A 56,583-nucleotide genomic window follows, 5' to 3' on the forward strand; every position below is an offset into this window, starting at 1 on the left:
CGGCGCAGGGCCACCACCCTGCCGACGCAGAGCCCGCCTCCACTCCTCGGGGGAGGTAACGGTTCCCGCGCTTCGCCGTCCGGGGCCGAGCGGTCTGCGGCTCGTCCAGCTCGCCCTGACCAAGGGTGTCCGCGTGCTCGACAACTGCGCGGCGACTGCCGAACTCGCCTCCGAAATCCAGCACCCGACCCGCACGACGAGGACCCGCACCTGATGACGAACCCGCAGACGACGCCCGCCCCCACCTCGGGTGGGCCCGGCCCCAACTCGGTCTCGGGGCGAGCAAGTTATCGGCCAAGCTACTCTTCCCCGTCGGGGAAGGCAGCTCGGCCATCTCCCGCCCCGGGGGTGGCGGGAGCGGACCAGCGCCGGGGGGCACTGGTCCGGCAGGCAGCGACCGAGGGCGGACCGCAGCCAGGTGCAGGAGAAGCGCCCCAGCGCAGCGCGCGTGCCACGCTCTCAGCGTCGCGTAAGCGTTCGCCGTTGACACGCGAGCGCAAGCGAGCCCGTGTGTGCAGTGTCCGTCTCAACGACGACGAATGGCAGCGCCTGACCGTCGCCGCCCGGACCGCGCGCAGGAGCCTGCCCGCCTACCTCGTGCGCGCCGGCCTGGCCGCTGCCGAGGATTCCGAGAACACCACCGCGGTCATCGCCGGGCGCCGGGAGCTGGTCACCGAGCTTTTCGCCGCCCGGCGCCACCTCGGACAGGTAGGCAACAACCTCAACCAGGTAACCCGCGCCCTCAACTCTGGTGGCCGGCCACCCGAACTCGATGCGGTCATCGCCGCCGTCCAGCGCGCCGTCAGCCGCGTCCAGGACGCCACCGACCAACTGCTCGCCCAGGATTAGAAGCGCAGGCGCCAGCGATGATCCCCAGGATCCACAAGCGCGGAAAGCGCACGATCGGCCTGCTCTACTACCTGTACGGGCCGGGCACGCACGAGGAACACACCGACCCCCACCTCGTGGCCTCCTGGGACAGCAACGCCCCCGACCCCGGCCGCGACCCCCACGCCACCTGCAAGGACCTCCAGCGGCTCCTGGACCAGCCGCTCGATGCCATCGACGCCGCCGACCGGCCCGCCCAGCACGTATGGCACCTCTCCGTGCGCAATGCCGCCGAGGACCGGATCCTCTCCGACGAGGAGTGGGCCGGCATCGCCCGGCGTATGGTCGCCGCCGCCGGCATCGACCACCCCGACGGGGAATCCGGATGCCGCTGGGCCGCCGTACGCCACGCCGACGACCACATCCACATCATCGCCACCCTCGTCCGTGAAGACGGCTACAAACCTGACCTCGACTTCGACGCTCCCCGCGTCCAGGGCGAAGCCCGGCTCCTGGAAGCCGAGCTGGGCCTGCGCCGCCTCAACATGGGTGACGGCACCGCCGCGCAACGGCCCACCAGCGCCGAACGGCACAAAGCCGAGCGGAAGAAGAGGGAGTGGACACCGCGCGAGGAACTCCGGGAGACCGTGCGCCGCGCCGTGGCCGGAGCCCAGGACGAGGGCGAGTTCTTCGACCGGCTCCGCGCCGCCGGACTCCTCATCCGCACACGGGTCGCCCCCTCCGGCGACCTGCTGGGCTACACCGTCGCGCTGCCCGACGACCGCAACAAGGACGGCGAGCCGGTCTTCTATTCCGGTTCCAAGCTCGCCCTCGACCTCTCCCTCCCCCGGATCCGTGCACGCTGGTCCGGCAACACCACCACCGCCGAACAGGGCGGCGATGCCTCCACCGGGCGGACGTCGAGGGCGTCGGGGCCGGCAGCGGCGCGTCGGCGCGCGACCAGCGCGGTGTGGGAGGCGGTACTGGTCGTCGACCACGGTGACGACGCGGTCGTCGCCGCGCACATCGCGGCGGCCGGGGAGGTTCTCGACGCGCTCGCCAAAACGTCAGCCGCCCACACGCGACGGGAGCTGCGTGAGGCCGCGTTCGCGTTCGAGCGGGCCTCCCGCTCCCACGTCCGGGCCGAACGAGGCCACGAGCGCGCGCTGCGCCAGGCCGCCCGGGACCTCATCTACAGCGGCCCCGCTCTCGGCCGTGGGGAGGACGGGGCGAGTACGGCGATGCTGATCGACATGGTGTTCTTCCTCGTCACCGCCGCGGCCCACTGGCACGGCAGGAAGGAACACGCCCAGCAGGCCGCCGCCGCCCGCAAGGCCGCCGAACACCTGCGCGCCGCCTACCAGACGGCAGCCGCACAGCCCATGGCCGTCCTCCACCACCGCGGCCGGCGCCTGCCCCAGCCACTCAGGCGTCAACAGGCCGCCTATCTCCACCAGGCGGTACCGGAGCTGGCCGAGCAGATCCTCGCCGAACCCGGCTGGTACGCCCTGGCCGCCACCCTCGCCGACGCCGAAGCCGCCGGCCACCACCCGGCCGTGCTACTCGCCGAAGCAGCCGCCCGCCGCGAGCTGGGCACCGCGGACTCGGTCAGCGACGTACTGGTGTGGAGGCTCCGGCGCATCGCCGATCTACCAGCCGACGCCCCGCAGATACCAGTCGACGAATCCATGGCAACACCCCTGCCGTCGCGTAGGACGCGCTCCGCCACGGACCGCCCGGACCAGCGGCGCAAGACCCGATGACTACTGGAGAGTTCTTAAGTGGAAGCTGGTCATATGCCTGGGGCACCATCACTATGGCCTGCAGGACGAGGAGAGGGAGACCGCGTGTTCCGACGCATACGCGCACGCCGCGACAACGAACGTGAGATGGCCGCCATCCAGCACTGGCACGAGCAGATCACCGCCACGCAGACCTCGCCCCTGGCGACGACCACCCCGCAGCAGGTGCCAGACACGGAATGGCATCCGGAGGTCCAGGTTGACGACTTCCTGCCGACGGACCTGCGGGTGCCGGGACGGAACGAGATCGCCGGAATGATGATGCCCCGGCGCCGGCCCCTCGTCATCGACGGTGAAGTCCGCGCATGCCCGCAGTGCGGCGCATACCGGGACTGGATCATCCTCAGCACCCGCGACGAAGTCTGGCTACGCTGCCGCGCCGGCCACGAAACGCTCGAACCCCGCCTGGACACCGCCTGGTACAACCGCAACAGCGGCCCCAGCGACGCGATCCACGCCACCTTCGAAGACGGCCTCAAGCATCTCGGCCACCCCGCCAGCTAACCCACCCGTAACCCCTGCCCCCCGCGAACACCGCCCCCAAGGAGCGGTACTGCCCAGCCCATCCATCTCACCCAGGGGTTCACATGCGCCTTCGCATCACGTCCGCCGCCGTCATCGGCCTGACCGCCCTCACCCTCCTCACCCTCCCCGGCTGCTCCAACACGCCCTCGCCCACAGCCGAGTCCGCCTCCCCGGCCGCCACGCAGCAGAAGAACACGGCCGACGGCGCGAAGCCGGTCAAGCAGTTGTCCTCGGCGGCACTGCGGGAGCGGCTGCTGGAGGAGAGCGACCTGGGCGAGGGCTACGTCCGCAAGCCGCAGACCAGCTCAGGCCACGACGACGTGACAGTGACGGGCTGCCCCGCGCTGGAGCAGCTCGGCGGCGACGCCGCGGCCGGCGGATCCCTCGACTTCCCGCGCCGGGCGAAAGCAGCCTTCACCTACGCGGGCGGCAGCACCTCCGAGGTGTCCGAGGAGCTGTACAGCGACACCGAGGCGAACCTGTCGGAGAACACCAGCCGGATCTTCGACGCCATGACCTCGTGCCCCTCCTACCAGGTAGTGGCCAGCAGCACGCCGGTCGACATCACCATCCAGGAGATGCCCGCGCCGCAGCTCGGTGACGAGCGGTGGAGCCTGCAGATGACCTACACGACCGGCGGACGCACCACCGTCGTCAAGCAGACCGCGGTCCGCACCGCCACCACCGTCGTCCTGCTCGCCGGATCCCCCGGCCTCGTCGACGCGCACCTGGGCAAGGCACTCGCCAAGGCGCACGCCGCGAACTGACCCGGTGCCAATCTGCCCCGCCGCCCTAACCGGCCGACGGGGAAGACGCACATCAGGGCAGAAGCAGCAAGGACCCACGTCCGGACACGGATAAGGCCCAGTCCCTCGGGAAGAGGGGCTGGGCCTTACGTGATTCATGGCGCGGGGTAGGCGGAGAGCGGCCGGGCACCGTTCCCGCATAAGGGCTCCAGGGCCCGGGGCGCATTCCTGGGTGTGTTCCCGGCCGCCGTCGCGCCCGCCCCGTGCCCTCTAATCGGCACGGTGTGGGAAGGCTGCTTCTTCCCGGTACGGGGTGGCGTTCTTGAGACAGAAGTGGAGGCCGGACAGGAGACGTCCGTACAGATTCCGCAATGCCGCGGCGTGGCGGTCGCCCTGTTCGCGGCGGCGGTCGTAGTGGGCACGGCAGCCCGGTGACCGGGTCAGGCTGGCGAATGCCCACAGGTGGCCGACTGCTTTGAGGTGGTTGTTGGCGATGCGCCGGTGGGTCACGGTGCGGCTGCTGCTGCTCTCCCAGGTCAGGGGCGCGGCTCCGGCGTAGGCGCGCAGTCCGCGGACGGTGAACCGGTCCGGGTCGTCGCCGATTTCAGCGAGGAGCCGGGCGCCGATGAGCGAGCCGCAGCCGGGGAACGAGGCGTAGACCGGCGCGTGCGGGTGGGCCTGGAAGGCGCCGGCCGTGGTCGCGGTGAGCTGGTCGACGGCGGTGCACGCCTGGTCGAGAAGGCCCACGCTGGTCCGCAGCTGCTCGCCCATGGCCGCCTCCATGAGAGGCGGCTGGCGCAGGTGATGCTGCTGGAAGACCGACCGGAGCCGTTCGGCGTGGGTGTCGACCAGACGGAAGCGTCCCGCGCCGGAGATCGTGTCCGCGATCTTCCGCTTGCTCAGGGCGGCAGCCTGCCCCGGAGTGGGAGCGAGCGTCAGCAGCGCGCGTGCCTCGGCGCGGACGATACCGCCCGGGAGGTCCTTCCACGCGAGCAGCGCAGCCGGGTAGAACTCGCGCAGCAGGCTGCGCACCTGGCCGGCGTGATACTGACGGGTGTGTACGGTCCGGAGCTGGGCGCGCGCCAGGACCGTGATCGCGGCGGCCTGTTGCGACGTGCGGGGCATCGGCCGGTGGTGACTGCCGTCGGTGCGCAGGATGTTGGCCAGCAGCACGGCGTCCGTCCGGTCGGACTTCTTGCGGGCCGGACTGATCCGGCCCCGGTAGCGGGCGACCACGCCGGGGTTGATGACCACGATCGGCTGTCCCTTGGCTCGCAGGGCGGCCACCAGCAGGCCGTGCGGCGTCTCGATCGCCACCGGAACCTGCATACGGCTGTGCCGGTGACTGGAGCGAAGACCGCGCAGCAGAGTAAGAATCTCCCTCACCCCTTCCGGAGTCGCCGCCACACGGGTGTGCGCGACCATCTCACCGCCCTCGTCGACCACGGCCACATCATTCAGCGCCTCCGACCAGTCGATCCCGCACCAAAATCGCGGCAAGCCCTCCCCTTTCCACGGTGTCCAGCTCTGCTCGGTCTCGGGCGTCGGCGCGGTCGGGGGGAGGAGCGCACAGGCCAACGTGGTCGATGGCGAGGCCACAGCGGTCTTCGCAGGTGTGTCCGGCGCGGGCCTGTTCGGTGTCGAGCCCCACGTGGCAATCAACACACCAGGCAGGCTCGCCGAGGAGGTCCCGGTTTCGGGCGAGGAAGCCGACATTGCCGCAGCGCTGACAGACATCTGCATCGCCGTCATCCGGAAGAGAGCGCACGGAGTCCAAGAGGTGGTGCCTTCCTGTCGGGGAGATGAGCGCGGACCGGGGCTGTAGCGGCCGGGATGGTGCCGGTTCAGCTCGGCGGGATGAGAGTGAGCCGGTCTTCGGTGCCCTCGGGCAGCACGCGGCGCGGGACCGGTACCGGTGAGGCGAGCGAGGCCGCGAAGGCCGCGACCAGGTCGTGCGGGACGCTGGCGCTGAAGGCGGCGGACCACACGTATGGGGCGCCGAGGACCGGTTCCGCCCATGCCTGCCACCCCACCAGCTCGGAACGCGGGTCGGCGTCCTGGATGAGCAGCGGCAGCAGACACAGCGTGAAACTGGAGGCGAAGCCCGGATCGGTGGCGGTGGTGTCCGGGTGGTCGATGTCGCGGACCCAGCCCTGCCCGCTCAACGCCGCGAGGACCGCTTCGGGTCCGTCGAACCCGGTAGCCGGGTCCGTGCGTGCGTCGAGCGCGAGAAGGAAGTCCCCGAGGACCTCGTAAGGGATGCCGCTCGTGAAGTACGCATTCCACTGCGCCACGGCACTACTGGTATGGGTGCGGGCGGAGACCTGCCAGGCGACCGGCAGCTCGCCGAGGAGGAACGGCTCATCGGGCAGGGTCCACTGGGCCCAGGCCAGCAGGTCGGGGCTGAGGTGCAGCACCGTGCTGCGCAGGACCTGCCTCTCCTCCTCCGCCTCGCCCGGTTCCTGACGCCCGCGGACGATCGTCAGGCTCGTCCAGCCCAGCCCGTCCAGGGTGGCACTGACCTGGTCGGCCAGCAGGCCGTCGTCACCCGCGAGATGACGGGGAGTGACCCAGAACACCGGGCCTGGGGATCGAGAGGCGGACGGATCGAGGGGATGGTGCGGGTGCAGGGGCGCCTCCTGGGGGAAGGGATCTGGGCTATTCGCCGTCGTGGCGACGGGCTGAGCGCCGCCTGCGCGAGGGCGCTACGGTCGGCTCGTGCCAGGTGAGAGCGATGGCGACATCGGGCGGGAGATGTCCGAGCTGTCCGTTCTCCTCCCTGCCTTCGGCGATGAAAACCGCCGGGCACCCAACCTCGTCGGTCGCCGTGACAACATCGGCGACGCGGTGGGCCATGGGGAAGAACGGGTTGATCGCCAGGCGGACCGGTACATCACGGTCGCAGGCGGACAGACGGTCGATGAACTCACCGACCGTCATCTCCAGTTGCGGTTCCAAAGCGGTCTCCTTGCAGTCGAGGCCGGGATGCCACGCCGAGGCAAAGCAGGGCCGACGGGCGGACGGAAGTAAGCACACGCGGCGTTCACCACCAGGCGGACGACGAGAGGCACGGCACACTGCCATCAGCCCCGGCGCGCCCGCCCGGGCACCGGTCAGCAGCCGACGGTTCCCGTCCGGACAGGCATCAGGGATGCCAGCGAAGGCGACCGCGTACGCGCCGACGCCGCACCACGACGTCCCCGCCCGTCCAACTCGCATGGTCGCCATGCCTGCCGAGGGCATCCGCTCACCCACGAGGCGGTCAAGGCAGTCCGGGAGAAAGGCAGGGCGACGTGTCAGCTCACAGAGGGCGCGAACCGGCCAGGACACGGTGTACGGCGGCGGCGACGATCTCGGCGGGGGTCTCGGTGTCGAAGCTGATGCTGTACCCGGGGACCGTGGCGGTACCGGTCACCGCGACCTTCCAGCCCTCGCCCTCCGTGCCGGGCCGGCCGGAGGGGAACCAGCCGAGGTAGAAGCGGCCGTCCTTGCTGCTGATGTGAACATCCGCGCGGTCATCCACGACCAGGTGGAACAACTCCGCGCTGAACAGATCCGTGACCTGCGCCGGCTGTCCGGGGCCGAGCTGCCAGGAGTGCAGTCGCAGGGCCTCAATGGTCGTGGAGAATCCGCGGGCGGCGGGAGCCACCGACATAGGCAAACACCTCTCTGACCTGGTGTTTTCGGGAGAAGCTCTACGTTGACATGCTTCCGCGACCGTTGGCCAGTCCTTTGCGAATCTTTCCTGTCTGCCCCCGGCGAACTGGTGAAAATGCGGCAGAATCCCCCCGAGGGACCGAGCGCCTGACGCGGGCTCCCCGGACAGGGAGCCGCCAATTCCCGCAGAAGGTCAAGTACGGCACCTCTCCGCCCGATATCGGCCGGGGGGAAGTGGCAGAGCAGCGAGAGGGTCGAGCGCGAGCGGGATCAAGCCACGCACCACTCGGTCGACCGTGCTGCGGCAGGTTAGTACTCCAGCTGCAGTTCGCTATCGTTCCTGGTCAGGGGCTTGTTATTGAGTCTAGTTGACTGACGGTGCGTCATGTTGTGGCAGTTCGTGACTGGCGGTGCGGTGCGACCGTTGTTCCGGGCGTACACGAGATGGAGCTGGCGGCGGGGTGGGCGGCGGAGCTGGAGGAGTTGCTGCTGCGGGTCGGGCAGCGGTTCGGCCGGGTGGATCTTCGGTGGAGGATGCGCGCCTATGTGCGTGGCCTGCTGGGTCCGGTAGGCCGCAAGAACGGCTGGCAGCTCGCCGAATTCGCAGGTCACAGCACACCGGACGCACTCCAACACCTTCTGAATCGCGCGCGCTGGGACGCGGATGCACTCCGTGACGACGTGCAGGCATACGTGGCCGAGAAGCTCGGCGACGAGAGCGGCGTCCTGATCATCGACGACACCGGGTTCCTCAAGAAGGGCACCACCTCGGCCGGGGTCCAACGGCAGTATTCAGGCACGGCCGGCCGCACCGAGAACTGCCAGATCGGCGTGTTCGCCGCCTATGCCTCGGCCAAGGGCCGGACGCTGGTCGACCGCGAGCTGTATCTGCCCAAGTCCTGGACGGGCGACCGGGACCGGTGCCGGGCAGCGAAGATCCCCGACGAGCGGGCCTTCGCGACCAAAGGCGAACTGGCCCGGAACCTGGTGCTGCGCGCCCTCGCCTCCGACCTGCCCATCGCATGGGTCACCGCCGATTCCGCCTACGGGCAGGAGTGGGGCTTCCGGCGAATGCTTGAAGAGGCGGGCGTCGGCTATGTGCTCGCCGTCCCGAAATCGCAGCAGGTCAAGTCACTGGCAGGAATCTGGCGCATCGACCAGCTCATGGCCGGAGCGCCCGATGACGCCTGGCAGCGCCTGTCCTGCGGCGATGGCGCGAAGGGCCCTCGCGTCTACCACTGGGCAGCCGCCCAGCTGCCGGTCATCGACATCTTCGACGGCGACACACCCACCCACCGCCGCTGGGTGCTGGCCCGCCGCAGCCTGGCCCGACCGGACGAGATCGCCTACTACCTGGCCTACGCACCCGACGGTGCCACCGTCGAAGACCTGGTCCACATCGCAGGATCGCGGTGGGCGATCGAGGAATGCTTCCAGGCCGCGAAGAACGAATGCGGCCTCGACCAGTACGAAGTCCGCCGCTACCCGGGCTGGTACCGGCACATCACCCTGGCCATGCTCGCCCACGCGTTCCTCGCCGCCATGGCCGCCGCCGAGATCGAAAAGGGGGCCGAAGAAACGATGACCGCACTCTCGCGCCCCTCACCCTGGCAGAAATCCGGAGACTCCTGGAAGCTCTCCGTCCCAGCCCAACGCGGCACCGGCATCCCGACCGCGCACTGACCTGGTCCCGCTTCAGAAGACGCCACCAAGCCACCGCCAAACGCTGCCACTACGCCCGTCGCACCGCCAGTCACGAACTGCCACAACATGACGCACCGTCAGTCAACTAGACTCAATAACAAGCCCCTGACCAGGAACGATAGCGAACTACAGCTGGAGTATTAGTACTCCAGCTGCAGATCGTGATCTCGGAGGCAGCTGAATTGTTCTCTGCGCACCGTCCGAATGAGCCGACGCAGCGGATCATTCGGACGGTGCACCGAAGATCGGGTCCGGCTCGTGTGATCACGCAGCTGGCCTTGGGCGCTCTCGTCGCGCTGTACGCTCGACCTGGCGGTGGCGGAGTGCGTGGAGACGGGCGAAGTACTCAGTCTCAAGGAGCTGTTTCGGCCGATGCGTCTGCGACGATCTGTCTCTCCTGGGCGTGATCAGGTTCAATGTTGTGCGATCAGGCCGCGTCTGAAGGGGGCAGAGCGTGAGTGGACCGTCGCCGTCGAATGGTATGCCGCCGGTCCCTGGGGACCCGCCAGATCCAGTACTAGATCCACCAGTTCCTCCGGTGCCGGGCCCCGCACCAGGCCCGGTGCCGGATCTGTCGCAGCCCGGACGCAGGCTGGGTGACATTGCGGCGCTGATCTCGGCTTTCGCGGCCGTGCTCGGTGTGCTGCTCGGTTTCTTCGGTCTGCCGACTGTGGTCAACTCGCCCACAGCGCAGACGGTGACGGCCACCGCGACGGCGACGGTCACGGTGACCGCGCCCGCCACGACCCCGTCCGGATCCGACGCCGAAGCCTCGGCGAACCCGTCGAGCCCTGCACCCCTTCCCACGGGCACGGTGCCGCTGGCCGACCTTTCCCCCGTGCGTGGCAGTTTCTCGTTGAACCTTCAGTCGGTGGCCATGGGGTCGAAGCCCTACGAACAGGCCATGACGTTCAACCCCTGTTACGCGGATGCACTCGAGTACAGCATCAATGAGAGATACAAGTCGCTCACTATGACCATCGGGCTGGACGACAACAGCACGGCCAAAATGTTCAATGTGAGGATCAAGGGCGACGACCATGTGCTGAAGACCGTGGGCGCAGAGATCAACCGCCCGCAGAATGTAACCGTGGATATGACAGGTGTCGTCAAACTCGAAATCGACTTTACAACCAACGATGACTGCCCGTTGCGCAACAACATCTTGCTCGCACTGGCTGACGCCACGCTCTACTCGTGATCTGGGGGACTTGCGGGCGACCCTCACTGGCGATCGAGGTTGATGCCTCAGCTGTGGATCGTAATCTTGCTGGTCGGGGCGGGTGAGGAGGCGAGCACGGCCACCGTTGATCATCGTGACTTGTGTGGAGTAACGATGAGACGGCGGCGGCAGGTCACAGCATAGATCCCGTCCGTTGGCGGGAAGCGTTCGAGGCGGCCATGGGCCGGGTCGCGGCCCGATTCACCCGGGTCGAGCCACGACTGCGGGCGGGGCGGTTTGTGCTGGGTTTGCTGTCGGACCTGCCGCGCAAAAACTGCTGGACGATCGCGGAATGGGCCGGGAAGACCAGCCCACACGGCATGCAGCATCTGCTGTGCCGGGCCGTCTGGGATGCCGACGCCGTCCGCGATGACGTGCGCGAATACGTCGTCGAGCACCTACACGACGAGGCCGCCGTGCTGGTCGTGGACGAGACCGGAGATGCGAAGAAGGGCACCCACACGGTTGGGGTCCAGCGCCAGTACACCGGAACGGCTGGACGGATCGAGAACTCCCAAGTCGCGGTCTACCTCGTCTACGCCGGTAAGCGCGGGCACGCGGCGGTGGACCGGTAGCTGTACATCCCGTGCTCCTGGACGGGCAGCAGGAAGACCGCTCCGGAGACGCTTACGGGCGCGGTGGTGACCGATATCAGGAGCCCGGCGGCGAACCCGAGCAATCCCTTCGCCCACTCCATGGCATCTCCTCAACGCTCACCGCCCGGCACTCGGCACTCGTTCTCGTGAACATCGACCCCGTCCCGATCCAACCGCCTCCCGAGACAGTTGTCCGTTGACATCGAACCCAGTCGTTTTGCCATCGAACCGAGCCCTGCCGAATCCGGCATGCCCCCGCCCGCAAAGAGCTGGCGATCTATAGACCGCTACGTCGTCGCTATAGACAACCCAAACCTCAGTCCGCAACGCTACCTATAGCGATCGATAGAGACCACATAGAGTGCTGCGGAAGGTTCTTGTGCGGATCACCATTGAAGGCGCGGGCGAGGAGTTCGAGCGCAAACTGCTCGACCTGCTCGCCGAGCATCGAGACGAACTGGCCGTCTCCGTCGACACCGCATGGGACGTCGACAGGGCGATGGTCTTCCTGAACACACTCAATGAGGACGCCCGCCTGTTCGTGCGCCTGGTCGTAGAGTCCGACGGCCATCTGGAGGCCGCCGTGCTGCGCGGGGCATTCTCGCACGGACTGCGCGGCCCCACCGTGGCCCTGACCTACGCCCTCAAGCGCGGCATCAAGCACGGTTGGTGGCCCGAAGGCACCGAGGCGCCGGTCACTGTGGTCTACGGCGGCGGCCCGCAGGACGGATGGCGGCAGGCATCGGCCTACGAGATGTCCGGTGAGGATCTACCCGTCTTCCGCGCCGCCCTCGCCCACTACGACGCCGCGCCCCGGCCCCCCTGGGACGAGGAGGCACCGTCCGCGTTCGCCGCGCATGCAAGCCGGGCGGCCGACGCCGACGCACCGAGGGCGCTGTACGACGACCCGCCGACCGCTCCCAACTTCCCGGACGGAGCAGCCAGATGAACGGGGGTTGCGCGGCTAACCCCCGCCTGCCGCATAGTCGGCGCGGCCCGTCGCAGCGGCGGGCCGTAACCCGCCTCGCAGGAGTGATGCCGCCGTGTCCGCGCTCTTCGACAAGTTCCTGATTCCGACTGCAGTCGGTCTGGTCGTCACCGGTCTCGCCGCCGCAGCCGGCTGGCTCTATCGGCGTCGCCGGACCGCCCCGCCACCTCCCCGCGTGCTGCGCCGCTTCAGTCTGCTGGGCACCACCGGCACCGACGGCACTCCTCTGTACTTCGAGACCACCCGGGCCCCCGGCAGCGTCATTACCCGCCGGGTCGGCAGCCTGCCCCAACGCTTCGAGCTGACCGATGCCCCGCTCGGCGACGGCACGTACGCCGCCGAACCCCTCGACCACCTGTAGGACGACCAGAGCATGAAGTGTGTGACCGCGGGCGCCCTCGGGCTGGGCTGCCCACCAGCACTTTCACCGCACGCGACTAGGTCCGCAACCACAGCCTTACGGAAACGCTGTGTTCGGTGTCAAACGACTGGGTTGAATGACAGGGGACAACAGTGAACAACTGCTGTCCAAACTCGTAGACAAAGCCAAACGGTACTTGCCAGGGAAGCCTCCCGTTCCGGTCCCGCTCATCCTGGCCGACGAGCAGACCGTCCGGATGCGTCTTCATGAAAGGCGACCGACACGGGCGGTGTCGGCAGCACTCCGTGAACTTCCAGAACTTCGTCTTCCGGGTCTGGACGTGCGAAGGCCCCCGGAACCAGAGCTTGAGTTCCGGGGGCCTGTTGGGCTCGGCAGGGGTGTCAGCTCTCGCTGGTCTCAATCTTGTCGTGGCGTCGGCGGGCGGTGAAGAGTGCCGCGCTGCCGACGGCGAGCAGCAGGCTGGCGCTGCCGAGGAGCCAGGGGGTGGCGTCGGTGCCGGTGTGGGCGAGCGAGCCCTGCGGCGCGGGGGATCCGGTGTTTGCTGTGGTCTCGTCGGAGGCCGGGGTGCCGGGGTCCGAGGAGGATGGCGACGGCGTCTTGTTGCTCTCGTTTCCGCCGGACTTGGGCGGCGTGTGCTGGTGCGGGGGGCTGGCAGGGGTGGTCGCGGGCGGTGAGGTCGGCTGTGTCGTGGGCGGCTTGGCTGGCTGCTCCTTCTTGGTGTTGGTGAGTGTGACGGTGACGGGCGAGCCCGGGTTCGCGCTGAATTTCACCGGCTTGGAGTCCAGTCGGTAGCTGGCGGGGGCCTTGGTCTCGGTGGCGGTGTAGGGGGTGCCGGTACGGGAGGTGACGGGGAGATGGGCGGTGGCGGTGCCGTTCTTGCCGGTGGTCAGGCTGACCGTGTCGCCGTTACCGCCGGTCGGGGTGATGTTGATGACGGCTCCGGGCAGAGGCTTGCCGCTGTTCTTGTCGGTCGTCTTGACGGTCAGGTCGGCGGGCTTGAACGGGTCGACGATCGTCAGGCGGGCGGTGGCGCCGGGGGTGACGATGACATCCTGGTCGGCGACGACATCGTGGAACGGGCTGCCGGAGGCGGTCTCCTTGAGCCGATAGACGCCGACGGCGAGGTCCGTGAATTCGAGCTGTCCCTGTGCGTCGGTCGCGCCGCTGCCTGCCTCCTGGCCGGTGGCGTCGAGGAGGAGGAAGGCGGCGCCAGCGAGAACGTCGTCGGCCGGGTCCTTCTTGACGATGACGACGCTACCCGCGTCGGGCTCGGTGCTCTTACTGGGATCCGTCGAGGTGGAGGGCGTCGGCTCGGACGACTGGGCGGTTGCGGCCGGGGCCCAGGTGAGGGTGCTGGTCACCGCTGCGGCGACGGCGACGGCAGCGGGAAGGCGGCGGGCAGGGCTGATGCGCAAGAAGGTACTCCTGAGGTGTCCGGTGTGCGGCGGGATTGCCGTGCGGGCGAGCGGCCGGGTCTCAACGGGATCGGCCCGGCTGGGGGTCGGGTGGTGCTGCAGGCGGGTGGCGTCGTGGGTGGGGCAGGGCGGTGAGAGCGAAGCGGCGGCCGGCGGCGCGGACGAGCTGCTGCTGGTGTTCGACGGGCAGGGCGTCGATACGGGCCAGGCTGTGGGCGATGGCCGGGGCGAAGGGCGAACCTGCGGGGAGTCCAGCGGTCTGGACGGTCTGGGCTGCGGCCTCCGCCTCTGCCAGAAGCCCGTAGTCGGCCGGAATGCCGAGCAGGTGGGCCGCGTGGTGCCGGGCTCCGGCGAGGGCTTCGCTCACCGTGAAGTCGTCTTCCATGACGTTGTCGGCGATATCGAGCAGCGTCAGGGTCGCGGTGTGCAGCCGGGCGAGGAAGGCGGTGTCGGTCAGCCAGAATCCGTCAGGTCCGTGCGGGCCGTGCGGGCCGTCACCGGAGGCGGGCGGTCTGCTCTCCGAATGTTGTGGAGGCTTTCGGCGGACGTTCAGCCAGTGGCGCTTGAACACAGAACTCCAGTCGGTCGGATGCCCGGTCAGCGGGAGCGCCGCGCCAGAGGGGTAACGGGGGCAGCCGGTGCCTGCCGGACGGTGCGGCCCGGCGTGTGCACTGGCGGGGTGCCTCCGGTCGACGGTCAGCGGCGCGGGCCGGGCAGTGCCGGTCGGGTTGTGGTACTCCAGCGCGGGACGCTCAAGGTGGTGAGGGCGGTGGGGCGGCGGGAGGCGGCGCGCTGGACGTCGAGCGGAGTGGGGGCCGCCGTGCGTGGAGGGATGACGGGGGTGAGCTGGGCGCCCTGGGCGTAGCTGTATGTGTCTTCGCGCCACCGGGGCAGCGGCGCGGGATCGGACACGCACTCCGTGACGGCTTTAATCAGGGCGACGGGGGTGTCGGTGCTGGCGGTGGCGTACCAGGCGGGGCGGTCGATCGAGGTGCCGGCCCACAGGTGCCAGCGGGCGGTGCGGGTGGTCAGTTTGGTCAGTTCGGCTTCCGGGTCGAGGCGTCCGGTGGTGAACTCCAGCCCGGCGAGATCGTCGTCAGCCCGGATCGCGAAGGTGCCCCAGTGGGGGAGGTCCATCTGCCAGCCGCGGTTGATGAGCGGTTCGACCGCGAGGAACGGGTCGCGGCTTGTGCTCCCGGGGTGCGGCGCCGCGAGGTAGGTGTCCGGGCCCTGCTCGTACGCGTCGGCGAGCGCGGTGGTGAAGGCCCGGACGAATTCGGTCGGGCAGGAGTCGTTGAAGCAGGCGCCCCAGGCCGGCAGACCGAAGGGGTCCTTGTAGGCGGTGATGCGCCACAGGCCGTCGTCCTCGCCCTCGGGCAGGTAGCCGAGGCGGACCCGGCGGTCGGGCGCGCTTAGGTAGGCGTTGCCGAGGTCGTCGTGTCGCAGGTCCCAGCCGAGGGCAAGGAGCGGGGCGAGGGCGGGGTCGCCGATGCCGGTGGTGCTGGCGAGGTAGCGGGGGGAGACGTAGACGTCTCCGTCGATCGGTTCAGAGTCGGGCATGAGCGCATCCGGTGTTGAAGGGCAGAAAGGTCACCCGTCAGGGGCGGTAACGGGGTTGCGGGGGGTCAGTGGCTGGGGGCGATGTGGACCGTGAGCTGCTGCTGGATGGTTTGGGCGCGGGCCTGGGCGAGGTCGCCGGTCGGGCCGGTGGTGATGAGGAAGCCGAGGCGGGCGGTGAACATGTCGCCTCCGTCCTGCGGCAGCAGCAGTTCGTCGCCGGGGCGGCGCTGAAAGGTGATGCGCTCCAGCCACGGCTCCTCTTGGACTGTCTCGTCGAGGTGGAGGTCGGTGAGGATGCCGGAGGTGTCGGGGTAGAGCAGGCGGATGGCCGCGGCCCGGCGTCGGGTCGGGGTGAGGTCGGGGGCGCGTCCGCAGGCGATGTCGGCGGCGGCGCGCGGCAGGTCAATGCCGGTGGCGAGGCGGACCAGGTGCCCGATCATGTCGCCGGCGATCCGGCCGTTGACTTCGATCAGCCGGGGGCGGCCGTCGACCAGCCGCATCTCGACATGGCTGACCCCGTCGGTGATACCGAGGGCCTTGATAGCCGCTGTGGCAATGGGGGCCACTGTGGCGAGCAGCGGATCGGCCGCGTCGACCGAGTGCGCCAGTTCCTCGAACAACGGCGGCGAGCTGACGGTCTTGCGGGTGACCGCGACCGCCATGGTCTCGCCGTGGTGGGTGACGCATTCGACGGAGACTTCCGGGCCGTCGAGGTACTCCTCGACCAGTACCCGCGTGCTCTCCACGTCCTGGCTCGCGCCGGCTGCGGCGAACTCGTAGGCGCCGGGAAGCTCTTCGGCGCGGTCGACGCGGATCACTCCGATGCTCGCGGCGTGGGAGGCGGGTTTGAGGACGACGGGGTAGCCGATGGTCTCGGCCGCGAGCGCGGCCTCCAGCAGGGAGCGCGCGGTCATCGACGCGGCGGAGGGCACCCCGTGGCGGGCGAACAGCGTCCGGGCGGTGGCCTTGTTGCGGCACGCCCGCATGACCTCCGGCGGGTCGGCGGGCAGGTCGAGCTGGCGGGCGAGGCGAGCGACGGGGACTAGGTACCACTCCGTCCAGGTCATCACCCCGGCCAGCCTGTGGCGTGCCGCCAAGGCGCGGCCGGCGGCGGACAGCGCGGCCTGGTCAGTGGGATCGGCGACCTCCCAGCCAGTCAGGAAAGGCCGCTCCCAACTGGGTTCGGTACCGGTGATCAGCACGACGTCGTAGGCGGCGGCCACGCTTTCCAGGCAGTAGCTGCGGTACGCCTCGGCTTCCATATCGGCAGCAGCGACAACCAGGACAACAGGACGAGACGGCAAAGAAACAGCTCCATAAGAAAGGGGAAAGGTGTGAGGGGTGAGGGACTGGCCGGAGCGCGGCTCCCGCGTGCGGGGGGTTACGGGGTCCGTCGGCGGCGCAGTTCGAAGACGGACGCCCGGTGGGGGTGGTGCTCGATGAGCTTGCGGGCGTACAGGCTGGTGTAGTTGTTGTTGAGGCCGCGCACGCTGTGCGGCAGGCGGCGCCAGCGCAAAGCCTCGAACAGCGCCTTCATCCCGAAACGGGTGACTCCGCCCGCAAGACGCTCGGCCGCGAGATCTTCCAGTGCCCGGTAGACCGAGGGATTGTGCTGGTCGAAGGCGGCGAACTGCTCGGCGATCGTGGGTATCGGATCCTGCGGGCCGGGGAGGCCAAGGCCCGGCAGGTTCTGCTGGTGTCCTGTCGGCGTGGGCATGGAGTTCCTCTCCGAAGGACGGGGCAGGTGTCAGGGGCGCGCGGCGTGCAGGCCGGGCAGGTCCCGCAGGCGCGCGAAGGCAGTAGCTAGCCCGAGGGCCTGGAGGATGGCGCAGCCGGTGATGACGTGACCGAGGTGCTGGGGTGGTACTGCTGCGACGAGGAGACCGGCGAGAGGGAAGGGCAGCAGGAGGAACAGGATGGTCAGGGAGAGGGTGGCGCTGAACGCGGTGCTAGGGATGAGGCGGGAGCGCAGGGTGCGCAGGACCACGGTCAGGCCGCCTTCGCCGGCCATGAGGACCGCGATCACCGCGAGGTAGGTGCTGTAGGTGTGGGCGTAGGCGACAGCGAGAGTGGCGCCGGCACCGACCGTTCCCGACGCAGCGCCGACCGGCCATAGTCCCCACCGGTCAATCGCCGTGCGGCAGAGGGTCACAGCGATCAGCGAGGCGACGGCCGCCGTGGACCAGACCAGACCCACGTAGGCGCTGGAGTACCCCAGCTGGGTGATCACGATGACGGGGGTGGCGGCCTGGAGCACGCCGATGGAGAGGTTGGAAACGACGAGCCCGGCGACGAGCCAGGCGAGGGCGGGCAGGGAGCGCAGAGTGCTCCACCCCGTGCGCAGCCCCTTGACCACCCGGGCGGATGAGGCGGTCGCGCGGGCGGGCTGCCGGGGTGCGAGGCCGGCGGCGAGAAGTGAGAAGCCGGCGGTCGTCAGGAGCATGCCGGCCGGACCGCTCCGTTCGAGGAGCACTCCGGCGAGCGCGGGGCCGGCGAGAGTGGAGACCTGGTCGATGCCGAGCAGGACCGACTGCACCCGGTGAGCGCGCGCCCCGGCATCCCGGCTTGCCGCGCCGCCTTCGGACTCGGCCGCGACATAGCTGAATTCGGTGAGCACACCGCTGACACCGGCGAGCACCATGACGGTGACCGTCGCCGCCGGTCCGCCGGTCTGTGCTGACAAGGCGAGGGCCGCGGCAAGCACGACCAGGGCCCGCGCCACCGAGGCAAGACGGAACACCGCCGTGGTCCCGTACCGGTCGACCATGGCCCCGGCCACCGCGAACGCCGACAGGCGTGGAATCCACTCCAGCGCGAACGCAAGCCCCGTCAACGACACGGAACCGGTGGTGGCCAGCACGAGGAGCGGGATGCCGTAGGTGGTCATGGCGGACGCTCCGGCATCCGCGCCGCGCGGCAGATAGACCGCGCGCAGCAGACCAGGGACCGAGTCGCACGCGGGCCGCGTTCCAGCAATCGGTCTCACGCGGCGGGCTCCACCTCTTCCGTCGCCGTGTCACTGGACGCTCCGCGCGGAGCCTCGGCTCCCACGCCGGGGTGGGCGAGCAGCCACCGCGACAGGGCGGTCCATGGCACGTGCAGATCCTGCGCGGCCCCGGCGCCCGGCGGTAGACCGTCATCCGACAACCCGCGCGCCGTCCCTTGTCCGGGAACAGGCCCGGGACCGGACACGGCGACGAGAATCTTCCGGTCGGTGAGCAGAGCGAGGGTCCGCTGGATACGGGTCACGAAGTCGCAGCTGTTGGCGGGGTAGTTGTGAGCGCGGGCCCAGCGGGCGAGGGTGTCGTACACCTCGGCCAGGTCTTCGCCAGCCTCGGTGAGCAGATAAGCGGAATCCCAGGCGTGCTCGGCATACACGAGGTGGTGGTCGCGGGCCGTGCCCACGGCATGGCGGATCTGGTGGCGGGTGAGTCCGGAGAGGGTGCACGTGAGCATGTGCCCCGGGAAGGGACCGTTGTCATCGATCTCGCTGACCAGCCGGATGAGCCCCGGGTGGGAGAGCACGGTGACGGCACGGGCAACCTGATGACCTGTGGGCATGTGCGTGAAATTCATCGGCCTCGGCCCCCGGCGGAGAGGGGGCTGGCCGGTATCTGATGCGAGAACAGGTCGTTGCTCTGCCATGTGGCCGGAGCCTGCCGGGCCGTGAGTCCCAGAGTCTGTGAGGCGGGCGGTGTCGGCAGGCGGGACTGGTGGGTGACCCAGCTACCCGGTGCAGGATGCCCCCACACGGGATGGACGTCCGCCTCGGCCAGGGGGCGCCCGGCCGCCCACGCCGAAACAGCCCGGAAGACAGGCGCAAGCCCCTCCCCCGAGGCGGAGAGCCGGTAGACCGGCCCCTCCACGCTTTGAACGAGACCGTCGTCGACCACCTGCTTGAGCGGCGGGTAGATGTTGGTCCAGTTCGACACAGGTATGACGACACCGGCCAGTCCCCGGGCAGTACACGTCTCGCGCAGCCGCAGGGTCCACAGGATCGGGGGGACATGCCGGGGCGTGAGCAGGGCTAGAGCGTCCTCGATGTCCCGCGCCGGAACGGAACGTCTCAACGGCGCCTTCCCGCTCGCAGCCTGGGGGACGGGGTTCTTCTCCAGATACTGATCGCCCCAGGCGGCGATCGTCTTCAGGACCGGCAGCACCTCGGTGCCGCGGCCGGTCAGGCCGTAGGTGACGTGCCGCGGGGTGTACTCGGTGCGCTCGATCAGGCCGGCGACGGAGAGCCTGGTCAGTCTGGGGTGGAGCTGGCCGTCGTTGAGCCAGGGAAGCCGCCGGTGGATCTCCGTGTAGCGCAGGGGACCGGCGGACAGAGTCATCAGTACCCACACGCTCCAGCGCGGGGCGAGCATGTCCAGGGATTCGGTGACGCGCTTCAGATCGGCATCGGTGGCAGAGGGCAGACCGGTGGTGGCCAAAGAGGAAACTCCTGAACAGGGAACAGTGGGCAAGGGGTCAGCGCGTGTGGGTGGTGGTGAACGCCGTGGCGCCGGGAGCCGGGACGGCGGACGGGGCAGGCGTCGGCACCGCGGCGGCCAGGGCGTCCGGGGCGGGGACGCGGTGCAGGCTCTGCAGGACCGCGGTCATGGATTTTGTGTGGGCGTCGCGGACGGCGACGGATTCAGCGACACGGCGGGCGCAGTCGAGAAGGTGGCTGGCCTCGAACGGGCCGATCATCCTTTTCGGGTCGGTCAGTTGCCGCAGTCGCTGGAGATGGAAGTCGATGTGGTGCTCGGCCCACTGCAGATCGGCGTGGCTGCCGAGCAGGGCGGCCAGCATGCTGCCCTCAGCACTGGCGGTGACATGGGCCTTGAGTTCGGCGAGCGGCTGGCCGTACAGGGCCTCGATACGCTCGGCGATGGTCTGCGCGGTGATCTGGGGCAATCAGTCAGCTTTCACACGGGCCCGCGCCGCCCCGGCAGGCGTGGGTGCGGGGGCGGCCGGGGGCAGGGTGGTGGTGATCTTCGGCTGGGTGAACCGCACACGGGACTGCCCGGCCGGGGCCGGCGGGGGCATGGTGCGCAGCAGTTCGCCCAGGGCGGCGCGGTGGTCGTCGCGGGTGCTGAGTGCCGCTTGCAGCCACTGCGCGTCCATCCGCAGGTCGTCCGCGGAAAGGTCGTCCATGTCGCGGTCGGGAGCGGTGGCTTCGTGGACGCGGTCGCGGACCCGGGAGACCTGTTCCTCAGCGACGGCCAGGAAGGAGCGCAGCTCCAGCGCCCGGAGCAGCGCCGCTGACGCGCCGGGGCCGGTCGCGGTCTGGTAGAGGTCGGCGACGGGTGCCCCGAAGGCTTCTTCGAGCCGGCTGTCCTGGCTGCTCGGTCTGGTGCTCACGCTCACCGGCCCGCCCCGCGACGTGTGAGGGAGGGTGTCGTCGTGGCGGGGCGCGCGGGCGGGCTCGTCTGGAGCGCCGACCTCTGACCTGCCACCTGAGAGAAATCGCGCGAGGCGCCGGGGTTCTGCTTGCCCGGGCTGTCCGGGGCGAGGAGGTGAGTGAGGGCCATGGCCCGTCCGTCCCGTACGGTAACGGCGGTATTCACCTGGCGGGCGAGCTCCATAGCCGGTTCGTCCAGTTCGTCCGGTCGCGTGTGGAGTGCGGCGACCAGGTTGTCCTCGGCCTGCTCCAGCGCCGTCTGGGCGTCGCTGAGCAGACCGTGCCAGTGCACGACCTCCGTGGCCACGCTGCTGGCGTGCGGGGCAGCCTCGACGGCTCGCCGCAACTCCGTCAAGCTCATGCCGAAACGCTTCTCGATCTGCTCGGTGATAACCGTTATGACATCGTCCGCGCTGTCGGACACAGAAAATTCCCTTCATTCACGGGGCAATTGGTGAAACGTGCCGGGGGATTGCGAAGACGGTGGGTCAGTCGAGGCACATGTAGACCGTGCGGTAGACGTAGGTGCCGGACACCCAGCCCTTCACGCCGGTTGTCCTGTCCGTGATGGAGTACCAGTTACCGCTCGACTTGTGGACGGTGAACTTGTGGCCCTGGTAATTGACTCCGAGGGGGGTGGACTTCTCAGTGGCCCTGGAGCGGATCGTCACCGCCTTCGTGCCGATCACCCACGGTCCCAGCCGGTCACACGGCCGGGTCGCCGCGGACGAAGCCTGGGCGGGTGCGAGGGCGGGTACGGCAGCGGCCGTGGAGGCCGAGAACACGGGAAAGGCCAGCGCGCCGATGGCGGCGGCGGAGACTGCGATACGGGGTGAACGCATAGCGAGATTGGCCTCCAGGCCAATGAGGAAAAAGAGGAGGAAGCCCCGGGCGGATGCGGTGCGGGACGATTCAAGGATCCGCACGATCCCCGGTTTCGCTAACCGGGAAACTGCTGCTATGTTCCGCCCGGCACACGCCGCCCGCAGGCTGTATCGAACGGGCAGCGGAACCCCTTTTACCGCCGTGCGGAAGAGGCGTGCGGCGGCGTCTCAGCGGCGTCGGCCGGGAGGCGGCTGGACAGGAACAGAGCGCGCCGGCACGGCGCGAGCAGCCGTGTGACGCCTCGGCGGCGGCGCCGACGGCAGCGTGATGTCCTCGCCCGACCACCACTGCTTCCACCATGCGGTTGCGGCCCCGTACGAGGCGAAGGTGCCCTCGCGCAGGGTATGGGTTCCCGCGTCGAGGTCGGCTTCCTCCAACAGCACCCGGAACGGTTGCGGCAACCGTTCGTCAATGGCGCGCAGCAGCACCGTGGTCTGTGGCGTGTCGGAGATGTCGTCGGTGTAGCTGGTGAGGAGGGCGAAGTGATCGCCGTCGCTCAGCAGCCGCTCTTCGAGAGTCCGGGTGGCCTCGTCCGCCGGCGTGTTCCACATACCGGGCTGCAGGCGGATGCCGTCCGGAGGGCAGCCGCGGGCGATCAGCCACGACTGGGCCATGGTCGGCAGCGGCAGTTCCGCGCGTTCGAAGCGAAACGTGAGTGTGTCGGGGGCGCGGGAGAGGTGGAGAGCCACAAGCTGTGGCTCGCCCGGGATCCCCCAGGTGGCGGACCTGTCGTGAAGTACGTAGCAGCTGTGCCGGGCGTCCTCGGTGTGGTGCTCGGCCAGCGGTGTGAGCATGTCCTGCTGAATTCCGATGGTCTGCCAGAAGCGCTCTTTGACAGCGTCGTTGACTGCGTTGTATCCGTCGAGGCGGAGATCCAGTTCGTCTGAGGGCATGAGGCCTTTCGAAGAGACGGGGAAGGGGCCGCCCCGGAGGGAAAGGTCAGCGGGCGCGGGCGGCGGGCCGGGTTCCGGGCTGCGAAGCGGGTGGTGAGATGGCGGGCCCGGCCGGGCGTTCCCGGGCGTCCAGGCTGGCGCGTCCGGCGTCGGTGAGAGTGACCGGCTGCCCGGCGTGAACCGTGTGAGAGGCGTCGCGTACCACCAGGCCCGCCTGTTCCAGGCGGTGGAGGAGGCTGACGGCCGTGTGGGTGCCGGAGGCGGTGACGACCGAGAACTGCCCGGTGAGGAGGTACTGGCGGAGTTCGGCTCCCTGGGCGATGGCCAGCAGCGCGGCGAAGTCCGGCGCGGACAACTCGGCCGCCCCGTGGGGGGCCTGGGTCCGGATCGCGGCTTCGACAGGTTCCAGGGCGGCAACGACCGTCCGCTCGCGTTCGTCGCGGACGGCTATGGCCTGCTCCAACCGGTCAACCGCGTGATCGATGCTCTTGACGAGCATCACATCGGCCGGGAACTCGCCGGAGGCCAGGAGTTGGAGCTGGCTCCGGTAGAAAATGACGTTGGTCTCGGCCCGGGCGAGGCTGCGGTGGGCGTCGACCACACGACGGTGCTGTTCATCAAGGTGACCGTGGTCGCGGTGCTCCCACAGCTGGTCGATGCTCTGGCCCACGGCCGCTTCGATGCGGAGATCGAGAGCCGTCAGTGGTTTCTTCGGCAAGGCAGGACTGGAGGACATGAAGAAGCGAAACTCCTGAAATCTGGCAGGGGCAAGAGGAGATTGAAAAGCTGGATGGGAGCCGTCATGTGTCTGCCAGACCGGCCACGGCGGTGCCGATGCTGCCGCGATGGCGGGTGCCGGCGGCCGGCAAGCCGGGGTCGCCGACACCCACCTCGCGGTAACCGGACCTGCGGGGTCAGCACCGCGCCGTCGCCGGTGACGAGGCAATCCAGCGGCTCCCCTGCTCAAGGGGAACCCGGCAGCCGAGCAGGTTGCCCGGTGACCGGCCAGTCGGCTTGGCCGCAGGCCGGGTGGCCGCGAGGGCCGGGGAGCTGTCAGTGCGGCAGCGCGGCCAGCAGGTCCTCGCGCCGGTAGGACTTGACGCGGCGCCCGTCGGGCAGCGTGATGTTCCGGGTGGAGACCCCGTACGGAGCGAGGAGATGGGCGAGGGTCCTCTGAGTCAGCTCGGCGTAGAGCCAGTGACCGCCGGCGACGCCGGGAAGGTCACGCAGGCAAACCACGAGGTCGGCCGAGGCCATGGCCGCCGGGTCACCGACGACCGAGAAGACCTCCAGCACCGCATGGACGACGGACTCCCGCTGTCGGCACTCCCCCGCACAGGACAGAAAGCCCCCGTCTTCGCCCGCGGAGCAGCACGCTGCGGACAGCAGCTGGCTGAGCTCCATGCCGGCGGCGAGGCGCTCGACCAGAAGATCGACCAGGGCCTCCAGTTGGTCGGCGGCGCTGACATCGTCGCTCGGGTGGCGTTCCGCCCACGCGACGAGCTGCTGGTCGAGGGCCTGGACTTCGGCATGGGCGTCGAGGAGTGCGCGGTGCTGGGGGTTTTCGGGCTGGGGCTCATCGTCCAGCAGGGTGGTGGTGAGGGCGTCGAGGAGAGAGGGGAAGGCCGTCAACGGGCGGGGCCCTTCGGGGTCGGGGACTGAGCGGGGCGGGGAAGGCCGGGCGTCGCGTACGGCGGTGGACCGGGCTTGGGAAGGGGGCGCTGGGCGGTCAGTTGCGGTGAGCGGGAGCGGGCGGCGTGGGTGCGCGCGCTCAGCGGCCGGCGGGTCATGCCCAGGCGTTGCGCGACGGTGTCATACACGTCGTTGCGTGCCCGGGGCCGCACTGCCACCACATGAATCTCGTTGGTGTGGCGGGAGTTCGGGGGTGTTGGCCGGTGGGCGTAGACGATCCGCCATTGTTTGCGGGAGTCGACGTGGAGCTTGCGATAGCCGGACAGGTCGCCAGTGAGTTTGCTGCCGGAGAGTTGGGCGTTGACAATGTCCTGGAGCTGGGAGAGGGCCAGGTCGCGGATGTCCTGCGGGGCAGCCAGGAGGTCGCCGAGCGCACGCGGGTCGAAACTGAGGCCGAAGGCCGGCCGGCCGGTCATGCCGCAGCCTCGCCCGGTGCATCGGACTCCTTGGAGTCGGTGTTCGACAAGCGAGCCGAGGGTTTCGGACGGGGCAGCAGGCGGTGGGCGGGCCGGTCGGGGTCGGTCATGCACGCCGACAGTGACCCGCCCGGGGCCCGGACGGCGGCCATGGCGTGGGTGAGGAAGTCACGGTGCCACACGAGCATGCCGCTGAGTCCGGCTTCGGGTTCCTTGTGCTGCTGGTAGGCCATCCACAGAGCGTGCAGCCACGAGACGACGTCGGCGTGTTCCTGCCACTGTTCACACCACGGGGTCGCGGTGGTGATCTCCGCGCCGTAGACGTCCATGAGATGACCGTCCACCCAGTCGGTCAGGCCGTCGAGTTCATTCTCGTACTCCTCGCCCTCCAGTTCCAGGATGGGGCGCGGCTCCGGCGGGGAGGGCTGGGACGGCATGCCGCCCAGCCCCGGTATGCCGAAGGCAGGGAAGGACGGCGGCGGGGCGGTGGCGAGGCTGTCGAGCTGCCGGGCCTGTTCCGCGGACTGATCCATGAGCCGGCGCACGCTCGCCTCAATGCTTTCGAGCTCGGAATCCGGCAGGCGTACCGGTTCCATTTCCCCCTCATCGCGGGGATCTACGGATTCGGGCATCAAAAAGAGGTCTCCTTGCAGCCGCGGCCGGTCGGGGGAATGAGGCTTCAACGATCCGGAGATTCCCCGGTTTGGCCAACCGGGAGTCCGCTGCTATAAAGCCCCGGAACCTGCCCGCCCGCGCCGATCGGTCAGGCGGACAGGGTGAAGTCGTCCTGTGTGTAGGTCTGTTGCAGGGTTTCGGTGAGGCGGTCGGCGGCGACCTGTGCGTAGTGCGTGGTCTTCTCGACGCCGATGAAGTCCCGGCCCTCCAGCAGCGCCGCTACCCCGGTCGAGCCGGAGCCGGCGCAGAAGTCGAGCACGGTTCCCTGCTCGGGGCAGATCTTGACCAGCTCACGCATCACGCCGACGGGCTTCTGCGTGATGTGCTGCCGGTTCTTGCCCGAAGGCTGCGAAGCACTGTAGAGGCCGGGCAGGTATACGGGATTGCGGCTGGCGTCGATCGAGCCGTTGGAGGCCCAGACGATGAACTCGCAGTTCTGGGTGAAGCGGCCCTTCTGCGGTCTGGCCTGCGGCTTGTGCCAGGCCAGCACGCCGCGCCACAGCCACCCGGCGGCCTGGACCGCGTCGGTCGTGACGGGCAGCTGACGCCAGTCCGTGAACACCAGCGCGGCACCACCGGACGTCGTCAGACGGTGGGCCTCGGTCATGAGCTGGGTGAGCCAGAACCCGTAGGAGCGCTGGTCCATGTTCTCGCCGGTGAAGTCCGGCAGCTCATGGGCGGCGTCGGCAGAGGTGTACTTCTGGCGGGCGGAACGGGTCGTGCGTTCCTTCGCGGTCCGACCGCCGCTGTTGTACGGCGGGTCGGTGATGACGCAGTCGACGCAGTCATCGGGCAGTCCGGAAAGAACGGCCAGGGCGTCGCCCTGGTGAAGGGAAAAAGGCAAAAGGGGACCCCCAAGGGTCGGGTGGAAGGGGGAGAGTCGCTCCCGATCGCGCGATCCCCGGGCCGACCGGCCGAAGGTGGGCACGGCGAAGGTGCAGCCGTGAGGCGAGGGGTGCGAGAGGGAGGAGCTAAAAGTGTAGGGGCGGATCCCCGGCTGACTGGTATCGCGGCCAGGATTCCCAGTAATTCAAAGCCATGACCGCGGATTTTTTGGTCAACCGGGGATCTGCCCTTACTGTTTTGGAACTGGCCCGGCGAACACCGCTGCTGGCTCATCCCCCGCACACGCCCCTCGTGCGGTTCCGCCTGGCCCGGCATATCTGCTCCGGCTGCTCTGACGCGGTGCGAGCGGCACCTCGCATCCGCCCCAGCCCCCGAACCACCCTCCACCGGCCGCCGCCCTTCCCACAAGTGCGCACGCGCGGCAGTCGGCACTTCGCGTCGAAGGACACCCCGTTGTGACACCTCTCTGCATAGCCCTGCCTGAAACTCAGGCGCCGACCGGACGCCGACCGCGTGGAGGCGGCCCAGGGTGAAGTGGATAGCCGCCGGCATCGGCGTCGTCGTCCTCTCCCCCTTCCTCCTCGGCGGCGCAGCCATGATGGTGACCGCCTCCAGCCAAGCCGCCCAGAGCAGCGGATGCCTCGACGGCCTCGACACCGACGCCGTCGCCCAGCAGGTCACCAAGATCCTCGACGGTGCGAACAGCACGAACGTCCACATCGAGGGCCTGGACCTGCCCGCCGAGCAGATCCCCAACGCCCAGACCGTCGTCGCCACCGGCATCAGCCTCGACGTGCCCGAGCGGGGGCAGATCGTCGCCCTTGCCACCGCGATCCAGGAGTCACGGCTGCGCAACCTCGGCTCCGGCGACCGGGACTCGCTGGGCCTGTTCCAGCAGCGGCCCTCCCAGGGATGGGGCACCGCACAGCAGGTCCGCGACCCGGTCTACGCCTCGGAACAGTTCTACGAGCACCTGCTCAAGGTGCCTGGCTGGGAGCAGCTGACCGTCACTCAGGCCGCCCAGGCCGTGCAGAAGTCCGGGTTTCCGGATGCGTACGCGCAGTGGGAAAACCTGGCGACGGCCCTGCAGAAAGCCATCGCCGCGACCTTCCCGAACGCCGGCCATGACAGCGGCACCGACTCCGGGAGTGGCACATCCGGTTGCGGACCGTCCTCGGACGGCTCCGGGTACGGACGCATCCCCGAGGGAACTGTGCCGAAGGGATACACGATTCCCAAGGACGCGCCGCCGAAGGCACGCACGGCCATCGACTGGGCGATGCACCAGCTCGGCACGCTCTACCAGTGGGGCGGCACCTGCACCAACGCCCATGGTCCCGATCCGATGGGCCGCTGCGACTGCAGCTCGCTCATGCAGCAGGCTTACGCCCACGCCGGCATCACGATCGCCCGCACCACCTACACCCAGATCCACGACGGCAGAGCCGTCTCGTCGAAAGCCCTCCAGCCCGGCGACCTCGTCTTCAGCCGCGGCAGCGCCACACGGCCCGAGCACGTCGGCATGTACATGGGCTCCGGGCTCGTCATTGAGGCGCCGCGCACGTCCAAACCTGTCCGGATCACCCCGGTGAAGGACTGGACCATCCTCGCCGCACGGCGCGTGCTCTAGCACCGCTCCGCCCGGCCGCCGCGCCGGAAGGTACTCAGCGGGCATCGCGCGCCCGAGCGCTCCTCCCCCTTTTTCTTCCCGTTTCCCGCCGGGCCGTCTTCGGCTCGCGCATGCAAGGAGCTTCGCCATACCCATGTCACTCGTGGACCGTGTGGTCTACCTCGCCTACGATCCGGGCATCTCGCCCAAGGAGGGCGGTCTGCCCGGCCTCGCTGTGCTGAAGAACGTGGTCAGCTCGATCAATCTGTTCGGGATCATCGCGGTCGTCGGGGCGCTCGCTGTCTCGCTCGCGGTATGGGCCTGGGGCCATCACACCGGAGGCCACCAGGCCGAGGCCAATGGAAAGAAGGGCGCCACCGTCGCTGCGGGCGCGGCCCTCGGCCTCGGCGCCGCCAACGGGATCGTCCAGTTCTTCTCGGCCCTGGGATCGCAGGTCCACTGATGCCCAATCGCTTTCCCTCCCTGGCGGACTACGGGGTGGGCTGGTCGGCCAACCGCCGGATCCTGATCGTCGCGGTCATCATCACCGTCCTGATCGCCGTCGCCGGTACGGTCGCGTGGCTCACCGGGCGCGGCGAACAGCAAGATCGCACCAGCGCCCCGGCCGCTACCGCGACCGCGACGAGCGGCCCTTCGTCGGGCGCCCATGCCCCGGAGCCAAGGTCCGGGTCTGGCTCGGTGCCCGTGCCGCCGCAGATCTCCGACCCCCTCGCCTACGCCAGGGCCGCGGCAGTGATGTTGTGGTCCTACGACACGCGCGATACCGCCCGTGACCAGCAACTGGCCGGGATGCGGGCGTGGATGACGCGGGAAGCCGAGTACACCGACTGGGCCTCCGTCTCCTCCCAGGTCCCGGACCCGGTGCTGTGGTCGCGGATGGCCGACCAGGACCAGCACGCCTCCGCCACGGTCACCGAGGGCCACTACCCCTCCGCGTTCAAGCAGGCGCTGGCCGAGGACCCCTCCGCGATCACCGAGGCGTACATCTACGCCGTCACGGTCAACGGCACCCAGCACATCGCCTGGAAAGCTGGCGGTGGCGGTGCCGAGGAGCGTGCCGTGACGCTCGCCGTGCAGTGCCGGCCCGGCCACGACTGCACCCTCGCCGGCATAGCCCCCCGCGTCGTGCCGTAACCGACGACAGAGACAGAAAGGAGGGGGCAGCTCCCTTTGGGTTTCTGCGACTTTCCCCTCGCGGACAAGCTGTGCACCGTTGGTGACGCAGTCGACTTCGTGTCCGACCCCGGCCAGGCGATCGGCGACTGGATCGCGAAAAGCTCCGGCGAACTCGCCGCCACCGCAGCTGACCTGGCGGCGAAATCCGTCAACGCCACCACCCGCGTCGACCTGAACGCGGGATGGTTCCGCGACAACTACGAAACGCTCCTGCCAATCGGCCTGATCATCCTGGTCGCGACATTCTGCGCCCAGCTCGTACGGGCAGCGATCCGACGCGACGGCCAGGCCCTCACACAAGCCTTTACCGGCACGGCCTCCGGCGTGATCTTCGCCTTCGCCGCCATCGCCCTGACCACCATCGCCATCGAGGTGGTCGACGCACTGTCGGACGGCCTGTTCCAAGCCTCCCACTTGTCGATCGAAGAGGCCGTACGCCGCATCGTCAAAGTCTCCCAGATCGGCGCCCTGTCCGGCCTCGGCTGGATGACCCCCACCCTCGCCGCCCTGGGCGCCGCCATCGGCGCCGTCCTGTACTGGTGCGTGATGATGGTCCGCAAGGTCGGCATCCTCGTCCTCGTCACCCTCGCGGTCTTCGCCGGTGCGGGAGGCGGCTGGGAAGCCGCCCGCAGATGGCGCAAGGGCTGGATCGAAGCCACCGCCACCCTCGTCGTCTCCAAGCTCCTGATGACGATCATCTTCGTGCTCGGCATCGCCGCGATGGGCGAGACCGACTCCAAGGACGGCCTGGCCGCGCTCGCCGACGTCATGTCCGGCATCGTCATCATGATCATGGTGCTGCTGTGCCCCTACGCCACCTTCAAGTTCGTGCACTGGGCCGCAGAAGGGAGCGACGGCGAGTCGCTCCACCGCGCCGGCGGCGCGGGCGCGCAGATCGCCAAGCAGCACGCGGAGAAGGCCGGACGCAAAGCCGCCGCGATGGCGGCCACGGCCGGCACCGGAGGCGCGGCGGCCGGAGCAGGCGCCGCCCCGCAAGGCCCCGACGCGGTACCCGGCGGCAGCTTCCCCGGCGATATCGCCACCAACCCCACCAGCGGCGGTGACAGCCGGGGAGGCGGAGGCTCGGGCTTGTCGCCTGCGGGCGACGCCCTCAAGGCCGGTCTGGAGAAGGCGGTCCAGCCGCCACCGACCGGCCCAGCCTCCGATACGGGCGGTCTCGGCGGCGGCCCCGGCCACGGCGGCTCCGGCCCCGGCAGCGGGGCAGGCCAGGGTGGCGGATGGATGAGCCAGCCGGACTCAGATGTCTCGACGCCACCGCCCCAGGGCGCCCCGCCAGCCCCGAACTCCGCAGGCACGAGCGGCCTCTGACTCTGCCCGGAATCCGTGACGGGAGGCACCACACCGCCTGTGGTGCCTCCCGCCCCGGCGCCCCGTCCCGCCCCGCGTATCCCCCGGAAACGGCCCCTTGTCTGAACTCGCCATCCACCCGCTCACGGTCAAATTCCCGCACCGGTCACGGCGTGGCATCCTGCTCGGCCTGTCCCTGCCCCAACTCGTCCTCGTCTCCTGCGCCCTCGCATTGCTGCTGGTCACCGTAGTCAGCACCGGCCTGCTGGGAGCCATCGCGCTCACACCCCTGTGGGCCGTGGTCGCCACCCTGGTCGCGATCCGCCGCCACGGCCGGTCGCTGATCGACTGGGCGCCGGTCGTCGCCCGCTACGGTCTGCGGCGCCGCACCGGACAGACCCTGTGGCTCGCCCGGCCCGTCTCCCGGCCCCGGCAGGACGGGCTGCTCCACCTGCCCGGCACCGCCGCGTCCCTGCGCGTGGTCACCCCGGCCGGATCGCGGGCCGCCGCCGTACACGACCCCCGCGCGCAGACCCTGACCGCCGTCGCCCGTGTCTCCTCCCGGGCCTTCGCGCTCCTCGACCCGGCGACCCAGACCCACCACGTCACCGGGTGGGGCCGGGCACTGGCGGGCATGGCCCGGACCGGGCACATCGCCACCATCCAGGTCCTGGAACGCACCGTCCCCGACTCCGGCGACACCCTCGCCCGCCACTGGACCCAGCAGGGCCGCCCCGATACCCCCGTCGCCGGTCAGGTCTACACCGATCTCGTCGCTTCCGCCGGACCCGCCGCCGCACCCCACGAGGCGTATCTCGCTCTCTCCCTCGATCTGAAGGCCGCCAAGCGCCTCATCTCCCAGGCTGGCGGCGGGCTGCCGGGGGCGTTCACGGTCATGGAGCAGAGCACCACCTCCCTCGCGCAGGCAGCCCGCGGTGCCGGGCTGACGGTGACCGGCTGGCTCACCGCACGGGAGATCGCCGCCGTGATCCGCACCGCGTACGACCCCGCCGCGCTCGCCGGTCTGCAGCAGTGGTCATCGTCCGGCCGGGCCGAGGCCGACCCCGCTGCCGCCGGGCCCGTGGTCCAGGTCGAGGAGTACGACCGCCTCGCCACCGACTCCGCCCGCCACACCACCTACTGGGCCGAGAACTGGCCCCGCACCGAAACGGGCCCAGGCTTCCTGCACGGCCTCATGTTCACCGCCGGGGTCCGGCGCAGCCTGTCCCTCATCTACGCGCCGCAGGGGCTGGAGTCGGCGATGCGGGACGTGCAGCGCAAGAAGGCCGCGATCATCGCCGACGCCAACGAACGTGCCCGGCGGGGGCAGGTCGATTCCGAGGCCGATTCCGTCGAGTACGCCGACGTCAAACAGCGCGAGCGCCAGCTCATCGCCGGCCACGCCGACGTCGCCCTGACCGGACTGCTCACCGTCTCCGCGCAGACCGACGCGCTGCTGGACGCCGCGTGTGCGCAGATCGAGACCGCCGCCGTCACCGCCGGGGTCGACCTGAGAAGGCTCACCTTCCAGCAGCCCGAAGCGTTCACCCTCGGCGCCCTGCCGCTCGCCCGCAGGGCCCTGTGACCATCCGCCGACACCCTGCCCTTCCGGCGGGAAGGACTCTCTCCCCTTTGACCACCGCGCCCCGTGCCGATGACGCGCACCCCTATCTGAGGGCCGCCAGCGCCGGCATCCGCCACCACACACGCACACACGCCACCAAAAACACCGGCACACCGCCCGCCCCCGCGGACCGGCTCCACCTCGACGTGCTGCACACGCACCTCACCACACTGCACCAGCTCCTCGACCAGCTCAGCGAGGCCGCCAGGCCGCCCCATCCGGCGGCGGGCCGCTATCTGGCCACCGCGCACACGCGGCTGTGGCAGGCCGCCACCGCCGTCCACGACGCGTTCCACCTCCTGCCCGCCGCCGAACACCAGGGCGACGACGCGGAGTGCCACCCCGAACGGCTGCCGGAGGGGCCGCCGGTGCTGACCATCTGCCAGCGCCATCTCGCCTCCGGCCACGCGATCCGCCGCAAGACCACACCGGCCGACCTCAGCGCGCCGCTCCACGGCCACACCACCACCTGCGTCCGATGAACACAACCCGCCGAGGAGAGATCCCGCGATGAGCCACCGGCCTGCCCAGCGTGCACAACGCGCCTCCGCATCCCCGCTGTTCACCCCGCACGGCACCGACCGCGCCAGCCGCAAGTCCGCCCGCCGGCAGCTCACCGAGGCCGCTGCCAGGGCACGCGCCGAAACCACCGCCCAGCGGGCGGAAGCCGAACCCGCCGAGCAGGAAGCCCCGCGTCCTGTCTTCCCTGCAGGGGGACGGCCTGGGCCGGCTTCGGCACGGGGCAGCAGGCTGCGGCTGCCGGCTCACCGTATGACCACCGCCATCGCGGCCGGGGCCTATCCCTTCCTCGCCGAAGGCGGCCTCGGCGCCGAAGGCATATACATCGGCCGCGACGTCCACGCCGAAGCATCGTTCTGCTTCGACCCGTTCGCCCTGTACGGAAAGATCGAAGGTTTCACCAACCCCAACGTCCTGCTCGCCGGAGTCATCGGGCAGGGCAAGAGCGCCCTGGCCAAAAGCTTCGCACTCCGGTCCGTGGCCTTCGGCTACCGCGTCTACGTCCCCTGCGACCCCAAGGGCGAATGGACACCGGTCGCCTCCGCGCTCGGCGGCACCTCCATCACCCTCGGCCCCGGCCTGCCCGGCAAGCTGAATCCGCTCGACGCGGCGCCGCGGCCCGATTCGGTTCCGGAATCCGACTGGGCTGGCGAGATCCGCAAACGGCGCCTGCTGCTCCTCGGCTCGCTGGCCCGTACCGTCCTCGGACGGGATCTGCTGCCGATGGAGCACACCGCCCTCGACGTCGCCCTCGACACCGTCGTCACCCACGCAGCCCGGGACAGTCGGGTTCCGCTGCTCGGTGACATCGCCACCACCCTCAACCACCCCGACCAGCTCGACGCGGCCGGCGGCATCATGTCAGGACGCCTGGGCGACGCCGCCCGCGACCTCGCCCACGCCATGCGCCGCCTCGTCCACGGCGACCTCGCCGGCATGTTCGACGCACCCAGCACCGTGCGCTTCGACCCGGACAGCCCGATGCTCACCATCGACCTGTCCCAGCTCGGCGGATCCGGCGACGACACCGCCCTCGTCCTCGCCATGACCTGCGCGTCCGCCTGGATGGAATCAGCGCTGACCGACCCGAACGGCGGGCGGCGCTGGATCGTCTACGACGAAGCCTGGCGCCTCATGCGCCACCCCGGCCTCCTCCAGCGCATGCAGTCCCAATGGAAGCTGAGCCGCGGCCTGGGCATCGCCAACCTGATGGTCATCCACCGGCTCTCCGACCTGCTCACCGCCGGCGACGCCGGATCACGCGGACGCGCCCTCGCCGAAGGACTCCTCGCCGACTGCTCCACCCGCATCATCTACCGGCAGGAAACCGACCAGCTCCACGCCGCCGCCACACTGCTCGGCCTGACCACTGTGGAGAGCGACGCCATCTCCCACCTCAACCGAGGCCGCGGACTCTGGAAAGTCGCCGGACGATCCTTCATCGTGCAGCATCTCCTCCACCCACAAGAGGCCCGGCTGTTCGACACCGACGCCCGCATGCACTGAAAAGGCGCCGAGTTCCCGAATACCGACAGCCTGATCCCCGTGAACCGAAGGGTGGCGGAGTGATGACGGGCCTAGAGCCTGTCTCTTTGACCGGTGAGTGCCTCGCGGTGAGGGCTAGTTAGTCTGCTGCGATGACGAATAGCGAGCTGATCGTTGACCTGCGCGGTCGGCCGATCGAGACACTCAACGACTTCTGGGACGCGGTTGCCGAGCCGTGCGGGCTGCCGGGGTGGTTCGGGCGGAACCTGGACGCGTGGTCGGACACGATCGAGACCCGGGGCATCTCTGAGGTGATCGACAGCCACGAGATTCTGATCGTGCACGTCGACCAGCGGGGTCTCTTCGGTGGGCACCGGCGGGAGGCCAACCTCCTGGCCGGCATCTTTGACGGAGAGCAGAACCGACTCGTCGTCCATGGGCCGGTCTGACGAACCCTTCGGACACCTTGCTCAGCGCCGGACCCAGATGAGGATGGCAGCGAGGTGGAGTGCAGCCTGGTAGGCCATGGCGAGCTTGTCCGCCCGCATCGCGAGGCCGCGCCACTGCTTGAGCCGGGCGATGCACCACTCGACGGCATTGCGCTCCTTGTACGCCTCGGCGTCGAAGCCGGGCGGGCGGCCTCCGGCGCGGCCTCGCAGCAAACGGCTACCGATCTGATCGGCAGGCTGCGGGATGACCGCACGGACACCACGCCGCCGGAGGTGCCCACGAATCGCGCGGGAAGAGTAGGCGCGATCCGCAAGGACGACCGCAGGGCAGGTTCTTGGCCTACCGAGTCCACTCCGCGGGACCCGGATTCCGGCCATGACCGCCTCGAAGGCCGGTGCGTCACCGGCCTGACCCGCGGTGACGTGGATGGACAGAGGCCGTGCCCGACGGTCACTGGCCAGGTGGACCTTCGTGCTCAAGCCGCCGCAGGAGCGTCCGAGTGCGTGGTCCTCGGGCTCGGACCGGCCGGGTGCCCCCTTTTCCTGGCTCCGGCCGAATGCTGGTGAGCACGGCAGACGGTGGAGTCGACCGAGACTGTCCAGCCCAAGTCGTCCTCGGCATCCGCCGCTGCGAGGACCGCCGCGAGGATCCGTTCCCATGTGCCGTCCACGGCCCCACCTGATCAGGCGTTTGTGGGCGGTCTGAAAGGGTCCGAGCTCCTCTGGCAGGTCGCGCCAGGGTGAGCAGGTGCGGTACTTCCACGCGATGGCTTCCAGGGTCCGGCGGTAGTTGGCCCATCGTCGTCCGCGCTCCGGATCGGCCAGCATCAGCGGCTCGATCCGGGCCCACATCGCATCAGTGATCACTAACCGGACAGGCACATCCAATCAACTGATCAACCCATCAAAGAGACACGCTCTAACCGAAGGGGTGGATCGGGGCACCCCGGGCTCGATACCGGGCGAGTGCCTCGCGGGCATCCGGGACGAACTCGGAGCGCAGACCCGCTGCTGTGCCCTCATCTCATCACCAGCCCGCACCTCTCGCCCACCGCAACCGCGGACGCGGACCACGCAAGGAAGTCGGACGTTTCTGCATCCCACGCGAGCCCGTCCTCGTCAACACCCAAGCTCCCTTGGCCGCCGATATCTCTGAGTTCGCGCGGACCGCGCCCCTGATTCCCATGAACCCACCGCCGGGTGCCCGATGAAGAGGCATTCCGTCCGCCAAGTCTCCGAAGCTGCATGGCAGCTGGGGCTGGTGGTCTGGCGTTCCAGCGTGCCGACGCGCGGGAGTACGGCAGTGTTTGACGCTACGCAGCAGAGAGACACGTGAAGACCTCGATGCCAGTCCGCGCAGCCGCCACACTGACCGCTCCCACAGGCCGGAAGCTGCACTGTGCTGTACCTCGGCACTCCTTCCGGGCCTGACATACGAGCCGCGATGAGCGCCGGGCTGATCGGCTGCATGACCACCCCCGCGCAAGGCGCGGTGATTCCACCGGCCGCCGAATACGCCTGCGACAACGGCAAGTTCGGCAAGGGCTGGCCCGGTCACGACGCGTGGTACGCCTGGCTGGAGCGCACGGTCGAGCGGTACGGCACCGACCGGTGCCTGTGGGCGGTCGCTCCCGATGTCCCCTTCGACGCGGCAGGCACACTCACCGAGTCCCTTCCGTGGCTGCCCCGTATCCGTGCCCTGGGTATTCCGGCCGCGTTCGCCGCGCAGAACGGATGCGACCTGCTCGGGATTCCGTGGCATGCGTTCGACGTCCTGTTCATCGCCGGATCCACCGAATGGAAGATCGGACCCGTCGCCGAGCGACTCGCCCGCGAAGCGAAGACGCGGGGCAAGGGCGTCCATATGGGCCGGGTCAACTCCCTGCGCAGGATGGGCATCGCCGAATGGTTCGGCTGCGGCACCGCCGACGGCACCTACCTCGCATTCGGCCCGGATAAGAACCTGCCCCGTCTCCTTCGCTGGGTCGACGAACTCGACCGCCACCCCTCCCTCGCCGCAGGGCACACCGAGGCCCACGTCCCCACACACACGGCCGCACCGCCCGGTCGGCTCGCCCGTCATGAACCCCGCCCCGGAGCCATCCTGACCACCAACGAGAACACCGTCACGCCGACAGATCTGGACGGCTGCTACGTCCACGGCCACGCGGTCCTCCACCTCACCGACCAGCTCAACGCCGCCACGTCGTACGAGCGGGCCGCCGAACTGACCGACCAGGTCCTGCACCCGACGGACGGACTGCTGGAACGCCTCGCGGACTTCGCCGAAGCCGCGGCCGAGAAAGCCAGGGAATCCGACCACGAGGACGGCTTCGATCTGCACGACGACTTCGAGGACGCGGCGGCATCCCTGCGCGGCCTGTCCGAAGACCTGCACACGGCCGTCGAGCGGATGCGCGCTCTCGGGGCGCCGCCGCGCCAGAGCCCGCAGGCACGGATCGCCGCCTCCTACGCCACCACCGCAACCGCACTGCCCCCGCAACCCGCCCCGCCCGCCGCCCGCCCCCGGCACCCACGCTGACCGGCTGGCGGAACCCCATGCCCCAGCCAGCCCCGCACCGGCCTGGCCGCGTTCGCCACCGCTGTAGCCGAACGCCTGCCCGGCACCTGGACCAACACCTACCACCGGCACACCGCATACCGGGACCAGTTCCCCCTCACCGAACACGTGTGGGACAACGGCAACGCCGACCGGGCCCTCGCACAGTTCGTACTTCGCCATGACGCCGTCCTCGCCGGACCCGACAGCCAGAGCCTCTACGTCATCGACCGGCCGATGCACCCCGGGCAGTTCCTCGCCGCAGCCCTCGCCCCCGACGGCTTCAAGGACCACCACTTCGACGGTGTGGACGAGCCCAACGCAATCGCCGTCCACAAAGATCCCGTACGAGCCGCCACCCAGATCTCCCGCCGTCTGCTGCCCCGCTACCACCAGGCACTGAACGCAGTGCGAGACAACGCCCGCCGACAGCCCGAACCACCCCCGCCCCGGCCCACACCACCCGCAGTGAACCAGGTAGTCACTTTCACCTGGCACACCAACGGCACGCTCGCCACCCCCGCCGCCGGACTGAACCAGGAAGCGAAAACCACCTTGTACCTCCACGGCTTCCAGCACCGCCCCCGGGACGAAGCCTTCCTCCTCCCCACGGCGTACGGTGACGCCGGACAGGCCCTGCGCATCCAGGAAGCCGCCCGGCAACTCGCCGCATACGGCGTCGGCGTCAACCTCCGCCACGCCACACCCATCGCCACCGGCACTCGTTCGGCAGCGCACCGCGAGACCCGCCCCGCCCGGCATCCCCGACGGTGACATGGCCCCTCCTCACACCCGCCGCACGAGGCCGTGCATCACGGCGTAGCGCTGACCCCAGGAACGGTCACCGCCGCAGGTTCCCCAGGCCGCTGTTCCACCGAAAGCTCTTCCCCTGCCTGGCCGGCTCGGTGTGTTTCAGCGGGCAGACCCCATTTCAGCAGTTCCTGACCCCACCGACCTCTACGGAATCACGCTCTTGGCCCTCGACGTCGACAACCCCGACCACCTGCTCCGCCTCGCTGGACAGATCTCCAGATATGCCCGGCGACTTCCCGACCCGCAGGCGCACACCGACGACAACGTCACCGAAAACATCGAAGACCGGATCGCCTCCATCGGCGATCTGCTCACCAGACTGGCGTACGAACTGTCCTACCGACGCGGCGAAGCAGCCCGCCTTCCCCGCGCCCACACCCGGGTCCACCGCCGTGGCACCGCCGCTGTGGCCCGCGCCGCCCACCCCGTCGGCCAAGCCCTCGCCGACCTCGGCGCCATCGTGGAACAGCTCGGCTTTCTCCACCAGGTCGCCGAGTACGCGCCGACCGCCGAGCTTGCGGACGCCGTCCGCTCCGCGCACGAGATCATGGGCGACCGCCTCGACAGCGCCCGCTCCCACCTCAGCCGTGCCGCCCAGCAACTCGAACAGGACGCCCGCCGCCTCCTGGACCCGCCCGGCAACCACACACTCACACGCGGCGCGGCCCCGGTCCACGCCCCCAGTGCCACGTCCCGCCTCCCCGCAGCACCGCGTCCGCCCTCCCCGACGGCCCGCTGACGTCCCGGCTACTTCCAGGAGCTTCCCTGTCCCATCCCGACTTCGAGCTGTACGACAACGTCGGCCGTACCACCGAACAGATCCACGCCTACAACACCAACACCCCAACCAGCGACGACCTCCACCGCTGGGCCGCACACGACGCGCGGCAGTTCACCGACTCCCTGGCCGTGGCCGAGGCCGGGCAGAACATCACCGCCTGGACCGACCAGCTCCCCAACGCCCGAAGTGCCGCGGAGTTCCAGGCCGTGACCGAAGCGGTCCTGGGCGACGGGCACAGTGCGCTCGGTGCCCTGCACCAGTTCCTGGAAGCCGCCGCCGAGTGGTGTGACCGCAATGAGGAACCGGGCATCGCCTGCCGCTACCGCGCCGGTGCAACCCGCCTCGCCGCATTCGGTGACGAGTTCGCCCACCTCGGTGAAGACCATCTCGCCCGCACCTACAGCCCTATACCAGCGGCAGTTCAGACAACACCGGCCCGCGCAACTTCAGCGCCACCGCCCCCGGCCGCGGGTACGCCGCCCCGTGGCCCGGCCCGCTGATCGGCCGTCGAAGGAGACCGACCCTGTCGACCCGATCGTTCGTCGCCCGCCCCACCGATACCGGCTACGAGGGAATCCACGTCCACCTCGACGGAGTGCCCAGCCACCATCTCCCGCTGCTGCTGACCGCCTTCCAGTACCGCTTCAGCCGCGACCTCGACGCCATGAGCCGGCACCTCATCGACACCGTGAGCGTCGCCTGGGACGAACTGGGCACCGACCTCCTCGACGGCGCGCCCGACGCCCTCCTCACCGCGCTGACCGGCGGCGAGCAGTGGCCCAGCACAACACTGAATCTGATCACTCCCGACGGCTCACCCCCGAAGCGCATGACCGTCACCGACGAAACCGCAGCCGAGCAGGACATGCAGTGGGGCTACGTCCTGTACCCGTCCGGCATCGAAGTCATCAGCCTCACCGAAGACAACCACGGCCCCCTGGTCCGTTGGGAGACCGACCCCCGTACACGGTTCAGCGACCATCCCCGCCTGTGGAGTCCTGCCCGCCCGGTACCGGCCACGGCACCACCTCAGGCCACGCGCATTCCTGCGGCACCCGCCAAACCGACGACCGCGCCCGCACCGTCCACCGTGGCCAGGCACTGACCCGAAAGCCTCCGCCCGTCCATGACCTCACCCGCACAGATCACCCTGTTCCTCAGCAGCACGAGAGAACACATCATCGCCCTGCCTGGCGGGACCCGTCACGCCTGGGCCGTAACCGCCCTGGACCTGGCGGGCTTCACACGGCAGCACGACGGCATCCACGCCCTTGCGCTCACCGACCCCGCCGCGGCACGTGAGGCCCTGGCCCACCTCACCCTCACCGCGAGCAGCTGCCAGGTCCTTCCCACCATCAGCGACCGCCCCTACCTGGGCGACATCGCCTCGGACATCACGGCACTCATGCCCGGACGGTGGCAGGTGACCACCGAGAACTTCGCCCTGTCCGACCGGCGGCAGGACATCGCCTCCTGGCTCTGGGGTCCGGAGAGCCTCACCGCCGCCATCACGCGGGGACACGTGCCCTGCGGTGCCGTCCTGAGCAGCCCGGACAACAGAGAATTCCTCCTGGTTGAGCTCCCCAGTGACAGCCGCTATATCCTCGCCGCCTTTGTGCCGGAGGCCGCCTACCTTGACCTCCCCGTGCCGGCGCCATTGGCCGTCACAGCGCCCACCCCGCAGTCGGCCGCGTCCGCCCTGCGGACCAGACTGCTGCCCACGTATGAACGGGCGGTCCGCCTCGCGCACCTGCACGAGGCCCAGGAGGACCTGACCTGGGCGCAGGAAACCTTCAAGCCCGGCACCATGTCCGAGCCGTACCCCTCTGGCCTTGCCGACAAGCTCGAGGCGTTCCGCACGCACGTACCGGAGTTCATCGACGCCATCCGTCACGACCCCCACGTCCTCACTCCGGACGCGGCGGCGTTCGCCGACCGCATCGAAGCCGCCCTCGGCACGGAGCGCCCCGCCACCGAGGAGACCGGCGCTCCCGAGGCGATGGCGCTGTGGCTGGCCGAAGGCAAGCGTCTGATCGAGCTGGCCAGAGCTGCTATGCCCACCGCCGAACCTCCCACCGCGTCGGCGACAGCCTGCCCCGCCCAGTCGGCGCCAGCCCCGCCCCCGCCGCCCGCGCCCGAGCCCGCCCACGGGAAGCGCCGCTAGTTCCCACCCCTCGGCGGCCACCTCCTCCCTCAGCTCCCCGCCAGGAACCCTCTTGCCCACAACCTCAACCGCGCAGATCACGCTCTGCTTCAGCCGCGACAGCGGCATTGTCGCCATCGCCCATGGCGAGCAGTACCCGTGGGCGCAGACCGCTCTGGAAACCTCCGGTTTCCAGCGGCGTGAGAACGGCACCTACGCACTGCCTGCCGCCGATCCGGAGACCGCCCGCGCCACGGTCACCGCCCTGGCATTTACTGTGGAACGCCACCGGACCACCGTGACCATCAGCCACCGCCGCTACCTCGGCGAAATCGCGGAGGAACTCGCCGCCCAGCTGCCCGGCACGTGGAGTGCGACGCTGTCGGTTCACAGCCACCCCGTGTGGCAGGAAGACCTCGTGCCCTGGCTGTGGGACTCCGGCGAACTCTCCCAGACGGTGCAGACAGCCCGCGTCCTCTGCGCCGCGACGCTCAGCAACGGCGCGGGCATCGAACTACTGCTCATCGAACGCCCCGGACCCGGCCGCGACGCCTACATAGTGGGCGCGTTCGCACCCGAAGATTTCGACGACAACTACGAGGAACCGAACGCCCCGGCCAGCCTCGTCGCCACAGCGCCGGAGCTGGCCGCCGCCATCACCGGCCGCTTCCTGCCCGCCTACCAGCAGGCCCTGCACACCCGGCGCACCAACGAAGCCGCCGAGGCACTCGCCCGGATCCGCGAGGAACACGAAACCCTGCGGGCGATGAGCGACTCCGCCCGGTTCAGCGACGGTATGCCGCTGGGCATCGGTGGTCTCGCCGAGGCGACCGCCGCCTTCCACTCACGTGCCTGGCTGGGCTTCCAGGACTTTCTCGCCCACGGCCCCGCCCTGCTGGAGGCGTGCCGTCCCGCCGCCACCGACTGGCCCGAGGACTCGGGAGCACTCGACCGCCTGCGCACCGCCCTTCAGCAGACCAGCGCCGCCCTGGCCGGAGGGAACAGGGAACCGGAGGATCCGTGGCGGACGGCCGGGGAGGCGCGAGCGAGCTGGAATGCCCGGCTGTGGTCGGCGGTCGAGATCTGGCTGAGGGACGGCGACGCACTCATCCGCCAAGCCCGCGCAGCAGCCCCGCCCGGCCGCCGCACCGCGCCGCCCGCAGGGGACACGAGCCTTCTTCCCGCGCCGCCGGCCCTGCCGCCACCACCGCCGGGTCCTGCGCCTCCATGCCGCTGACCCCGCCCAGAGAAAGGGACTACTTCTGTCCGACCATCACTTCCATTTCGGCGCCCACCCCGATCACGGCTTCGTCGCCCGCGCCACCGGGAGAACGCCTGCGCACCTGGCCGAGTGGTTCCTCGTCCGCGAACAGTTCGAACCCGTTCCCGGCACGGCCGGCCTGTACCGGCTCGCCAACCCGCAGACGGACGGTCCACGGCGCACCCGCCAAGCGGTCCATGACCTGCGCACGAAGGGCTTCGGCGTCTACGCCGACTACGCCCTCGACCCCGCCGTCACTCCCGATCCGCCACTGCCGACCGTCCGCAACGGGCTGGTCGACCGTCGATCCCGGATCGCGCAGGCCGCCGCCACCCGTTCGCCCCAGCGCGGTCCCGCTCTCACCACCACACCGCCCAGCAGCAGGCTCAACCCGCCCAAGCCGACCCAGGCGCCAACCACCAGCGTCACGCAACTCGGCAGGCGCGGACACAGCAGGCGTACGTGAGCATTGACCCGATCTGCATCCTCCGAGGACGCGGCGGTCAGGTCCAGGTCGAAGGGCCGATCGACGAGTTCGCTGCCGGCATCCTCAGACGGGCCGGGTTCATGACCGTCCCCGTCCTGTCCGGCCAGTGGGTCCGCCTGCCGTTCGACCTGGGCGAAGCCTGGGAGAACGAACACACTTCCTGGGCCGCCGACATGCTCACCGCCGCCCGCTACCCGGTCGAACTCGACGCCACCCTGCGCCCGTGTGGCACCAGCACCACATCCGCCTCCGCACCCCGGGCTGGCATGAGGGCGCAGCCCGCTCAGCCCGGGCACCGCCGATGTCGCTGAACCGCCCCAAAGGAGGGCACATCCCCGGCACCACCCCGGTCGCCCCTGTGGCCACCCTCATCGGCCACGCCCGTGACTTCAGTCTCCTGCTGGACGTCGCCCATCTGCGATGTGAGACCGCTCTCGACGCCCTGCGCGACCGGTACGGCAACATCACCGACGCCCAGGCGGCAGCAGCGGTCCGTACCGAGCGCAACCGGGACGCCGTCGAGGCATACACGACGTGTCTGCTCCCCCACGCCGAGGAACTGCTCGCCTGCGCCCGCCTCGCTCTGGACGAGATGCCCCCGGCCCGGCACCTGGCCGGCTGGAAGGCCGTACTGAACGACCTCGGCCACGCCACCGGTCAGATACGCCGCATCCTCACCACCCTGGCCGAAGCCGGCACCGAAGCAGCGCGCGAGCAGACTGAGTCTCTGTGGCCCTACCTCACCGCGTGGGCCGAACACGGCTACATCGTCACCCACCTCGCCGACCAGCACCGCACCCCGGACCCCGCCCTCACCGGCGACGAACAGCGGCACTGGACCGACCGCGCCACCGCCGCACAGCACAGCGGGGACCTGGACCCGTTCGAGTCCTGGTACGACACTCAAGGCCGGCTGATCACGCTGGCCTACCTGATCGAGCACGACGAATCCACCATCCTCGCGTTCGCCGGAGACCTCGACACTCCCGGATGGCAGGTCCTGGGCCAGTACAACACCGAGTACGAGGCCGGACAGTCCTCCCCGCCGCCCGCGCCATCCGGCGTCCTGCGTCCCGACACCTCCCGCTACACCCCCCACGTCCCCACCGCCGAAATCACCCTGCAGGAACTCATCCAGGACATCACCACATCACGGCACAGCGGCGATGTGGCAGAGGTCTTGCTGAGAGCGGCCGACGAGACCGGCCATGCCCCCGGCCCTCTGGCCCGCACCCAGGAACTCATCGCCGTGGCAGCCGAGTTCGCGGACGCGCTGGAGACCCGGCAGGGCCAGTGTGCCGCCGCCCGTCTCAGCGTGATCGGCAGACAGCTCGGCCTCCTCACCCGCGAACTCCGCGCGGCTGCCGAAGAACTCGGCGCGACCATCGGCGTCCTGCCACCCCACCGCACCCCCCGGCCACGTTTCGTGCCCCCGTCGCCGCCGGCCCTGACCACCCGGCCGCCCGCCACCGCACCTCCGGCTGTGGCACCCGCACAACGACGGTAATCCCCGACCCCGTCGGCCACGGTCCTCCACCGCCAGCCGACGGGTCCGTACGACGGAAACACCCGCCACATGCCAGGCGAGCGCCTCACCGGACCGCCCACACCAGCACACCCCGACCTCCTGGACAGCAAGCCCCCTGTGCCCTCCGACTCCCATCCCTCCCAGATCACCCTCGCCCACAGCCCCCGCCCCGGCCCCGGCATCGTCGCCATCCCCTACGGCGAGGAGCACCTGCACGCGCGCACGGCGCTAGAAGCAGCCGGCTTCGAGCGGCGCGCCGACGGCACCTACGCCTTCCCTCTGCCCGACACCGTCCGCCAGAGCACAGCCGTGGCAGAGCTGGTCCGTCTCGCTCCTGGCCACGACGTCACCATCACGCTCTCCATCCGCCGCTACCTCGGCGACATCGCCAAAAGCGTCGCCCGCCAGCTTCCGGGCAGTTGGAGCGCCTCCATGGAGATCTACGCCCTGGCCGACGAGCAGGAGGATCTGCGGGAGTGGCTGTGGGACTCGGGTGAGCTCGCTCGCGCCGTGGCGACGGCCCGCATCCCGTACGCGGCCGTCCTGACCGACGGCCAGGGACCCGGCCCTGACCTGCTCATGATCGAGCGGCCCGGCCACGATCACAAATACCTCGTCGGAGCCCTCGAACCCACCCTTGGCAGCGCCTCGGCGGACGCCCCGGACGCCCCGCGCAGCATGGTCGTCACCGGCGAGCCCGCCCACACCGCCCGGGCCATCACCGACCATCTCCTGCCCGCCTGCCACCAGGCCCTTCACGCCCGGCGTATCAGCGAGGTCACTCGCGCCCTGGCCCGTGCCCGTACCGCGGAGCGGAGCTGGGACGAGGCCGTCCGCACGCGCCGTGCCGGTGACGGCACTCCGCTCGACGACGAGCGCCTCGCCGGGCTGGAAGTCTGGTTCCGACACCGCATGTGGACCTCCTTCGCCACGTTCCTCGACCACGGCCCGGACCTCCTCGACGACACCCAACCCGCCTCCCGCGCCGAGGCCGAGGCACTCAACCGGCTGCGAGCAGCACTCGACGCCGGTAACCAGGTCCTCCACCGCACCCCAGCACAGCCCCCCGCCGGTCCCCCCTCGGCCGCTCTGGCGCAGCAGACCGCTGAGGCGTGGCCGGCCATCGCGACCTGGCTCGTCGACGGACACGTACTGATCGACCACGCCCTCAAGGCCACCCCGCACCGGACGCCCGGCCCCGCCATCGCGCTTCCACCTCCACCGCCCCGAGGCGGGCACCGTCTCTTCCCGTTCTGAACACCTCACCGACAAGGAACCCGCCTATGCCTGTTGTTGGTACACCCGGCTATCAGAACGTGCGGAGAGGCGAGTCAGGTAGCTGCGGGGCGGTGAGGCCCGCCCTGGAGCATGTCGGCAGTCATTGCCCATCGTTCGTGGTCCAGCCACGCACCGTTGATGTGCTGGAAGCTCCGGGCCCGCCTCGGCTTCGCCCAACACCCCACCGCTTTCCCGCCACCACCGATAGGAGATCCGCCTTGTCCGAGGCACCAGCAGAGCCGTTCATGACGATCCGGCACGCCATCACCGGCGAGATCACCACCACCGGCTACAACGCCGCCGCCCGGCGGATCCTGCTCCAGGCCGGCTTCGAAGAGGCGCCAGGCTGCGCCTGCCGAGCGACGGAACCCGGTACGGAGCGGACGCACGGGCCTGCCCGGCAGCCGGCGAGCTGCTCGTCGCCGGCCATCCCCTGCACCTGGACCGAGCCCTCGGTCGGCCGGTGAGCGCCGACGGTATGCCCCGGTTGGCCCGGTCGCCGATGTCGGCACAGTCCGTGATCCGTGCCGAGAGCGGCCGGCCTCTCCAGCGCATCGCCGGCCCCGCCCGCACCCGCACCTGTTGAAGGGAGCCCGTTTTGACCACACCCGGAACGCCTACCAGTCCAGCGCGCACCAAGGGCGGCGAACTACGGGCCAAGGTGGCCCGACTGCTGGCCGACCGGCCGGCGGACACGCTCACCATCGGGGACATGGCCAGGCAGCTGGGCCACTCCCACGGCGCCGTCCGCAACGCCGCCCTCACCCTGGTGCGACGCGGCGAGGCCGACCAAAGCGGAACCGGACAACCGGAGTTCCGCGCGAACGCGAAAACCGCCGCAGCCGCGCAGACCGCTGTGATCAGCCCACCGGGCACCCACTCTCCCCGCGCCCAGGCGGCCACGGCCCGCACGACCATTCCCGCAGCAGCCACGCCGAAGCAAACCGGTCCGATCCGCCGCGCGGGGGGCCAGCTCTACCACCCCCGGGAGCTGGCCGATCTGCCCGACGTCGAGGCGTTGAATCGCTTGCGCGACGCCGACGTGCCGGTGCTGCTCTACGGCCCTCCGGGCACCGGCAAGACGAGTCTGGTCGAGGCGGCGTTCCCGGACCTGCTCACCGTCGCCGGTGACGGCGACACCACGGTCGGCGACTTGATCGGCGAGTACACACAGGACGACGCGGGGGCCTACGTCTTCCAGTACGGTCCGCTGGTCACCGCGATGACCGAGGGCCGAGCCCTGCTGATCGACGATGCCACCTTGATCTCACCGAAGGTCCTGGCGGCGCTGTATCCGGCGATGGACGGGCGCAGGCAGATCCAGGTCAAGGCCCACAAGGGCGAGACCATCAAGGCCGAGCCGGGCTTCTACGTGGTGGCGGGCCACAATCCCGGCGTCCACGGCGCGGTGTTGACGGAGGCGCTCGCGAGCCGGTTCAGCGTGCAGATCCAGATCGGCACGGACTATGACCTCGCGCTGGCCTTGAGGATCGATGCACGGGTGGTCCGGGTCGCCCGACACCTCGCCCGCCAGGTCGAACTCGGCGAGCTGGGCTGGGCCCCCCAACTGCGGGAACTGCTCAGCTACCAGAAGACCGAGGCCGTCCTCGGCACCAAGGCCGCGCTCGCGAACCTGGTCGGCATCGCTCCTGTGGAGGATCGCGACGCCGTCGCCGCCGCCGTCATCAAGGCTGCCGGCGTCAAGGAGGTCGCTCCCCTCACCCTCGGCAAGCAGCTCCCTGCCTCGGCCGCCCGGCAGCCCCCGGGCCACACCGGCTCCGCACACCCGGGCCGCTCGCGATGAGCGCCCACCACCACGTCCAGCCCCCCGCCACCACGCCGGACGACGAAGCCGACCTCGCGCGATGGGACGACGACGGCGCCCCGCCCGCGCGACCCCGTTCCTCCCCGCACTTGTGGCTGCGCGTGGGAGCCGAACTCGGCGACCGGCTGGTCGCCCTCTCCGGCCGCCAGGACCTCCTCGTCACCTGCCGCCCCGGCACGCGCAGCGGCGCACCGGCCGCGTTCTTCCCCGCTCTGGGCGAGGTCGAGTTCGACGCCGGCCTGTTCGCCCCGCTCCAGCCCCACGAGATCCATCCGCGGATCGTGGGCGACGAGGAGCGGTATCCCGCCGCCTGGGGAGTGTTCGTCCACGAGGCCGCGCACGCGGCCCACTCCCTCTGGACACAGCCTGCCGGAGCGGACCCCCGTGTCGTCGAGGCCGCGCTCCTGCTGGAGGAGAGCCGTGTCGAAGGCGCACACCTGATCACGCGGCCCACGGACCGCACGTACCTGCGCACCAGTGCCCGAACCCTGGTCATGCCCGACATCGCCCACCCCACCCTCCAGGGCATCGAGCACGCCGCCGGCGTGGCGGCCCTGATCCTCGGCCGCCGTGACGTCGGCATCCTGGACGCCGGCGAGACCCGGGCCGTCGCCGATCTGTGCGAAAAGGTGCTGGGCGCAGACCTGCTGGCCACCCTCACCCGCATCTGGACCGCAGCCCACCAGTGCGCCGACCACGACGCCACGACCATGCTCGCGCACGCTCAAGAATGGTGCGACGCTCTGGACGCTGCGGCCCCCGCCCTGCCCGTGCCGGAGAACCTCACCGATCTGCTGTCCGGCGCCGTGGGGGTCGTCATGGACAGCACGGCAGCCACCGACGCCGCCGACCTCGCGGCACAGGCCGCAGCGGCCAACGCCATGGCCGCGCAGTCCAAGACGCAGGCTCAGGACCGCGCCCAGCGGGCCGGCCAGCGACGCAAAGCCGCCGCCACCGCCAAGTCGGTCTTCAACGCCCGTGGCACCACCGTCACCCCCGACGGCACACCGGCGCCCTACGGCAGCAACCCGGTCACCGGCACCCGCAGGCCCACCACCGCCGAGCAGAGTGCCGCCGCGCGCCTGAGCCGTGCCCTGCGTGCCGCCGCCTACCGCGAGCGGACCGAGGAGCGGACCACCAGCCCCACCCCGCCCGGCCGCCTCAGCATGCGCGCGGCCCTCGCCCGCGACGCTCAGCGCGCGGCCGGGTCGGTCCCCACCGCACAACCGTTCACCCACACCCGCCGCCGGAGCTCCCCCGCCCCACCGCTGCGTGTGGGTATCGCCGTCGACGTCTCCGGCTCCATGCGTGCCGCCTGCGCGCCCGTCGCGTCCGCCGCCTGGATCGTGGCACGCGCAGCAGCCCTGACCGGCCCCGACTCCCTTACCGCCACCATCGCCTATGACAGGCACCTGACCGCATTGACCCGACCCACCCACCGGGCACCAGAGCGCGTGACGACGTTCGATGCCAACGGCGGCCACCACAACCTCGGCGACGCCATCGACGCACTCGACCACGGCCTCGAACTCAGCCGCCCCGGCGCCGGCCGCCTCCTCGTGATCGTCACCGACGCCCGGTACGGCAGCGACGAAACCGCTCAAGCCGTCACCCGCGTCAAGCAGCTCACGACCGCCGGCTGCGCCGTACTCCAGCTCACCCTCACCGCCAAGTCCCACCACTTGCCGGGAACCACCTTGCTACACCTGCCCCAGCCCTCCAGCGCTCCCGCCGCCATCGCCACGGCGGCCACAGACGCCATCCGCAGGACACGCTGAAACGACGCAGAAGACGGAAGCGTCCCCGAGACCACCGCCAAGCACTCCAAACCACCTCCCTCCGCCGCATGAACCGTGCATCCGATGCACGACCCTCCACAACGACGCAGACCACCACCCCAACCACCAACGAAAGACACCCGATTTGAAGCCCCAGACCAGCAGCTCAACCTCGAACGTAACGCCCATCAAACGGAATTCCCCAGGGGTTCCCACGACCTGGAATGTCCACCATCCCTGTGGGCACGACGCGACACATGATCTGTCGGACCGGCCCGCCGACAAACGCGCCGGCTACGCCCGCTGGCTCGCCGGGCGCGCCTGCTCCGACTGCTGGAAAGCCACCCGCGACAGCGACAGTCCGAGCAAGGAGGACTGGCTGGCCGCCCGGCGCGCGGAAGAACAGGCCGCCGCGAAGGAGTGGACGGCACAGTTCGACATGCCACCGCTGGAGGGTCCCGAGCGTGCCCTGGACTGGGGCGAACGCTCCCGCCACCAGCTGGCGACCGCCGCCTACACCGCCCTGGTCGCCGAGGGCACCTGGGACGAGGGTGACTGGGCGCAGTTCGAAGAGAAGATCCGTGCCGTGACCCGGGCCGGCTGGTGGATCGACCAGAGGGACGCCGAAGGCACCGACCTGCCCGAACTCCTCGACGCCACCACCGAAAACGACCGCGGGACACAGAACCCCTACCGATAGCACGGGCAGCAGCGAGGGCGGATCTTATACCCGACGATCCCCGGTTAGCGAAACCGGGGATTCTCCAGACCATTGAATCCTCCCCGCCGCCACCCCGCGCTGCCCCGTGGAAGGACTCAACTCTGTGCCCGACACCGTCTCCCGCCCGCCGGATATTCCCCCCGACATCCTCACGCCGCGACGGGACATCACTCACCGTCATTTCACCCCGGGTGACGAGGTCGTGGTCCTCAAGGGTGTGGCCGGCGGGCAGTTGTGGGGCGAGTCTATGACGGTGGTCACTCCGTCGTGGCACACCCCGACCGACGAGGACGGCTGGCGGCTGCGCAACCCCCACGGCGGCGAGCGCACCTACATCACGGGCCACCCGCGTTATCTCGTCCATCTCTCCCGCCGCTGCCCCGACTGCCTCATCCACCTGCGGGCCATGGAGGACTACCTGCTGCCCAAACTCACCGCCGCCACCGGCCTGTTCGACTGCGGCTGGTACGCACTGACCGAACTGAACCAACTGGTGCACGTCGCCGACGCCCGGAGCGCCCGATGACCCGCTCCGACAGCCCTCTTGAGCGCCACGCCCTCCTGGACCAGGTGCGCTCCACCGCCCGCTCCGAGGCGGTGTCCGGCGGCCACTGGCCCAGCGCACTGGCCGGGATGCTGGATGATATCGGCGCCACCTGGCGGGAGTCGGCCGAGGTGTGTGCGGATGTCGCGTGGCAGGCCCGTGCCGACGGACACAGCGCACTCCTCCTGCTCGACCCGGAACTCATTACCCGCCCCGCCAGGAACCCTGTCACCGCCCGTACCTACCGGCATGTCTATCTGGGAACGCTGCGCTACGACTTCCGGTGCCGCACCATCGAGTCCCTTCTCCACACCCTGCCCACACAGGTGGTGGACGGATTCGACTGCTACAGCCGTGCACTCGGGGTCTTCGCTCTGCTCGGCCAGTCCCGCACCAGCGGGTACGTCGGCATGGAGCGGGTTCTCGCCGAGGCCGGCGATCACGCCAAGACGCTGCATGTGCTGCTGCACGGTCTGTGGCTCGGACATGGTCTGCCCGGCCGGGAGGAGCACATGCTCCGCCTGCTGGCCCGCCCGGCGTTCGCCTCCCGCAGCGATCCGATCGCCCTGTTCCGCGAGGCGGCGGCCCGCCGCGGCCTCGGCCAGCACAACAGGGCCCTGGAAGCGATCGACCGCGCTCTGGACCAGCTGCAACCCGGGGATACGGCTGTCCACGCGGACCTCGTCCGGGAACGCTCCCTGATCACCGCCGCCCACGACTGGCAGCAGCTCAGCAGCCAGATCCCCGAAGGAGTCGGCGGTGATCCCCTTCGTCCACCGCAGCAGCATCGACTCCGCTGAGGCCCTCGCCGAAGCCCTCGGCCGTCCCGTCAGCGACCAGGAGGGGCTGACCGGCCACACCGTGGTCGCCTACTGGTGGGGCCTGGACTACCACACCCTCGACGACGAGCAGAAGACGTGGACGTCGGCCCAGTGGGCGGAACACCTGGACGAGCCGAACTGGGCCCACGCCTTCACCGCCGGCCCCCACCCTCAAGAGAGCCGGAACGCGATCTTCCACGCCGGGGTCCGTCTCGCCGTCGGCGACCGCACGCTCACCGGCCCCGAGTGGTCCGAGATCGCGCACCGGCTGGCCCGCGCCGCCGGGATCGCGGTTCCGGGCGATGAGGAGGGCTGCCGTTGGATCGCCGTCCAGGCCCAGCCCGGTCGGCTTGACCTGCTGGCCAATCTCATCCGCCTCGACGGCACCTGGCAGCGGCACAACCCGCAGCTTCCCCAGCGCCTGGCGGCCGAGGCCCGCCGTATCGAGGCCGACCTCCTACTCCACACACCGCAACCGGACATCACCCGCGCACCGGGCTTGGCCGCTGGCCTGGAAGCGGCCAGCCTCGCGGGGCAGATCGACCCGTTGCTATCGCACCTCACCGACGAGCGCGCCGGTCCGCTGGCCACCGTGCGCGGCCTCGTCGAGTACGCGGCACGCCGCCTCGCCAGCCTGTCCCAGCCCTACGGCTTCCAGACGGGACTCCGTCTGGACGAGGCCGCCCGCCGCATCTCCGGTATCCAGCACGACCTCAACCACATCGCCACCACCCTGCGCGACCACGCACGCACAACCCCGCCCACACCGCCAGCACCAGCCGCTCAGCCAGACCCCATCACTCGGCATCCCCGCCGACCCACCTAGCAGAAAGGTTTCCTTCTTGGCCCCCGCCGACCGACTGCTGACTCTGCGGCGCGACGGGCACTCCGGTGAAGTCCTCGCCCGCGGAGGCGACCCCGAGGCGCACAGCATCCTGGAACGCACCGGCTTCGTCCCGGTGGTCCGCCTCCACGAGCACTACCACCGGCTACCCACCAGCCTCGACGAGGTCGAGGAGATCCGTCTCGCCACCCGCGCTGTCGCCCGCCTGCGCGCCGTCGGCTACCACGTCGACTGCGACGACGCCGTCGACACCAGCCTGCGCGAACCGCACCATCTCCCGCTCGGCGCCCAGGTCGCCCACCTCGCCGGGAGCATCCGGGAGGCGACCAGCACTGAGGAGGCCGCCGAGGCGCTGACCGAGCTGACCGCCGCCCACGACGGCATCCTCACCGCGCTCGGTGGCATCCTCGGCGCGACCGCCGACTTCTACCAGGACCTCGGACAGGGCTCCGACCCGTACATCGCGAAGCGGCTGCGGTTCCTCGCCGCCGAACGGCTCGGCGCCATAACGTCCGACCTGAACCTCATCCGCAACGATCTCGCCGACCGGCACGAGCCGCATCCGCACCGCCGCGCACGCAGCGACGACGTCCCGCCCTGGGCACACGAAGCCTCCGCCGTCTGCGCCTGCCCGGCTCCCGCGCCGCGCACCCCCGCCGGGCCGCCCGCCACGGCGGCTGGGCGACGGCGCTGAATCCCACCCCCCTTGCACTGAGGAGACCATGCCCGACCCCCGCGACACCCGCGATCTCGAATCCTTCGCCGCCGCGCTCGCCGTCGAACTCCCCGGCCACTGGCGCAGCGAGTACCACCAGCACACCGCGTACCCCGATCAGTTCTCCCTCGCCGAAGATGTCTGGGATCTGAACCTCGTCTCGGCTGCGGTAGCCAAGTACGTCCTGGAGCAGGACGCGGTGCTCACACGTGAGGACGGCGCGCGCCTCTATGTCATCGGCCGCCCGCGCGAGGACGAGGAGTACCTCGTCGCCGCTATGGCCCCGGAGAACCTGGTTCCGGAAGCGTTCCGCGGTGTGTGTGAGCCTGATGGCATCGCTGTCCCGGACGACCCGTTCCGCGCGGCCGACGACATCACCGCGGATCTGCTGCCCCGCTACGAGAAGGCACTCGCCCAGGTCCAGCACAACGCCCAAGCCTTCGCCGAGCAGCAGACGGCCCCCGCTGCTGAGGCCGAGCCTGTGGTGATGACGTGGGCCGCCGACGGCCGGCTCCTCGCACGCCCCGGGAGCGAGGAAGCCGCCGCTGTCCTGCGCGAGAACGGCTTCGTCCATGACGAGCGGGAGCAGATGTACGTGCTCTCCGGCGACGACACCGCCGTTCAGGGCCGCTTCGTCCGGGCCGCCGGTGCGCGGCTGTCCGTTCTCGGCATCGGCGTCGTGATGCGCAACCCGCCCTCGAAGTCTGCCCTGGACACCACGCCGGGGGCCACGCCGGCACCGGTCAGGCCCAGCGTCCGCGCCCGATGACGCCCGTGACGAGACCGGGAGGAGGTACCGGCCTGTGAACCTGGCCGACGAAAACGCCACTGACGTGGAGATCTACCGGCTCTACGGAGACGACAGCGTCTACGCCGACAGCCGCACCGGAGCACCCGAACAGCTCCTTGCCCTGCTGGACCGTCTCGGGCTGGAGCGGCACACGATCCCGCATGCCTACGTCTGGCACCGGATTCCTGAGCGGCTGAGCGAGCCGGAGAAGAAGCAGCTGGCCAGCCGCGCCGCGGCTGTGCTCGCCGCCGCCGGCTACCGCGGCACCATCGATCCCGGCGTGTTCGACCGTGCCGCGTATGACGTTGCCGTCGCTGAACTCGCGTCCCAGCGTGGAGCCGCCCGGCCTTCCCCGGCACCCGTGTCGTCGGCACCGCCGGCCGTGAGCACTCCCGCCGCCCGGCCGCTGCCGCTGTCTCTCCGGAGGAAGCCGTGAATCTCGCCGATGAAAGCGGCACCGATGTGGAGATCTACCGTCGCTTCGGAGACGACGCCATCTACGTCGACAGCCGTACCGGAGCGCCCGAACAGCTCGCCGAACTCCTTGACGACATCGGGACGACGCTGCACACCAACGGCCCGTACACCTGGCGTCAGCTCGCGGTCGAGGGCTTCACCGAGGAAGAGATACGGCAGTCGGCCACGGATGCCCTGGTCATGCTGGCCACGGCCGGGTTCCGGGTCAATCTCGACCCTCAGCTGTACGACCGGGCCACCCACGAGGCCCTGCTCGCCCACGCCGCTCAGATGCGTGAGCACTACCGCAGGCAGGACGCGGCCCGCCCTCCCCGCCCGACACAGCCGACGGCGGTCCCCGGCACAGCGGCCGGCGGGAAACGCCGGTGAGCACCGCCCCCGCTGCCGCTGGCACTCCGTCGCCGTTTCCCGGGCGATGCCCTACCCCGGGAGGATCCTGATGGGAAACCGCGCCGACGACGAGGGCAGTGATGTCGAGATCTATCGCGAGGCCCTGAGCGGCGCCATCCGCGCCGATACACCCACCGGCGCTCCGGAGACGCTCCTCGCGCTGCTCGACCAACTCGGTCTGGAACGCAGGACGGTGATGAGCGCCGGACGGGTCTACCGCTGGCACGAGGTCCCCGCCGGTCTCGGCGAGGACGAGAGGAAACAGCTCGCCACCCGCGCCGTCCCCACCCTGCTGATGGCCGGGTACGTCGTCCACGTCCCCGACGGTCTGTTCGATCCGGACGCCTACCGCCATGCGGTCCACGAGATGCGAGCGGCCCGCACCGCCCCCAGCACACCCTCGCCGGCCACACCCGCCGCCCAGGCCGCCACCCCTCATCCCTCGCCCCGTTCACCCGGAAGGATCATGCCCGACCCGACCCCCTACGCCGTCCTGCTCGCCGACGACATCGCCCGCCGCCTCGGCCACCTCGCCGAGCATCTCTCCCAGGCGTCGCCCCAGCAGGCCGCCCAGATCCTCGGGAATGTCATCGAGGCCAACGAGGGCGTCCTCGGCCAAGTGACCGCCCTGCTGGTCACCGGCTCTCGCCTCGCCCAGCACCACGCCCGGGCCGGCTCCCTCCCGCCCGAGATCGGGCTCGCCCTCGGGCGCGCCGCCAACAAGCTGCATGACATCGCGCTGGATCTCGACGAACACGCCGATGACATCGAGCGTCTCGCCGAGCCTCCGGCCGCCGCGAGCGCCGAGGCGGCGAGGCCGGCAGCCCCTGGCATCGTCGGCGGGCGGCGCCGGTGAAGAAGCACAAGCAGGAGACCGGTCGGGGGCCGGGGGAAGCTGCCGTGCAGTACTACCTGGTCCGGCCGCGGCATCTGGCCGGCGGGGGCGATCCGCGCTACGTCAGCGAGTTCCTGCGCGCCTCCGGCTGGAAGGACCAGTCCAAAAATGGCGGCCCGCTCGCCTTCGACAGCCCCGGCCGGACGGGCCGCGTCACCTATGACCCCGTCAACCAGCCCGGCGGTTGGACGATCCGCGCCCAGGCGACCCGGCAGCAGGAAGCCTGGCAGGTGACCCTGGGCAGCCAGACACCAGTGGAGATCGTTGCCGGATTCACCGACGCCCTCACCCGCCCCCGCTCCGCGCACGCACCCAACGTATGGGCACCGCTGCACGAACAGCACTGGCAGCCTCATCACAATGAGCGCTTCACCGCGATCAGCCCCGACGGCAGCGCCTATCTGCAGTTCCATCAGGCCGGGCCCGGTGACGCCTACTGGTGGGCCGGGGCCGGCACCGAGCACGGCATGGTCTGGAACGCCACGTTCACTTCCACCACGCCGATGCACCTGCTGGAGGCGTTCAGCGCGGCTCTGGCCGACCCGCAGCCGGTCATGCGCCCCCGCGGTCACGTCCCGCTCAGCAACAGGATCCGCACCACGTCCGTGTCGGTACTGCCCTCCCAGCTCAGCGCCTGGCAGCAGGCCCGGATCACCGCCGCCCGCACAGCCACCTGGGCCACCAACCAGCCCCGTAAGAACACGCCCGCCACAGCTCCGTACACGTCTGCGGGCGGCACACACCCACGCCACTGACCAGCGGCTGTACGGGCCCGTCCAGGGCCCGGCCGAAAGAGAGACACCCCCGTTGTCCCCTACTGACGACCTCACCGCGGACGAGATGGAAGCCATCACCAGCGGGCTCGTGCGCCTGGCCCAGCAGATCGACCGCGCCCGGCACCCCGAGAACATCGCCGGCCTCCTGCGCCCGGTCATCGACCCCCACGACGGCGCTCTGCACCGGATCGGGCAGATCTTCGAAGCGACCAGCCGGACCTGCAACGACTTCAACGACCACGACCCCTACGCCCGCGACCTGCAAGGCATCAGCAACGACGCCGCCGACGCGGTGCACGAACTGGGCGAGTTCCTCAGTGGCTTCGGCGAGCAGTTCCGCACCTTCGCCCCGCACGTGACCCGCACCTCCGCGTACGAGCGCCCGCCCGCACGCGGCACGAGGCCAGCGGCGGGAGGGTGATGAGCCGCTCTCCGCTGTACATCCGCACCCGCGCGGGCGATCCGCGACGCACCATCTGGTGCGAGACCCGTCCCCGCCACCTTGCCGGGCCCGGCGATCCCCGTCACATCACCCAGGCGCTGCGCGCCGCAGGCTGGAAGAACCACTCCGATCCGGACGTGCCCCACGTCGTGCTGGCCGCGCCCGACTACCGGCACACCTTGGTCCTGGACCCCGAAACCGGAACGTACGGTTCCTGGTGGCGCATCACCTCGGAGGGTGAAGGACCATGGTGGCAGGCGGGTTTCGGCGGTGACACGCCCGTCGAGATCCTCGCCGGACTCACC

The 56,583-nt window shown here is 70.1% G+C and carries 64 protein-coding genes and 3 pseudogenes (1 of these 67 only partly in view); 42 read left to right on the plus strand and 25 right to left on the minus strand.

Annotated elements, in window-relative coordinates:
• The 5 genes and pseudogenes from ACWGDX_RS19055 to ACWGDX_RS19075 form a co-directional block, all read left to right on the plus strand.
• Positions 1-214, plus strand: a pseudogene (locus ACWGDX_RS19055) (hypothetical protein); the annotation flags it as partial.
• 269 nt (positions 215-483) lie between these two features.
• Positions 484-849, plus strand: coding sequence for a plasmid mobilization protein (locus tag ACWGDX_RS19060; RefSeq protein ID WP_453626977.1), 366 nt, complete (start codon positions 484-486; stop codon positions 847-849).
• A gap of 17 nt (positions 850-866) precedes the next feature.
• Positions 867-2,591: a mobilization protein gene (locus ACWGDX_RS19065; protein ID WP_453626978.1), complete on the plus strand. Its 1,725-nt coding sequence runs from the start codon at positions 867-869 to the stop codon at positions 2,589-2,591.
• 126 nt (positions 2,592-2,717) lie between these two features.
• Positions 2,718-3,134 carry a hypothetical protein gene (locus tag ACWGDX_RS19070; protein ID WP_453626980.1) on the plus strand — a complete coding sequence of 139 codons (417 nt, stop codon included), beginning with the start codon at positions 2,718-2,720 and terminating at the stop codon, positions 3,132-3,134.
• Between the two features lie 83 nt (positions 3,135-3,217).
• Entirely contained in the window at positions 3,218-3,922 is a 705-nt protein-coding gene (locus tag ACWGDX_RS19075) for a hypothetical protein (protein WP_453626981.1), read from the plus strand.
• 249 nt (positions 3,923-4,171) lie between these two features.
• On the opposite strand, the gene ACWGDX_RS19080 is transcribed toward ACWGDX_RS19075, so the two are convergent.
• From ACWGDX_RS19080 to ACWGDX_RS19095, 4 genes are all read right to left on the minus strand, one after another.
• Positions 4,172-5,401: an IS110 family transposase gene (locus ACWGDX_RS19080; protein WP_453626983.1), complete on the minus strand. Its 1,230-nt coding sequence runs from the start codon at positions 5,399-5,401 to the stop codon at positions 4,172-4,174.
• Between the two features lie 344 nt (positions 5,402-5,745).
• Positions 5,746-6,480 (minus strand): DUF317 domain-containing protein, encoded by a 735-nt coding sequence (locus ACWGDX_RS19085; protein WP_453626985.1) that lies wholly within the window; start codon positions 6,478-6,480, stop codon positions 5,746-5,748.
• Positions 6,481-6,559: 79 nt separating this feature from the next.
• Entirely contained in the window at positions 6,560-6,841 is a 282-nt protein-coding gene (locus tag ACWGDX_RS19090) for a hypothetical protein (RefSeq protein WP_453627151.1), read from the minus strand.
• A 361-nt stretch (positions 6,842-7,202) separates the two neighbouring features.
• Positions 7,203-7,556, minus strand: a complete 354-nt coding sequence (locus ACWGDX_RS19095; protein ID WP_453626987.1) for a DUF317 domain-containing protein — start codon at positions 7,554-7,556, stop codon at positions 7,203-7,205.
• 446 nt (positions 7,557-8,002) lie between these two features.
• On the opposite strand from ACWGDX_RS19095, the gene ACWGDX_RS19100 reads away from it, so the two are divergent.
• The 3 genes and pseudogenes from ACWGDX_RS19100 to ACWGDX_RS19110 form a co-directional block, all read left to right on the plus strand.
• The gene (locus tag ACWGDX_RS19100) at positions 8,003-9,241 is read left to right on the plus strand and encodes an IS701 family transposase (RefSeq protein WP_453627152.1); all 1,239 of its coding nucleotides are present in this window, start codon (positions 8,003-8,005) and stop codon (positions 9,239-9,241) included.
• A 583-nt stretch (positions 9,242-9,824) separates the two neighbouring features.
• Positions 9,825-10,463, plus strand: coding sequence for an NPCBM/NEW2 domain-containing protein (locus tag ACWGDX_RS19105; protein WP_453626989.1), 639 nt, complete (start codon positions 9,825-9,827; stop codon positions 10,461-10,463).
• Positions 10,464-10,663: 200 nt separating this feature from the next.
• Positions 10,664-11,056 (plus strand): annotated as a pseudogene (locus tag ACWGDX_RS19110) (IS701 family transposase); the annotation flags it as partial.
• Positions 11,057-11,076: 20 nt separating this feature from the next.
• Here the strand turns inward: ACWGDX_RS19110 and ACWGDX_RS19115 are convergent.
• Positions 11,077-11,181, minus strand: a pseudogene (locus tag ACWGDX_RS19115) (sulfite exporter TauE/SafE family protein); the annotation flags it as partial.
• 278 nt (positions 11,182-11,459) lie between these two features.
• Here ACWGDX_RS19115 and ACWGDX_RS19120 point away from each other — a divergent pair.
• Complete coding sequence (locus ACWGDX_RS19120; protein WP_453626991.1) at positions 11,460-12,029, plus strand: hypothetical protein; 570 nt, start codon at positions 11,460-11,462, stop codon at positions 12,027-12,029.
• Between the two features lie 94 nt (positions 12,030-12,123).
• Positions 12,124-12,429: a hypothetical protein gene (locus ACWGDX_RS19125; RefSeq protein ID WP_453626993.1), complete on the plus strand. Its 306-nt coding sequence runs from the start codon at positions 12,124-12,126 to the stop codon at positions 12,427-12,429.
• Between the two features lie 401 nt (positions 12,430-12,830).
• Here the strand turns inward: ACWGDX_RS19125 and ACWGDX_RS19130 are convergent, their stop codons facing one another.
• The 18 genes from ACWGDX_RS19130 to ACWGDX_RS19215 form a co-directional block, all read right to left on the minus strand.
• Positions 12,831-13,865: an MSCRAMM family protein gene (locus tag ACWGDX_RS19130; protein ID WP_453626995.1), complete on the minus strand. Its 1,035-nt coding sequence runs from the start codon at positions 13,863-13,865 to the stop codon at positions 12,831-12,833.
• Between the two features lie 61 nt (positions 13,866-13,926).
• Positions 13,927-14,436 (minus strand): hypothetical protein, encoded by a 510-nt coding sequence (locus ACWGDX_RS19135; RefSeq protein WP_453626997.1) that lies wholly within the window; start codon positions 14,434-14,436, stop codon positions 13,927-13,929.
• A gap of 125 nt (positions 14,437-14,561) precedes the next feature.
• Complete coding sequence (locus tag ACWGDX_RS19140) at positions 14,562-15,425, minus strand: DUF317 domain-containing protein (protein ID WP_453626998.1); 864 nt, start codon at positions 15,423-15,425, stop codon at positions 14,562-14,564.
• A gap of 65 nt (positions 15,426-15,490) precedes the next feature.
• Positions 15,491-16,687, minus strand: a complete 1,197-nt coding sequence (locus ACWGDX_RS19145) for an ATP-grasp domain-containing protein (protein ID WP_453627000.1) — start codon at positions 16,685-16,687, stop codon at positions 15,491-15,493.
• 119 nt (positions 16,688-16,806) lie between these two features.
• The gene (locus ACWGDX_RS19150) at positions 16,807-17,142 is read right to left on the minus strand and encodes a hypothetical protein (RefSeq protein ID WP_453627002.1); all 336 of its coding nucleotides are present in this window, start codon (positions 17,140-17,142) and stop codon (positions 16,807-16,809) included.
• Between the two features lie 30 nt (positions 17,143-17,172).
• A complete protein-coding gene (locus tag ACWGDX_RS19155) occupies positions 17,173-18,411 on the minus strand; it encodes an MFS transporter (protein WP_453627004.1) in 1,239 nt (412 codons plus the stop codon).
• On the minus strand, positions 18,408-18,986 hold the full coding sequence (locus ACWGDX_RS19160; RefSeq protein ID WP_453627006.1) for a hypothetical protein: 579 nt from the start codon (positions 18,984-18,986) through the stop codon (positions 18,408-18,410). The genes ACWGDX_RS19155 and ACWGDX_RS19160 overlap by 4 nt, the downstream gene beginning before the upstream one ends.
• Positions 18,987-18,997: 11 nt before the next feature.
• The gene (locus ACWGDX_RS19165) at positions 18,998-19,858 is read right to left on the minus strand and encodes a winged helix-turn-helix transcriptional regulator (RefSeq protein ID WP_453627008.1); all 861 of its coding nucleotides are present in this window, start codon (positions 19,856-19,858) and stop codon (positions 18,998-19,000) included.
• Positions 19,859-19,895: 37 nt separating this feature from the next.
• Positions 19,896-20,324, minus strand: coding sequence for a hypothetical protein (locus tag ACWGDX_RS19170; protein WP_453627010.1), 429 nt, complete (start codon positions 20,322-20,324; stop codon positions 19,896-19,898).
• Positions 20,325-20,777 (minus strand): hypothetical protein, encoded by a 453-nt coding sequence (locus ACWGDX_RS19175; protein ID WP_453627012.1) that lies wholly within the window; start codon positions 20,775-20,777, stop codon positions 20,325-20,327. It lies immediately after the preceding gene.
• Positions 20,774-21,235: a hypothetical protein gene (locus ACWGDX_RS19180; RefSeq protein ID WP_453627014.1), complete on the minus strand. Its 462-nt coding sequence runs from the start codon at positions 21,233-21,235 to the stop codon at positions 20,774-20,776. The genes ACWGDX_RS19175 and ACWGDX_RS19180 overlap by 4 nt, the downstream gene beginning before the upstream one ends.
• A gap of 64 nt (positions 21,236-21,299) precedes the next feature.
• The gene (locus tag ACWGDX_RS19185; protein ID WP_453627016.1) at positions 21,300-21,653 is read right to left on the minus strand and encodes an SH3 domain-containing protein; all 354 of its coding nucleotides are present in this window, start codon (positions 21,651-21,653) and stop codon (positions 21,300-21,302) included.
• Between the two features lie 210 nt (positions 21,654-21,863).
• Positions 21,864-22,589: a hypothetical protein gene (locus tag ACWGDX_RS19190; protein WP_453627018.1), complete on the minus strand. Its 726-nt coding sequence runs from the start codon at positions 22,587-22,589 to the stop codon at positions 21,864-21,866.
• A 46-nt stretch (positions 22,590-22,635) separates the two neighbouring features.
• Positions 22,636-23,307, minus strand: coding sequence for a hypothetical protein (locus ACWGDX_RS19195; RefSeq protein ID WP_453627020.1), 672 nt, complete (start codon positions 23,305-23,307; stop codon positions 22,636-22,638).
• 335 nt (positions 23,308-23,642) lie between these two features.
• Positions 23,643-24,221: a DUF3631 domain-containing protein gene (locus ACWGDX_RS19200; RefSeq protein ID WP_453627021.1), complete on the minus strand. Its 579-nt coding sequence runs from the start codon at positions 24,219-24,221 to the stop codon at positions 23,643-23,645.
• The gene (locus ACWGDX_RS19205; RefSeq protein ID WP_453627023.1) at positions 24,218-24,697 is read right to left on the minus strand and encodes a hypothetical protein; all 480 of its coding nucleotides are present in this window, start codon (positions 24,695-24,697) and stop codon (positions 24,218-24,220) included. Before ACWGDX_RS19205 ends, ACWGDX_RS19200 begins: the two co-directional genes overlap by 4 nt.
• Positions 24,694-25,293, minus strand: a complete 600-nt coding sequence (locus tag ACWGDX_RS19210) for a DUF4913 domain-containing protein (RefSeq protein ID WP_453627025.1) — start codon at positions 25,291-25,293, stop codon at positions 24,694-24,696. Before ACWGDX_RS19210 ends, ACWGDX_RS19205 begins: the two co-directional genes overlap by 4 nt.
• A 167-nt stretch (positions 25,294-25,460) precedes the next feature.
• On the minus strand, positions 25,461-26,216 hold the full coding sequence (locus ACWGDX_RS19215) for a DNA-methyltransferase (protein ID WP_453627027.1): 756 nt from the start codon (positions 26,214-26,216) through the stop codon (positions 25,461-25,463).
• Positions 26,217-26,747: 531 nt separating this feature from the next.
• Between ACWGDX_RS19215 and ACWGDX_RS19220 the strand changes: the two genes are divergently transcribed.
• From ACWGDX_RS19220 to ACWGDX_RS19255, 8 genes are all read left to right on the plus strand, one after another.
• On the plus strand, positions 26,748-27,848 hold the full coding sequence (locus tag ACWGDX_RS19220; RefSeq protein WP_453627029.1) for a C40 family peptidase: 1,101 nt from the start codon (positions 26,748-26,750) through the stop codon (positions 27,846-27,848).
• A gap of 133 nt (positions 27,849-27,981) precedes the next feature.
• Positions 27,982-28,290 carry a DUF6112 family protein gene (locus ACWGDX_RS19225; RefSeq protein WP_453627031.1) on the plus strand — a complete coding sequence of 103 codons (309 nt, stop codon included), beginning with the start codon at positions 27,982-27,984 and terminating at the stop codon, positions 28,288-28,290.
• On the plus strand, positions 28,290-28,982 hold the full coding sequence (locus ACWGDX_RS19230) for a hypothetical protein (protein ID WP_453627033.1): 693 nt from the start codon (positions 28,290-28,292) through the stop codon (positions 28,980-28,982). Before ACWGDX_RS19225 ends, ACWGDX_RS19230 begins: the two co-directional genes overlap by 1 nt.
• 36 nt (positions 28,983-29,018) lie before the next feature.
• Positions 29,019-30,353 carry an SCO6881 family protein gene (locus ACWGDX_RS19235; RefSeq protein WP_453627034.1) on the plus strand — a complete coding sequence of 445 codons (1,335 nt, stop codon included), beginning with the start codon at positions 29,019-29,021 and terminating at the stop codon, positions 30,351-30,353.
• Positions 30,354-30,450: 97 nt separating this feature from the next.
• Positions 30,451-31,917, plus strand: a complete 1,467-nt coding sequence (locus ACWGDX_RS19240) for an SCO6880 family protein (protein WP_453627036.1) — start codon at positions 30,451-30,453, stop codon at positions 31,915-31,917.
• A gap of 47 nt (positions 31,918-31,964) precedes the next feature.
• On the plus strand, positions 31,965-32,438 hold the full coding sequence (locus ACWGDX_RS19245) for a DUF6238 family protein (protein WP_453627038.1): 474 nt from the start codon (positions 31,965-31,967) through the stop codon (positions 32,436-32,438).
• A gap of 28 nt (positions 32,439-32,466) precedes the next feature.
• Complete coding sequence (locus ACWGDX_RS19250) at positions 32,467-33,981, plus strand: VirB4 family type IV secretion system protein (RefSeq protein WP_453627040.1); 1,515 nt, start codon at positions 32,467-32,469, stop codon at positions 33,979-33,981.
• 131 nt (positions 33,982-34,112) lie between these two features.
• Entirely contained in the window at positions 34,113-34,409 is a 297-nt protein-coding gene (locus ACWGDX_RS19255) for a barstar family protein (RefSeq protein ID WP_453627042.1), read from the plus strand.
• Positions 34,410-34,430: 21 nt separating this feature from the next.
• Here ACWGDX_RS19255 and ACWGDX_RS19260 read toward each other — a convergent pair whose 3' ends face one another.
• Positions 34,431-35,261 (minus strand): IS5 family transposase, encoded by an 831-nt coding sequence (locus ACWGDX_RS19260; RefSeq protein ID WP_453627154.1) that lies wholly within the window; start codon positions 35,259-35,261, stop codon positions 34,431-34,433.
• 592 nt (positions 35,262-35,853) lie between these two features.
• On the opposite strand from ACWGDX_RS19260, the gene ACWGDX_RS19265 reads away from it, so the two are divergent.
• From ACWGDX_RS19265 to ACWGDX_RS19275, 3 genes are all read left to right on the plus strand, one after another.
• Positions 35,854-36,951 (plus strand): hypothetical protein, encoded by a 1,098-nt coding sequence (locus tag ACWGDX_RS19265; RefSeq protein WP_453627044.1) that lies wholly within the window; start codon positions 35,854-35,856, stop codon positions 36,949-36,951.
• Positions 36,952-37,098: 147 nt separating this feature from the next.
• Positions 37,099-37,743 carry a hypothetical protein gene (locus ACWGDX_RS19270; protein ID WP_453627045.1) on the plus strand — a complete coding sequence of 215 codons (645 nt, stop codon included), beginning with the start codon at positions 37,099-37,101 and terminating at the stop codon, positions 37,741-37,743.
• A gap of 199 nt (positions 37,744-37,942) precedes the next feature.
• Entirely contained in the window at positions 37,943-38,521 is a 579-nt protein-coding gene (locus ACWGDX_RS19275) for a hypothetical protein (protein WP_453627047.1), read from the plus strand.
• 8 nt (positions 38,522-38,529) lie between these two features.
• On the opposite strand, the gene ACWGDX_RS19280 is transcribed toward ACWGDX_RS19275, so the two are convergent.
• Complete coding sequence (locus tag ACWGDX_RS19280) at positions 38,530-38,949, minus strand: hypothetical protein (RefSeq protein WP_453627049.1); 420 nt, start codon at positions 38,947-38,949, stop codon at positions 38,530-38,532.
• 209 nt (positions 38,950-39,158) lie between these two features.
• On the opposite strand from ACWGDX_RS19280, the gene ACWGDX_RS19285 reads away from it, so the two are divergent.
• The 21 genes from ACWGDX_RS19285 to ACWGDX_RS19385 form a co-directional block, all read left to right on the plus strand.
• The gene (locus ACWGDX_RS19285; RefSeq protein WP_453627051.1) at positions 39,159-39,668 is read left to right on the plus strand and encodes a hypothetical protein; all 510 of its coding nucleotides are present in this window, start codon (positions 39,159-39,161) and stop codon (positions 39,666-39,668) included.
• A 21-nt stretch (positions 39,669-39,689) separates the two neighbouring features.
• The gene (locus tag ACWGDX_RS19290) at positions 39,690-40,727 is read left to right on the plus strand and encodes a hypothetical protein (RefSeq protein ID WP_453627052.1); all 1,038 of its coding nucleotides are present in this window, start codon (positions 39,690-39,692) and stop codon (positions 40,725-40,727) included.
• A gap of 52 nt (positions 40,728-40,779) precedes the next feature.
• Positions 40,780-41,943: a hypothetical protein gene (locus tag ACWGDX_RS19295; RefSeq protein WP_453627054.1), complete on the plus strand. Its 1,164-nt coding sequence runs from the start codon at positions 40,780-40,782 to the stop codon at positions 41,941-41,943.
• Positions 41,944-42,429: 486 nt separating this feature from the next.
• Complete coding sequence (locus ACWGDX_RS19300) at positions 42,430-42,765, plus strand: hypothetical protein (RefSeq protein WP_453627056.1); 336 nt, start codon at positions 42,430-42,432, stop codon at positions 42,763-42,765.
• 47 nt (positions 42,766-42,812) lie between these two features.
• Positions 42,813-43,961 carry a hypothetical protein gene (locus ACWGDX_RS19305; RefSeq protein ID WP_453627058.1) on the plus strand — a complete coding sequence of 383 codons (1,149 nt, stop codon included), beginning with the start codon at positions 42,813-42,815 and terminating at the stop codon, positions 43,959-43,961.
• Between the two features lie 69 nt (positions 43,962-44,030).
• Positions 44,031-45,239, plus strand: a complete 1,209-nt coding sequence (locus ACWGDX_RS19310) for a hypothetical protein (RefSeq protein WP_453627060.1) — start codon at positions 44,031-44,033, stop codon at positions 45,237-45,239.
• A 266-nt stretch (positions 45,240-45,505) separates the two neighbouring features.
• A complete protein-coding gene (locus tag ACWGDX_RS19315; RefSeq protein WP_453627156.1) occupies positions 45,506-45,727 on the plus strand; it encodes a hypothetical protein in 222 nt (73 codons plus the stop codon).
• A gap of 194 nt (positions 45,728-45,921) precedes the next feature.
• Entirely contained in the window at positions 45,922-47,064 is a 1,143-nt protein-coding gene (locus ACWGDX_RS19320; protein ID WP_453627158.1) for an AAA family ATPase, read from the plus strand.
• Positions 47,061-48,863: a hypothetical protein gene (locus ACWGDX_RS19325; protein ID WP_453627061.1), complete on the plus strand. Its 1,803-nt coding sequence runs from the start codon at positions 47,061-47,063 to the stop codon at positions 48,861-48,863. The genes ACWGDX_RS19320 and ACWGDX_RS19325 overlap by 4 nt, the downstream gene beginning before the upstream one ends.
• Before the next feature lie 262 nt (positions 48,864-49,125).
• Positions 49,126-49,563, plus strand: a complete 438-nt coding sequence (locus ACWGDX_RS19330) for a hypothetical protein (RefSeq protein ID WP_453627160.1) — start codon at positions 49,126-49,128, stop codon at positions 49,561-49,563.
• A 124-nt stretch (positions 49,564-49,687) separates the two neighbouring features.
• On the plus strand, positions 49,688-50,110 hold the full coding sequence (locus tag ACWGDX_RS19335) for a hypothetical protein (RefSeq protein WP_453627063.1): 423 nt from the start codon (positions 49,688-49,690) through the stop codon (positions 50,108-50,110).
• Complete coding sequence (locus ACWGDX_RS19340; protein ID WP_453627065.1) at positions 50,107-50,928, plus strand: hypothetical protein; 822 nt, start codon at positions 50,107-50,109, stop codon at positions 50,926-50,928. The genes ACWGDX_RS19335 and ACWGDX_RS19340 overlap by 4 nt, the downstream gene beginning before the upstream one ends.
• Positions 50,888-51,775: a hypothetical protein gene (locus ACWGDX_RS19345; RefSeq protein WP_453627067.1), complete on the plus strand. Its 888-nt coding sequence runs from the start codon at positions 50,888-50,890 to the stop codon at positions 51,773-51,775. The genes ACWGDX_RS19340 and ACWGDX_RS19345 overlap by 41 nt, the downstream gene beginning before the upstream one ends.
• Positions 51,776-51,791: 16 nt before the next feature.
• Positions 51,792-52,487 (plus strand): hypothetical protein, encoded by a 696-nt coding sequence (locus tag ACWGDX_RS19350; protein WP_453627069.1) that lies wholly within the window; start codon positions 51,792-51,794, stop codon positions 52,485-52,487.
• Positions 52,488-52,515: 28 nt separating this feature from the next.
• Complete coding sequence (locus ACWGDX_RS19355; RefSeq protein ID WP_453627071.1) at positions 52,516-53,277, plus strand: hypothetical protein; 762 nt, start codon at positions 52,516-52,518, stop codon at positions 53,275-53,277.
• Positions 53,278-53,311: 34 nt separating this feature from the next.
• Positions 53,312-53,734 carry a hypothetical protein gene (locus tag ACWGDX_RS19360; RefSeq protein WP_453627073.1) on the plus strand — a complete coding sequence of 141 codons (423 nt, stop codon included), beginning with the start codon at positions 53,312-53,314 and terminating at the stop codon, positions 53,732-53,734.
• Entirely contained in the window at positions 53,731-54,144 is a 414-nt protein-coding gene (locus ACWGDX_RS19365) for a hypothetical protein (RefSeq protein ID WP_453627075.1), read from the plus strand. The genes ACWGDX_RS19360 and ACWGDX_RS19365 overlap by 4 nt, the downstream gene beginning before the upstream one ends.
• A gap of 70 nt (positions 54,145-54,214) precedes the next feature.
• Positions 54,215-55,021 (plus strand): hypothetical protein, encoded by an 807-nt coding sequence (locus ACWGDX_RS19370; protein WP_453627077.1) that lies wholly within the window; start codon positions 54,215-54,217, stop codon positions 55,019-55,021.
• A complete protein-coding gene (locus ACWGDX_RS19375; RefSeq protein ID WP_453627078.1) occupies positions 55,018-55,815 on the plus strand; it encodes a DUF317 domain-containing protein in 798 nt (265 codons plus the stop codon). The genes ACWGDX_RS19370 and ACWGDX_RS19375 overlap by 4 nt, the downstream gene beginning before the upstream one ends.
• Before the next feature lie 52 nt (positions 55,816-55,867).
• Complete coding sequence (locus ACWGDX_RS19380) at positions 55,868-56,257, plus strand: hypothetical protein (RefSeq protein WP_453627080.1); 390 nt, start codon at positions 55,868-55,870, stop codon at positions 56,255-56,257.
• Positions 56,257-56,583: the start of a DUF317 domain-containing protein gene (locus ACWGDX_RS19385; RefSeq protein WP_453627082.1), read on the plus strand. Its footprint extends 498 nt past the window's final position; the window shows 327 of its 825 coding nt (coding positions 1-327); it begins with the start codon at positions 56,257-56,259; its stop codon lies off the right edge, out of view. Before ACWGDX_RS19380 ends, ACWGDX_RS19385 begins: the two co-directional genes overlap by 1 nt.

The organism is Streptomyces sp. NPDC055025, assembly GCF_053608565.1.

Excerpts from the sequence above, each read along its gene's own strand:
- ACWGDX_RS19065 (WP_453626978.1), top strand. The coding sequence starts at position 867 with ATGATCCCCAGGATCCACAAGCGCGGAAAGCGCACGATCGGCCTGCTC.
- ACWGDX_RS19070 (WP_453626980.1), top strand. The coding sequence starts at position 2,718 with ATGGCCGCCATCCAGCACTGGCACGAGCAGATCACCGCCACGCAGACC.
- ACWGDX_RS19075 (WP_453626981.1), top strand. The coding sequence starts at position 3,218 with ATGCGCCTTCGCATCACGTCCGCCGCCGTCATCGGCCTGACCGCCCTC.
- ACWGDX_RS19090 (WP_453627151.1), bottom strand. The coding sequence starts at position 6,841 with ATGACGGTCGGTGAGTTCATCGACCGTCTGTCCGCCTGCGACCGTGAT.
- ACWGDX_RS19095 (WP_453626987.1), bottom strand. The coding sequence starts at position 7,556 with ATGTCGGTGGCTCCCGCCGCCCGCGGATTCTCCACGACCATTGAGGCC.
- ACWGDX_RS19100 (WP_453627152.1), top strand. The coding sequence starts at position 8,003 with ATGGAGCTGGCGGCGGGGTGGGCGGCGGAGCTGGAGGAGTTGCTGCTG.
- ACWGDX_RS19140 (WP_453626998.1), bottom strand. The coding sequence starts at position 15,425 with ATGCCCGACTCTGAACCGATCGACGGAGACGTCTACGTCTCCCCCCGC.
- ACWGDX_RS19145 (WP_453627000.1), bottom strand. The coding sequence starts at position 16,687 with ATGGAAGCCGAGGCGTACCGCAGCTACTGCCTGGAAAGCGTGGCCGCC.
- ACWGDX_RS19150 (WP_453627002.1), bottom strand. The coding sequence starts at position 17,142 with ATGCCCACGCCGACAGGACACCAGCAGAACCTGCCGGGCCTTGGCCTC.
- ACWGDX_RS19160 (WP_453627006.1), bottom strand. The coding sequence starts at position 18,986 with ATGCCCACAGGTCATCAGGTTGCCCGTGCCGTCACCGTGCTCTCCCAC.
- ACWGDX_RS19185 (WP_453627016.1), bottom strand. The coding sequence starts at position 21,653 with ATGCGTTCACCCCGTATCGCAGTCTCCGCCGCCGCCATCGGCGCGCTG.
- ACWGDX_RS19190 (WP_453627018.1), bottom strand. The coding sequence starts at position 22,589 with ATGCCCTCAGACGAACTGGATCTCCGCCTCGACGGATACAACGCAGTC.
- ACWGDX_RS19205 (WP_453627023.1), bottom strand. The coding sequence starts at position 24,697 with ATGACCGGCCGGCCGGCCTTCGGCCTCAGTTTCGACCCGCGTGCGCTC.
- ACWGDX_RS19210 (WP_453627025.1), bottom strand. The coding sequence starts at position 25,293 with ATGGAACCGGTACGCCTGCCGGATTCCGAGCTCGAAAGCATTGAGGCG.
- ACWGDX_RS19225 (WP_453627031.1), top strand. The coding sequence starts at position 27,982 with ATGTCACTCGTGGACCGTGTGGTCTACCTCGCCTACGATCCGGGCATC.
- ACWGDX_RS19230 (WP_453627033.1), top strand. The coding sequence starts at position 28,290 with ATGCCCAATCGCTTTCCCTCCCTGGCGGACTACGGGGTGGGCTGGTCG.
- ACWGDX_RS19250 (WP_453627040.1), top strand. The coding sequence starts at position 32,467 with ATGAGCCACCGGCCTGCCCAGCGTGCACAACGCGCCTCCGCATCCCCG.
- ACWGDX_RS19255 (WP_453627042.1), top strand. The coding sequence starts at position 34,113 with ATGACGAATAGCGAGCTGATCGTTGACCTGCGCGGTCGGCCGATCGAG.
- ACWGDX_RS19260 (WP_453627154.1), bottom strand. The coding sequence starts at position 35,261 with ATGTGGGCCCGGATCGAGCCGCTGATGCTGGCCGATCCGGAGCGCGGA.
- ACWGDX_RS19265 (WP_453627044.1), top strand. The coding sequence starts at position 35,854 with ATGAGCGCCGGGCTGATCGGCTGCATGACCACCCCCGCGCAAGGCGCG.
- ACWGDX_RS19280 (WP_453627049.1), bottom strand. The coding sequence starts at position 38,949 with ATGGTCTTCACCGAGGTGGGCGAACTCGTCACCGAATGCGGCGAGGCG.
- ACWGDX_RS19290 (WP_453627052.1), top strand. The coding sequence starts at position 39,690 with ATGACCTCACCCGCACAGATCACCCTGTTCCTCAGCAGCACGAGAGAA.
- ACWGDX_RS19310 (WP_453627060.1), top strand. The coding sequence starts at position 44,031 with ATGCCAGGCGAGCGCCTCACCGGACCGCCCACACCAGCACACCCCGAC.
- ACWGDX_RS19315 (WP_453627156.1), top strand. The coding sequence starts at position 45,506 with ATGACGATCCGGCACGCCATCACCGGCGAGATCACCACCACCGGCTAC.
- ACWGDX_RS19325 (WP_453627061.1), top strand. The coding sequence starts at position 47,061 with ATGAGCGCCCACCACCACGTCCAGCCCCCCGCCACCACGCCGGACGAC.
- ACWGDX_RS19340 (WP_453627065.1), top strand. The coding sequence starts at position 50,107 with ATGACCCGCTCCGACAGCCCTCTTGAGCGCCACGCCCTCCTGGACCAG.
- ACWGDX_RS19355 (WP_453627071.1), top strand. The coding sequence starts at position 52,516 with ATGCCCGACCCCCGCGACACCCGCGATCTCGAATCCTTCGCCGCCGCG.
- ACWGDX_RS19370 (WP_453627077.1), top strand. The coding sequence starts at position 54,215 with ATGGGAAACCGCGCCGACGACGAGGGCAGTGATGTCGAGATCTATCGC.